Genomic DNA, 57,671 nt, shown 5'->3' with positions numbered 1-57,671 from the left:
CGGCCGGTACGTCCGGCAGGCGATGTACAAGAAGAACGATCCGGACGTGAGTCTGTACGGCTCCGACCTGCCGTTCGCCCTGGCCAACACCAAGCTCTTCCGGCGTGAGCTGGTGGAGCAGCACAAACTCCGCTTCCCCGAGGACCTGCCGGTCGGCAGCGACCAGCCGTTCACCATCGAGGCGTGCGTGCGGGCCGAGCGGATCTCCGTCCTCGGCGACTACACGTACTACTACGCGGTCAAGCGCGGCGACGCGAGCAACATCACCTACCGGGCCGACCACCTGGCCAGGCTGCACTGCACCACCCGCATCATGCGGCACACGGCCGGACTGATCGAGGCGGGACCCAAGCGTGACGCCGTCCTCAAGCGCCACTTCACCTGGGAGCTGGCCAAGCTCATCCAGGACGACTTCCTGCCGCTCGACCCCGTGACCCAGCGCGAGTTGTGCGCGGGGATCGCCGAACTCGCCGACGACTATCTGACGGACGAGTTGCGGGACTCGCTCGACGTCAAACGCCGGGTCCGGATACTGCTGGCCCAGCGTGGCGCCGTGGCCGAACTCATCAAGGCCATCGGCGACGAGGCCGAGCACGGCGCGCCGCCGTTCCTGCTCGAAGCGGGGCGGGCGTTCGCCGCCTATCCCGGCCTGCGCGACCCGGCCCTCCAACTGCCCGACCGGGGCTACGAGTTGGTGGGCGAGGCCGTTCCCGGCCGACTCGCCAACGGCACCCGGCTGATCTCGGCGAACTGGGACCAGAACGGCGACTCGCTCTCCCTGGCGGTCGTCGTACGGATCGGCCTGAGCGGACAGACCGACTCCGCCGTGGTCCGGCTGGCCCGGACCGCCATGCCCAAGAGCGCGGACAAGGCGGCGGCCAGGAAGCTGCCGGCCGGGGAGCGACTTCCCGATCCCGTGGGGGAGTTCACGCGCGTGGCGGAGTCCGACGGGGGCACGGTCCTGACCGCCCGGATCCCGCTCCCGGCCGTCAAGGCCAAGGGGGGCGTCCGCGTCTACGTGGACGTCGCCGGCTCGACGTACGAGATCCCGGTCCGTACCCGCGGCCTGCCGATGCCGCTCGCCCGGCGCTGGGGCGACGCCGTCCCGTACCGGGCGTCGGCCAATGTGAATCCCAAGGGGCGACTGGTGATCACCACGGCTCCGCTGTGGGAGCCGACACCGTCCTTCCGCGCGCGGGTACGAAGCCTGCTGCCCCGGTTCAAGAGGAAAGTAATCCGATGAATATCTGTGTAGTCGCGCTCGGCAAGATCGGCCTGCCGCTCGCCGTGCAGTTCGCCGTCAAGGGCCACCGCGTCTTCGGCGCCGACGTCAACGAGAAGGTCGTCGAGCTGGTCAACGCCGGTACGGAGCCCTTCCCCGGTGAGCACGACCTCGACGTCAAGCTCAAGCAGACCGTCGACGCCGGGCTGCTGACGGCCACGACCGACACCACCGCCGCCGTCGCGCAGTCCGACGCCGTCGTGGTCGTCGTCCCGCTCTTCGTGGACGCCGAGGGCGTGCCCGACTTCGGCTGGATGGACTCCGCGACGAAGGCGATCGCCAAGGGCCTCAAGCCCGGCACCCTCGTCAGCTACGAGACCACCCTGCCCGTCGGCACCACCCGCACCCGCTGGGCGCCGATGCTCCAGGAAGGCTCGGGGCTCACCCCCGGCGAGGACTTCCACCTCGTCTTCTCGCCCGAACGCGTCCTGACCGGCCGGGTGTTCGCGGATCTGCGCCGCTACCCCAAGCTCGTCGGCGGCATCGACGAGGCGTCGGCCAAGCACGGTGTCGACTTCTACGAGGCCGTGCTCGACTTCGACGTACGCGAGGACCTGCCGCGCGAGAACGGCGTGTGGGACCTCGGCACCGCCGAGGCATCCGAGCTGGCGAAGCTCGCCGAGACCACGTACCGCGACGTCAACATCGGCCTGGCCAACCAGTTCGCGCGCTTCGCCGACCAGAACGACATCGACGTCAAGAAGGTCATCGAAGCCTGCAACAGCCAGCCGTACAGCCACATCCACCAGCCCGGCATCGCCGTCGGCGGCCACTGCATCCCGATCTACCCGCGGATGTACCTGTGGAACGACCCGTCGGCGACCGTCGTGCGCTCGGCGCGCGAGGCGAACGCCGCGATGCCCGAGTACGCGGTGGACCTGCTGGCCGCGGCGTACGGCGACCTGACCGGCGTGGGCGTCCTCGTGCTGGGCGCGGCCTACCGCGGCGGCGTCAAGGAGACGGCGTTCTCCGGCGTCTTCCCGACGGTCGAGGCGCTGCGGGCGCGCGGCGCCGTACCGTACGTCTCCGACCCGATGTACACGTCCGAGGAACTGACCGCGCACGGCCTGCCCCCGCACGAGGGCGAGAAGGTCACGGCCGCGGTGCTCCAGGCGGACCACGCCGAGTACCGCGACCTGAAGCCGGCCGACCTGCCGGACGTCACGGTCCTGGTCGACGGCCGCCGTACCACCGACCCGGAGGCGTGGCGCGGTGTACGCCGCGTCGTCATCGGCGGCTGACGCTCCGCACGGAACCGGAAGAGGCCCGAACCACACCGGTTCGGGCCTCGCGCCGTACGGGCGCTGATACCTACGCGCGCTCCGTCAGGACGCCGTCCTTCTCGTCGTGCAGCGCGCCGGTCCTGGGGCACTCCCACACGCCGGGCTCCCCGTCCCGCGCCACGAGCTTCACGCCCGCCCGCCCGACCCAGCCGATCCGACGGGCCGGGACGCCCACGACCAGCCCGAAGTCCGGTACGTCCTGCGTGACGACGGCGCCGGCGGCGATCATCGCCCAGCGGCCGATCCGTACGGGCGCGACGCAGACCGACCGGGCCCCCAGCGAGGCACCCTCCGCGATCCGCACGCCGACCGCCTCCCAGTCGGAGCCGCGCTTCAGCTTGCCGTCCGGGTCCACGGAGCGGGGGTTCAGATCATTGGTGAGGACGACCGCGGGGCCGATGAAGACACCGTCGGCCAGCTCGGCGGGCTCGTACACCAGCGCGTAGTTCTGGATCTTGACGTTGTCACCGATCCGGACCCCGGTCCCGACATAGGCACCACGCCCGACGACGCAGTTCTCGCCGAGACGCGCGTTCTCCCGGATCTGCGCGAGCTCCCAGACGCTGCTGCCGTCACCGACCACCGCGGTCTCGTCGACCTGGGCGGTGGGCTGGACCCTGTAGTTCACGCTGCTGCCTCTCCGAGTACGTTTCCGACGGTTGAGCATACGTCCGGTCCGGGCCGGGTCATGCCCGCGTCCCGGCCCCGTCCCGCCGTAGCGCCCACGCCATCCTCGGCTCCACGACGAACCGGAACACCCGGCGTACCGGCGGGGTGCACAGGGCCGTCACCAGCAGCGCGGCGGCCAGGGTCACCGCGATCCGGCCCGACGGGGTTTCGAGGAAAGCGTCGTCGTAGCCACCGAGATACCGCGCCCCGCGGATGAAGAAGCCGTGCAGCAGATAGCCGTAGAGCGTCCCGGCGCCCAGCGCGGTCATCCACAGACGACGGCGTGGCACCCACGCCAGGAAGCACGCGCCCAGCACCAGCGCGGCGGCGAACATGAGCAGGGTCATCGCCGCGCCGGTCCACACCGGCTCGTTCAGCTCGCGGGCGCTGTAGCTCCTGAAGAGCCACGAGGTGCTCACACGCGGGACCGACCAGTACGCCACCAGCAGGGCGACCAGAAGGACGGGCAGCGCCGCGACCCGTACCCGGGTACGGCGCAGATACGCGAAGTGCTCGGGGCGCAGCCGCAGGCCCAGCACGAAGAACGGCAGGAACTGAAGGACGCGCATCAGCTGCAGATCGTCCCCGATCCCGGTCGACATCGACGCGAGCGCGGCGACGGCGAGGGACAGGGGTACGGGCCACCGCACCAACTGCCAGACCGGCGTCGTGAGCCGCCACAGGAACAGGGCGGGCAGGAACCAGAGGATCCAGTACGGGTCCGCCGGAGTCAGCGGGAATCCGGGGTCCTCCACCAGGCGGTGGAAGAGCGTGTACGCCACCTCGAAGATCACGTACGGCACCAGGACCCCGGTGACCAGCCGCCACATCCGCTTCGGGCTCAGGTCGAAACCGCGCGAGAAATAGCCCGCGATCACGATGAAGACGGGCATGTGGAACGCGTAAACGAAGGTGTAGAGGGCCTCGACCACCCGCCCACTGTCCGGCAGCGGCTCCCACGAGTGCCCGACGGCGACCAGAACGATGGCCAGATACTTCGCGTTGTCGAAGAACGGATCCCGCTCCACGGCACCCGCACGGGCACCGACGGGAGCGGAGTCGGACGCCGGGCTTCCGGCCCGGGCCGGCGAGAGTGGTGAGACCATCACGACACCCTAGGGTGTGTCTTCGCGTCAGGCCGCGGAAGGCTCCCCCGCCACGGCCCCGCGCGCCCCCGGCCACCCGTCTGACCTCCGGAAAAGCCGCTGCACATCGCGTGGAGGCGCTGTTACTCTCTGTCCACTTGGGGGGATCGGGCCGGGGGGCTTGCTTCGCGTGACAACAGCGGCGGTCGTGCCGTGTTCCCTCCATGCCCGCAGACAGGCACTCGGAGGAAACCTTGAGAAGTAACGTTCAACCACGCCGTGCGACCGTACGAAGAATCCTCGGCGCTTCACTCGTACCGGTTCTCGCGCTGGGCATCGTCGCCTCGGGTGCGGTCGCGACGACCGCGACCGCCGCCGCGCCGGAGTCCACCGCCACCGGCACGCGCGCCGACGCGGACGGCCCGTGGAGCGTCCCGACCGCACTGACCGGTACCGCGGACAGCGTGGAAGCCATCGACGTGCGGACCGCGACCGACGGAACCGTGGTCGCCGCGATGTACCGGGAGGTCCCCGGGAGCTCCCGGCTCGAACTCCGGGTGGCCGTGCGCCCCGCGGCCAGTGAGACCTGGGGCGCGCCGACGGTGATCGACACCCTGAACACGGGCCGGGAGACCGTGCGGCTGCTGCCCGCGCCGGACGGTTCCGTCACCCTGACGTGGGTGCGCGCCGGCAGCGAGAACACCATCCGCACCTCGACACTCACCGCCGGTGCCACCACCTGGTCCGACCCGGTCGACATCGCTCAGGGCACCCGGTTCTTCGACGTGACCACGGCGATCGGCGCGTCCGGAAAGGCCGTCGCCGTCTGGAACCAGTCCGGCGGGCGGTCCACCCAGGTCTTCGCCTCCGAGCGCGACGGAGCGAACGGCGCCTGGTCGTCGCCCGTCCGCCTCGACGACACCCCCGCCGAGATCCTCGAAGGTGTCCCGCAGGTCATCGTCGCCCCGGACGGATCACTGACCGCGGTGTGGAGCGAGTACGGCCCCGAGCGCAACGCGGTCAAGGCCGTCGACAAGCCCGCCGGTGCCACCGGATGGACCGCTCCCCGGACGCTGTCCGCCCCCACGTCCTCGGCGAGCGGCGTCCGGGCCGGTGTGGGGCCGGACGGCGACGCCGTGCTCGTGTGGACCGCCTCCGGCGAGTCGGAGGGGGCCACGCGGCTCGAGACGGTCGTCCGTCCGGCGGGAAGCACCGAGTGGGGCCCGATCGAGACCCACGGCCCGGTCGAGAACGTCGTCGACCCCCGGCCGCTGGTCGCCCCGAACGGGGAGGTGACCCTGGTGTGGGTCGACTGGCGCGACACCTACGGCGTCCGTACCGTCACCCGGTCGACGACCGGCGACTGGTCCGCCGTACGGACCCTGTCGACGGAGTACGTCCCCGAGCAGCTCGACGCGGAGATCGGCCCCGACGGCACGGTCCAGGCGGGCTGGGTGCAGAGCGCGGCGACGGGCGACGAGGACGGGCGGGTCTTCCTGCACGCCGCCCGCGTCGACGGCGTGTGGAGCGCGCCGACACAGCTCAGCAGGAAGCCGTCGGGCGTGGCCATCGGGCAGGTCGCCGGCGGTCCCGAGGGCCGGGCCACCGCCGTGTGGCACGAGTCGGTCGGAAGCTTCACCGGCCAGCTGTGGACGGCCGGCACGGGCCTGACCGTACCCAACCCGGACCCGGACCCCGAGCCGCCGGCGACGCCGTCCCAGCGTCGCGACTACGTCGGCGCCGACGGCTTCGTGGACCTCTTCGCGCAGACGTCCGCGGGCGCGCTCACCATCTACCAGGGCAAGGCGTCGGGCGTGTACTCGGCGAAGGTCCAGGGCGGCACCTGGCCGACCACCTCGACGCTGATCCCCTTCGGCGACGTGGACGGGGACAACGTCAACGACGTCCTCGTGCGTGGCGCCGCCGGTGGTCTGCGCGCCTACCACCCCGCGTACGGCAGGCCGGTCACCCCGAACAGCCCCTCCACGCCCGTGGGCACGGGCTGGACCGGCTTCGACGCCTTCGCCGTCTCCGGTGACTTCACCGGCGACAAGCGCCCGGATCTGATTGCCCGTCAGACATCCACCGGCGATCTCTATCTCTACCGCCACAACGGCAAGGCGGCCCTGACCAAGGTCGGCCTTCTCGCCGCCGACTGGAAGGCCAGGACCCCCATCGGCGCGGGGGACCTGAACGGCGACGGCCACGCCGACCTGCTGGCGCGGGACGCGGCGGGCGTCCTGTGGCGGCACCTCGGCACCGGCAAGTCCACCCTGGGTCCGGCGGTCAAGGTCGGCCCCGGCTGGGGCCCGTTCACGGCCGTCGTCGGCGCCGGTGACCTGACGAAGGACGGCAAGGGCGATCTGGTGGCCCGTGACGCGGAGGGCCTGCTGTGGAAGTACCCCGGCAACGGCTCCGGCGGCTTCGCCAAGCCGGTCAGGATCGGCACGGGCTGGAACGTGTTCGCCACGCTGAACTGACCGCTTGACCGCTTGACCGCTTGGCCGCCTGATCGCCTGACCGGCCGCGGAACCGACCGCCCGACCGACCGCGGAAACAGCCGTTGAGCCGACCGCGGAACCGGCCACCGGTCGAAAGGGGGCGCCTCCCGGAGCGGGGCGCCCCCACCTGGTTTGACCCCCCACCCGGCCGCCCCGTAGTCTTGACCCTCGGCGTGTTTTTGTGCGCGCCGCCTCCTGAGCACCTCACCTTCCGGTGGCTGTCCTCGACGCCGTCGGCGGAGGCCGCTCGTCCGATCCGGATGCAGCGGGGCCCCCGGGCCTCGTGAGCGGCTGGCTTCAGGAGTCCCGTTCCGAGCGAGAGTGAGTTCCGCGTGTACGCCATCGTGCGCAGCGGTGGTCGTCAGCACAAGGTTGCTGTTGACGACATCGTTGAGGTTGACAAGATTCCCACTGCCAAGGTTGGCGACACGGTCGAGCTCTCGACCCTGCTCGTGGTCGACGGCGACGCCGTGACCAGCGACCCGTGGGTCCTGGGCGGCATCAAGGTCACCGCCGAGGTCGTGGACCACCACAAGGGCGCGAAGATCGACATCCTTCGCTACAAGAACAAGACCGGCTACCGCCGTCGTCAGGGTCACCGCCAGCAGTACACGGCGATCAAGGTCACCGCTATTCCCGCGGCCGCGAAGAAGTAAGGGACTGAGGAGACATGGCACACAAGAAGGGCGCATCGTCCACCCGTAACGGGCGCGACTCGAACGCTCAGCGGCTCGGCGTGAAGCGCTTCGGCGGTCAGGTCGTGTCCGCCGGTGAGATCCTCGTCCGCCAGCGTGGCACCCACTTCCACCCCGGCTCGGGTGTGGGCCGTGGTGGCGACGACACGCTGTTCGCGCTCGCCCCCGGGGCGGTCGAGTTCGGCAAGAGCCGTGGCCGCAAGGTCGTGAACATCGTTCCGGTCGCCGAGTAGTTCGGTACCCGTAGAGCGATCTCGATCGGTTTCTCGCGAGGGCGGACCTCACTTCCCGTTGGGGAAGCGGGTCCGCCCTTCGCTTGTTCAACTGTCTGAACGCATGAATTTTCCGTATGTACTGGAGGCACCACCATGACCACCTTCGTGGACCGCGTCGAGCTGCATGTCGCCGCGGGTAACGGAGGCCACGGCTGCGCCTCCGTTCACCGTGAGAAGTTCAAGCCGCTGGGCGGACCGGACGGCGGCAACGGCGGCCGTGGCGGAGACGTCATCCTGGTCGTCGACCAGTCGGTGACCACGCTGCTGGAGTACCACCACTCACCGCACCGCAAGGCCACCAACGGCAAGCCCGGCGAGGGCGGCAACCGTTCCGGCAAGGACGGCCAGGACCTGGTCCTGCCGGTCCCCGACGGCACGGTCGTCCTCGACAAGAAGGGCAACGTCCTCGCCGACCTCGTCGGCCAGGGCACCACCTACATCGCCTCCGACGGCGGCCGGGGCGGGCTCGGCAACGCCGCTCTCGCCTCCGCCCGCCGCAAGGCCCCCGGTTTCGCGCTCCTCGGCGAGCCCGGCCGCTCCGGCGACGTCGTCCTGGAGCTGAAGACCGTCGCCGACGTCGCGCTCGTCGGCTACCCGAGCGCCGGCAAGTCGTCGCTGATCTCCGTGCTCTCCGCGGCCAAGCCCAAGATCGCCGACTACCCGTTCACGACGCTCGTCCCCAACCTGGGTGTCGTCACCGCCGGTTCGACCGTCTACACCATCGCGGACGTCCCGGGCCTGATCCCGGGCGCCAGCCAGGGCCGAGGTCTCGGCCTGGAGTTCCTGCGCCATGTCGAGCGCTGCTCGGTCCTCGTGCACATCCTGGACACCGCCACGCTGGAGTCCGACCGCGACCCCATCTCCGACCTCGACATGATCGAGGAGGAGCTGAAGCAGTACGGCGGCCTCGACGACCGCCCGCGTATCGCGGTCCTCAACAAGATCGACATCCCGGACGGCCTGGACCTCGCCGAGATGATCCGTCCCGAGCTGGAAGCGCGCGGCCTGCGTGTGTACGAGGTGTCCGCCGTGGCCCGTACCGGCCTCAAGGAGCTCTCCTTCGCGCTCGCCGAGATCATCGCCGCCCAGCGCGCGGCCAAGCCTGTGGAGGAGGCCACCAGGATCGTCATCCGCCCCAAGGCGGTCGACGACTCGGGCTTCACCGTCGAGCTGGAGGAGGACGGCCTGTACCGCGTACGCGGCGAGAAGCCCGAACGCTGGGTCAGGCAGACCGACTTCAGCAACGACGAGGCGGTCGGCTATCTCGCGGACCGGCTCAGCCGGCTCGGTGTCGAGGGTGAACTCACCAAGGCCGGTGCCCGCGCCGGCGACGGCGTCGCGATCGGCCCCGAGGACGACGCGGTCGTCTTCGACTGGGAGCCGACGGTGATGGCCGGCGCGGAGATGCTCGGCCGGCGCGGCGAGGACCACCGGCTTGAGGTGCCGCGCCCGGCCGCCATCCGGCGCAAGGACCGCGACGAGGAGCGGGACGACGCGGACAAGGAGTACGACGAGTTCAAGCCGTTCTAGCGGCTGCGCCGCGGGGCCTTCGGGGCTCCGCCGGGCCGCGGCCGGCCCGGGTCCGACTCCCGTTCGGTTCCGGTTCGGTTCCGTACCCGTCGATTTCGAGCGGTGACGACTCGAATACATGACGTAGTGCCGTTGACGGTCAAGGCCGCGGTCCGCTCCCTCCTGAGAGGGCGCCGGCCTTCGTCGTGCGTGCGCGGTGCGCGCGGCGTGCGCGCACCGCGCGACGCGCCGCCTGGCCGAAAGACAACTACGGGCATTGATCGATATGGGCGGAATAATGGGTCATGCGGTTTCTCTTCAAGTGCTCGCACAACCGTCGGTCGCCCTCGCCTGTCTTGCATTCGGGGGCGGCCAGTCACGGCCGCGTGAACCCGTCCGGAACTCAAGGGGAACTTGGGACTGACCGCCCAGGACTCCCCACACCGAACGGAGCGTTGATGAAGATCTCCTTCCTCATCCACACCATCTACGGCATCGGCGGCACCATCCGCACCACGTTGAACCTCGCGGAGGAGTTCGCCGAGCAACATGAGGTGGAGATCGTCTCGGTGTTCAAACACCGGCCCCACGCGGCCTTCGACATCGACCCGCGCATCACGCTCGTACCGCTCATGCACACCTGGAAGGAGTCCCCGGCGTACGAGAAGGAGCACCCGCTCCATCTCCGGCCCGCCGAGTACTTCCCGCGCCACGAGGCCCGCTACCGCGAGTACAGCAAGCTGACCGACGAACGGGTCAGGGACCACTACGCCGACTCGGACGCCGACGTCGTCATCGGGACCCGGCCCGGACTCGCCGCGTACGTCGCCCAGTTCGCCCCGGCGAGCGCCGTGCTCATCGGCCAGGAGCACATGACGTACAACCACCACAAGCCCGCGCTGCGCAACGAGATGTACCAGCACATCGACGCGCTCGACGCCTACGTCACCGTCTCCGAGGGCGACGCCGCCGTCTACCGCGCGCACATGCCGCTGCCCGCGACCAGGGTGCTCGCCATCTCCAACAGCGTTCCCGAGCCGTCGGTCGAGCCGTCCACCGGCTCGGGCACGACGATCGTCGCCGCCGGACGGCTGTCCGCCGAGAAGCAGTACAGCGTGCTCGTCGACGCCTTCGCCAAGGTCGTCGCCGCGCGCCCGGAGTGGGACCTGCGGATCTACGGCGGCGGCCCGGAGAAGGAGAACCTCCGGCAGCAGATCGACCGGCTGGGCCTCTACAACAGCGTGCGTCTCATGGGCTCGGTCTCGCCGATCGAGCCGGAGTGGGCGAAGGGCGCCATCGCCGCGTCCACCTCACGCCACGAGTCCTTCGGTATGACCCTCGTGGAGGCCATGCGCTGCGGCCTGCCCGTCGTCAGCAGCGACTGCGACTACGGCCCCCGGGAGATCCTCCAGCCCGGTGTGGACGGCCTGTTGGTGCCCGTCGCGGACCCCGGCGCCGTCGCCGACGCGCTGCTGACGCTCATCGACGACGAGCCGCTGCGCCGCCGGATGAGCGCGGCGGCCGTACGCAACGCCTCCCGGTTCGACCCCGGCCAGGTCGCGAAGAAGTACGAGGAACTCTTCGGCGAGCTGCGGACGGTCGCCGCCCAGCGCGCCGCCGTGGGCGACTTCGCGCCGGTCGGCGACTGCGTGGTGGAGTCCGGCGGCGCGCTGGCCTTCTCCCTCGTCGCCCCGCAGGCCGCCGCGGTCGTCCACGAGGGGCTGAAACTGGTCTGCGTACGCTCCGACGTCCGTACGGAGGAGCACGTCTTCCCGCTCTCCGGCAACGGCACGGTCACGATTCCGGCGGACGAGGCGTTCACCGAGGGCGTCTGGGAGTGCTACGCCGAACTCCCGGAATCCGGACGGCGGGTACGGATCACCGCCCGCTCCATCGACCAGCGCGGCGCGATGAGCGCTTGCGAACGCGCGCGGCACGGCGAGCCGGTCCACAATCTGGTGCCGTACGCGACCCGGCCCCACAAGTTCCTCTCGCTGCGCTCATGGGTCCGGCCGATCCACGCGGAGGCCGGTGACATCCGCGTCGACGGCAAGCGCATCACCGTCGCGGGCGAGCTGTTCGGCGTCGGCACGATGACGCGGGAGCCGTCGCTGGTGGTCCGCCGACGGGGCAAGCCCGCCGAGGAGTTGACGTACGCGGGGAGCAGGACGGGGGAGCGCGGCTTCCGCTTCACCTTCCCCGCGTCGGGGCCGGCCGGACGCCAGGTCGCCAGGTCGGAGTCGTGGGACCTGCTGCTCAAGTACGCCCCGGACGCCGCGCCGGTGAAGGTCGCACGGGTGCTCGACGACGTCGTGGAGAAGCGGCCGATCTACGAATACCCGGTCACGGAAGTGCGCAAGAGCAGGCCCTGGGGACCGTTGCGCAGAGTGGTGCGTAAACTCAGGAGCCGGCCGGCCCAATGGGTGCGGGTACGGATCATGTACATGGGGACCAACGACCTCATCGTCAACGTGGCCGACGCTCCGCTGAAATAACGCGGAAACCGAGCAAACACCCGAACGAGCTGGGGATTTCCCTTACGTAATGCTTATATCGCGGTCGCGAAATAGCGGACGCGAAGTAGAGGTCCCGTGGAGGTGCATGCCAGGTCGGCGTGCCGATGTGGAGTCCGTCACGCCGCACTTGGCCGGATGGTGACCCAATCTGGCTGGCCAGAGGGTGAACGGATGGTTTCCTGTAGGTGAGGGGCATCCGGCGCCCGCCTTGCGAGACGGTCACGGAGAGTGCGACCATCACAGCGCCCCCACTCGTCTCAAGGTAGGTCGTTCTGTGTCTGTGCCGCATGCAGCCCATCCCCGCACCACGGCAGTCGTGCTCGCCGGTGGTACCGGCCAGCGCGTGGGCCTGTCGATCCCCAAGCAGCTGCTGAAGATCGCGGGGAAGGCTGTCATCGAGCACACGCTGTCGATCTTCGAGCAGTCCGACTCGATCGACGACGTGATCGTGCTGATGGCACCGGGTTTCGTGCCCGACGTCGAGCGGATCGTCGCCAAGGCCGGCCTCACCAAGGTGACCAAGGTCATCGAGGGCGGCCAGACCCGCAACGAGACCACCGAGCGCGCCATTTCGGCACTGGGCGAGGGCCTCGCCGACGGTGAGGACCGCAACGTCCTCTTCCATGACGCGGTCCGTCCGCTTCTGTCACAGCGCGTCATCAAGGACTGTGTGGACGCCCTCGACCGCTACCAGGCCGTCGACGTGGCCATCCCCTCCGCCGACACGATCATCGTGACCCGCACCCACGGCGGTGACGGCGAGTTCATCACCGAGGTCCCCGACCGCTCGCGGCTGCGGCGCGGCCAGACGCCCCAGGCGTTCAAGCTGTCCACGATCCGCAAGGCGTACGAGATCGCGGCCGGCGACCCCAACTTCCAGGCCACCGACGACTGTTCGGTGGTCCTGCGCTATCTGCCCGACGTGCCGATCTATGTGGTGGCGGGCGACGAGTACAACATGAAGGTGACGCAGCCGGTCGACGTCTTCATCGCCGACAAGCTGTTCCAACTCGCCTCCACCGCCGCCCCCGTGCAGGCGGACGAGGCGGCCTACCGCGAACTGCTGTCCGGCAAGACGCTGGTGGTCTTCGGCGGTTCGTACGGCATCGGCGCCGACATCGCCGCCCTCGCCGAGCAGTACGGCGCGAAGGTGTACGCGCTCGGCCGCTCCACCACCGGCACCCACGTCGAGAACCCGGAGCATGTCGACGACGCCCTGTCGAAGGCGTACTCGGCGACCGGCCGGATCGACTACGTGATCAACACGGCGGGCGTGCTGCGTATCGGCAAGCTGGCCGAGACGGACAACACGACGATTCAGGAAGCCCTGAACGTCAATTACCTGGCGCCCGTCCAGATCGCCCGCGCCTCGTACAAGTATCTCGCCGAGACCAAGGGCCAGCTGCTCCTCTACACATCGAGCAGCTACACCCGCGGTCGCGCCGAATACAGCCTCTATTCGTCGACCAAGGCGGCCATGGTGAATCTCACCCAGGCCCTCTCCGACGAATGGGCCGGTGAGGGTATCCGGGTGAATTGCGTCAATCCGGAACGTACCGCGACCCCGATGCGCACCAAGGCGTTCGGCGTCGAGCCCGCCGGCTCGCTGCTCTCCTCCGAGGCCGTGGCCCGTACCTCGCTCGACGTTCTCCTGTCCGAACTGACCGGTCATGTGATCGACGTGAGGCAGCAGGACCCGACCCGGGAAGCCTCTTCCGCGGGGTCCGGATTCGAGCAGGCGCTGGCCTCGGTTCTTGACCGTCAGGAAGATGTGTAATAATTCTCGACAAGTTTGCATTTACGGGCCTTTGCGGTCGCCTATTCGGCGAATTGCAGAGGCCCGTGTGCGTGAAGCCACAGCTTCACAATTCCCGCTAACTGTGAAATAACCGGCACCCTCTCCTGGAGCAGGTTCTTCGTGATTTCGACCGCCATTCGCCTGGCCCGCGTGGGCAGCCGAGCCGAGCTGGCCGCGGCAGCCCTGCTGGGGCTGGGATACCCCTGCGTCATGCTCGCAGCGCTGATCCCGAACCTCTGGTTCTTCGCGGCGGCCTGCGCCGTGACCTACGGCGCCGACCGATTCCTGCATAAGCGCGGCAGCTATCTGATCAACCGGCTCAACAAGGTCCGGGCCGGTCTGTCGATCCGCTTCCTGGTACGCCAGTTGCTGCTCGTGCTGCTCCTGGCCCGGATGGACCTGGCCGAACAGCCCCTGTTCTACGCGGCGGTCGCCGGATTCCTGCTCTTCTACGGCATCCAGGCACCGCAGGGCGCGCTGGCGACCCTGATCCGGCTGCGCCGCGGTATGCCGGTCGTCGCCCGCAACGTCGACCTGCACGCCCTGCGCATCCCGGACGCCCCGCCGGAGTACCTGGTCAACCGCTCCGCCGAGAAGATGCTCCACCTCGACGTGTTCGCGATGGCCGGTCTGCTCGTCGCCGCCCAGACCGGCACCGACGCGTACGGCTACGTGGGCCTCGGCCTCACGCTCGTCCTCGGCGCGATCTACATCCTGCTGCTCGTGCCCTACCTGCGCCGCAGCCGCCGCGTGCCGACGCCGCCCGCCGTCCTCGGCGCCGTCGACAACTGGCTGCGGGAGTACCAGCCTTCGGTGGTCCTGTACTTCTCCGGCTCCAAGGAGTCGGCGTACCAGGTCAACATGTGGCTGGAGACCCTGGAGCAGACCGAGGGCCGGCCGCTGGTCATCCTGCGCGAGCGGGCCATCATGACCCAACTCGCCCCGACGTGGCTGCCGGTGCTCTGCGTCCCCGGCGGCACGCACCTGATGAACCTCGACCTGTCGTCGGTCCACGTCGCGCTGTACGCGGCGAACGTCGGCAAGAACATCCACCTGCTGCGCGTCCCGACGATGAAGCACGTCTTCATCGGCCACGGCGACAGCGACAAGATCGCCAGCGTCAACCCGTTCAGCAAGGTGTACGACGAGGTGTGGACGGCCGGCCGGGCCGGCCGCGACCGCTACGCGCTGGCCGACGTCGGCGTACGCGACGACGACATCGTCGAGGTGGGCCGCCCGCAGCTCGCGCCGATCAGGACCGCGTCGGGCGCGCCGGCGCACCCCGTACCGACGATCCTGTACGCCCCCACCTGGGAGGGCTGGGACGACAACCCCGGCAACACCTCGCTCCTGCTGGCCGGCGAGAACATCGTCAAGCGGCTGCTCAAGGCCGAGAAGCCGGTCCGGGTCATCTACAAGCCGCACCCCTTCACCGGGATCCGCGACAAGAAGGCCAAGGCCGTCCACGACCGCATCACCGCGATGATGGGCGCGGCGAACGTGACACGCGCCGCCGAGCCCCGCTGGGCGAAGGAGACGGCGGACGCGCAGGCCGGACAGGCCGCCGCGCGCGCCGAGTTGACCCGTATCGAGGAACGGCTGGCCGCGCTCAGCACGCCCGGCCGGTCCGGCGGCGACGAGTCGGAGGAGTCGCGCGTCTCGCTCGCCGACCCGGAGCGCCTGGACCGCGCGAAGGCGCTGCGGGCCGAGTGGAACGACGCGTACTGGCGCACCTTCGGCTGGTGGGAGCACAAGGTCGTCACGGGCGCCGAGCCCAAGCTGTACGACTGCTTCAACCAGGCAGACGGCATGGTTTCGGACATCTCCAGCGTGGTGTCGGACTTCATCGCAAGCGGCAAGCCGTACGCGGTGACGGACTCCGCGCAGCTGGGCGTCGAGGAGTTCAAGCGGCAGAACACCGCCGTGCGGGCGGCCGTCGTCCTGTCCAACAGCGCCGCCGAACTGGACGAGTTGCTGAAGGCGGTCGCCGACCCGGCGGCCGACCGGCTGGCGTCGGGCAGGCGCGAGCTGAAGACGTATCTGCTCGGCCCCGACGAGCCGACGTCGATCCAGCAGTTCAACGCTGCGGTGGCCGCGCTGGGCGCCAAGGCCGTGGCGCGCAACACCGGTGTCGCGCAGCGACTGAGCGCCCAGGAGCAGCCGGGCACGGAGCCGGAACGCGAGCCTGCGGCCGACCCCGAGGCGGAGGGCGCGGTCGCGGAAGCGGCGGAGGCCGCGGAGTCGGCCGACGCCACGGAGCAGAACGGCGCGGCACAGGCACCGGTCGGGCGCTGACGGAACATCACGGCTACGGCCCGGACGACCTCTTGAGGGGGTGGTCCGGGCCGCACGCATACGAGCGTGCCGCCCGGGCGGTGTACGTGCGCGCCGGCTGGGCCCCGCGTGCGGGCGTCCGTCCCGGCCCGCGAGCCGGTCTCGGGGCCCGGCGGCCCCGCGCGCCGACGGCTGCCGCGGGGCACCTCCACCGCTCTCCCGGACACCCGTCGCCCCTGTCCAGCGCGTGAAACGAGCGAGCGCCGTCGGGGGCCGCTGGCATACATTCGGGCCGTGACAGTGGCAAGGCAGCACGTAACGGAAGCCCGCAGGATCGTCGTCAAGGTCGGCTCCTCCTCGCTCACCAGCGCCGCCGGCGGGCTCGACGCCGATCGGGTCGACGCGCTCGTCGACGTACTCGCCAAGGCCCGCGGCGGCGGTGAGAAGGAGATCGTGCTCGTCTCCAGCGGTGCCATCGCCGCCGGGCTCGCGCCGCTCGGCCTCGCCCGCCGCCCCCGCGACCTCGCCCGGCAGCAGGCGGCGGCCAGCGTCGGCCAGGGGCTGCTCGTCGCCCGGTACGCCTCGTCCTTCTCGCGCTACGGGCTCCGCGTCGGCCAGGTCCTGCTCACCACCGACGACACCAGCCGCCGCTCCCACTACCGCAACGCCTACCGCACCCTCGACCAGTTGCTCACCATGGGCACCGTCCCGGTCGTCAACGAGAACGACACCGTCGCCACCGAGGAGATCCGCTTCGGCGACAACGACCGGCTGGCCGCGCTCGTCGCCCATCTCGTCCGCGCCGACCTGCTCGTCCTGCTCTCGGACGTCGACGGCCTGTACGACGGCGACCCCAGCAAGCCGGGCAGCTCACGTATCGCCCGCGTCGACGGCCCCGCCGACCTGGTCGGCGTCTCCATGGGCAGCGCGGGCAAGGCCGGTCTCGGTACCGGCGGTATGGTCACCAAGGTCGAGGCGGCCAGGATCGCCGCCGCCGCCGGCATCCCCGTCGTACTGACCTCGGCCGGGCGCGCGGGCGACGGACTGGCCGGCCGCGACACGGGCACGTACTTCGGCCGAACCGGGCGCAGGTCGGCCGACCGGCTGCTCTGGCTCGCCCACGCGTCCACCCCGCAGGGCGCGTTGACCCTCGACGACGGCGCCGTACGGGCCGTGGTCGAACGCCGCACCTCGCTGCTGCCGGCCGGAATCGCCGCGGTGGAAGGCGAGTTCAGCGCGGGTGACCCGGTCGAACTGCGCGACACGGCGGGCCGGGCCGTGGCCCGTGGTCTGGTCAACTTCGACGCCAAGGAGATTCCCCAGCTCCTCGGCCGCTCCACCCGGGATCTGGCGCGGGATCTCGGTCCCGCCTACGAGAGGGAGGTCGTACACAGGGACGATCTGGTCATCCTGCATCCTTGACCTTCCCCTGAAACGGCTGAAAGTCCGGTTTTTTGGAAGGGACCTTTACCGAAAGCACCCCATGCCCCGTCCGGGACTGGTCAACTTTGTCTCAGGGGTACGAGGCGGGGTAGCAGTACGACGACGCACCAACAGGAGGCCGCCGGTGAGACGAACGCGCCCGGGGGCGGGGTCCCTCGGGTCAGGAGGAGGCACCTTGCACGCCCGGAGGGCCGCGGGGGAAGAGCGGACACTGACCAGCGTCGGAGCGGGGCCGGACTTCGACGCCTTCGACGACGTACAGGATCCGGGCACGTCCCGGCAGACACAGTCGCGCGGGGAGGACCGCGCGGTGTCGAAGCTCTGGCACATCACGCTCAGCGTGTCGGGTTCCGAGGCGCCGCTCACCGAGGTCAGACGGGGCCTCGAACAGCTCGCCCACGACCATCCGTTCCTGCTGACCAGCAGATACGCGAACGACCACGCGGAGATCCGCTACTGGGAAGAAGCCCGGGACCTGCACGACGCGGCGGCTGTCGCGCTGCGGCTCTGGGGCGAGCACCGGTCGAGCGCCAAGCTCCCGCCGTGGGAGATCGTCGGCCTTGAGGTCATCGACAGGGAGACCTACCACCTGCGCATCGCGGAGGGCTACGGCCCGCCGCCCGCCGCGCCGGTGGGCGTCCACCCGTTCTGACGGCCGGAGCGGCCAGGGGCCGCGCCCTACACGGTGGAGGGCGTGGCCGTCTCGGAGTACGGGATACCGAGGAAGTGCCCGCAGTACGCGCATTACCCTGCGGGCATGACCTCGCTCTCGCCGTACGACAACCTGACCCCGGTCACCAGGACCGCCTACCGCGCCCGCTCCGCAGCCGCCGACCTCGCCCCACTGCCGCGCTCGGTCAAGGACGACGCGCTGCTGGCGATCGCCGACGCTCTTGAGGTCCGTACGCAGGAGATCATCAAGGCGAACGGCGAGGACGTCGAGCGTGCCAGGGAAGCGGGCACCAGCGAGGCGATCATCGACCGGCTGACCCTCACGCCCGAGCGGGTGCGGGCCATCGCCGCCGACGTACGGGACGTGGCCGCGCTCCCCGACCCGGTCGGCGAGGTCGTACGGGGATCGACGCTGCCCAACGGGATCGACCTGCGCCAGGTGCGCGTCCCGCTCGGCGTGGTCGGGATCATCTACGAGGCCCGCCCCAACGTCACCGTGGACGCGGCGGCGCTCTGCCTGAAGTCCGGCAACGCCGTGCTGCTGCGCGGCTCGTCGTCCGCGTACTCCTCCAACACCGCGCTCGTGCGCGTGCTGCGCGACGCCGTCGGCGGGGCCGGGCTGCCGGCCGACGCGGTCCAGCTCGTGCCCGGCGAGAACCGCGACTCCGTACGCGAACTGATGCGCGCCCGCGGCCTGGTGGACGTGCTGATCCCGCGCGGCGGCGCCTCGCTGATCCGTACGGTCGTCGAGGAGTCCACCGTGCCGGTCATCGAGACCGGCACCGGCAACTGCCATGTCTACGTGGACGCCGAGACCGACCTCGACATGGCCGTCGACATCCTCATCAACTCCAAGGCGCAGCGCCCGAGCGTCTGCAACGCCGCCGAGACGCTGCTGGTCCACCAGGACGTCGCCGCCGCGTTCCTGCCGCGCGCGCTGGACGCGCTCGCCGAGGCCGGCGTCACCGTGCACGCCGACGAGCGGGTGCTGGAGTACGCGGAGGCGGCGGGCGGTACGAAGGCCACCGTCGTGGCGGCCACCGCCGAGGACTGGGAGACCGAGTACCTGTCGTACGACATCGCCGCCGCCGTGGTCGACTCGCTGGACGCGGCCGTCGCCCACATCCGGCTCTGGTCCTCCGGGCACACCGAGGCGATCGTCACCACCTCGCAGGCGGCGGCCCGCCGGTTCACCCAGTTGGTCGACTCCACGACGGTCGCCGTCAACGTGTCGACGCGCTTCACGGACGGCGGGCAGTTCGGCTTCGGCGCCGAGATCGGCATCTCCACGCAGAAGCTGCACGCGCGGGGGCCGATGGGACTGCCCGAGCTGACCTCGACCAAGTACATCGTGACGGGCGACGGTCACACACGGTAGGACCGATCGCGGACGGTGGCCGCGCCGGGGTAATCCCGGGGAATCTCCACTGTCTCTGCCGAAATCGCCCTTCCCGGTCTACTCTGAGAAGGTGCCGGACGACGTGGGGGGCAAGCCGTTCCCGGACGGCTGGGAGCCCGACGACGACCGCGGAGGCGCGGACGAGGACTTCGCCTCCGTGGTTTTCGACGAGGACTTCATCCGGGCCGCACCCGTACATGAACCGACCGCTGTCGAGCGGCTGCTGGCCGCCGCGCAGGCGCGCGCCGACGCCGAGGCGGCCCGCGCGCGGTCCTACGGAGGCTCCTCCGACGACGACCGTTACGAGGACGGCTACGGCCGGGCGGGCGAGTACGCCGACGAGCGGCCCTACGGCGCCTCGTACGACCCCGACGACCCGCACGGCGACTTCGGCCCGTACGGACGCCACGGCGGCGCCCTGCGCCCCTACCGGGGCAGCGCCCGCTGGCACCGGCCCGTCGCCTGGCTCCTCGCCGTGGTGATGGGCATCGGCATGGTCGCCCTCGCGTTCACGGCCGTCTACCGCGGGGCGTCGGGCAACCGGCAGGACCGGGTGCCACCGCCCGCCACCACCGGCGTGGACACGTCGCGCGGCGGAGGCGGCCCCACGGCGTCGACGGAGTACTCGGTGCCCAAGGTCTCGGCCGTGCCGCGCAGCACGCCGTGAACCGCCGCGCCGCACCGCGTAGGGCCTGTGAACCAGTGACTCCTGTGCAGGCTGTGACCCCTGTGACGCTCCGTGGCTCAGGTCATTCCTGAGGACGGCGTCCGAGTTTATGTTCGGCCCGGTCGACCTAACCTGAAGGTATGGCAGGTCGTGGAGACCCACCCGAGGGCACGCCCGAGGGGACCCCTGGCGAGGACGAGTACCGGTCCGTCGTCTTCGACGAATCGTTCATCCGCGCTGCCCGGCTCCAAGAGTTCTCCGCCCAGGAGCGGATGGGGGACCACTCCCACGCCGTACGCAGACGTGACCCGGCCCAGAGACCCGGCGCCGGCTCACCGACCCCCCGCAGAGGATCGGTCCAGGCACTGCTGCTGGTGCTGGTCGTCGCCGTGGCCTTCGGCACCGCCGTCTATGTCGGCGTCCGGCCTCCGTACCGGCCCGCGATCACCCGTTCGGCGGAACCGTTGCGTACGACGGTCATTCCGCTCGCCCCGTCCGGCGCGGTGCCGGGCGACACCCCCGAGAGTCTGCTGCGGCGCAGTCCCGCCGCGCGGTTCGACTCGGGCGCCTCGGGGATCGCGCTGCCGCTGGCACGGCGCACCCCGCACTTCACGGAGAACGAGGTGATGACCGCGCTGACCACCGCCAAGGACTACCTCGTCGCCTCGTCCGTCGACCCGGACGTCGTCACCGGCACCGAGCGGCGCTCGGTGCGGGCGCTGCTCGATCCCGATCAGCTCCCACAGTTCGACCAGAGCTTCGCCGATCCCTCCGACGACGGCAGACACGCGCCGGCCGGCTGGCTGGTGCGCTTCGACCCGGCGAAGGTGGCGCTCGCCGACTCGGCCGTACGCGTTCGGGGCACGCTCCGGTTCGCGGAGGCGGGGGCCGGCACGATCGATGTGCTCTCGGACCACACCTTCGTCTACGCGCTGCGCCCCGCCGGGCAGCCGGCCGGGCAGGACGCGTCACTGTTCACCGTCCGGCGGACGGTGCACTTCCGCTTCGACCGGGAGGATCTGCCCCGGCACCGCGTCGAGTTGCTGACCAGCCAGGTCCAGGCGGGGCCGCAGACCTGCTCGACCGAGGCGCCCGGCACGCTGCGACCGCTGCTGGCCGGCGGCAGGGCGACACCCACCGGCCCGGCGGCCACCGATCCGTACGCGACGGGGCCGCAGACCGCCGGGCTGTGCGGCGTACTCGACACTCGCGCACAGCCCCGCGGCTAGCTGTCAGGTCCCGGGGCGCCGCCGTCCGGTCGGCCGCTATTTTGCCGTCGACTACGTGCCGTCGTCTACTTGCCGTCGTCGCCCGCGGGCCGGTCGCCGTTGCCCTCGGCGTTCCCGTTCCCGTTTCCGTTGCCGCCGTTCCCGGACGCGCCGCCCGTGAACCTGTCCCGGAGCTTGCCGCCCAGGTCGCCCGCGCCGCCCGCGATGTCACCGACCAGCTTCATCAGCGGGTCCTTGCTGGTGCGGACCGTGTCCGCGTAGTGCGAGGCGGAGTCGCGGATCGAGTCGCTGACCGACGTGTCCTTGTCCTCCGTACGACGCGGGTAGTGCCCGTCCATGATCCGCTGGAACTCGCGGCTCTCGCCCCACTTCTTCAGCTCGGCGGCGCGCACCGTCGTGAACGGGTGCGTACGCGGCAGGACGTTGAGGATCTTGAGCACCGAGTCGCGCAGGTCGCCGCCCGCCTCGTACTCCGCCGCCTGCTCCAGGAACGCGTCGACGTTCATCTCGTGCAGATGATTGCCGCCCGCGATCTTCATCAGGCCGCGCATCGACGCCTGGGCGTCCTGGCCGACCAGCAGCCCCGCCCGGTCCGCCGACAGCTCGGACTTGCGGAACCACTCGCGCAGCGCCGACACGATCGCCATGATCGCGACATTGCCGAGCGGGATCCAGGCGACCTTGAGCGCGAGATTGGTGAGGAAGAGCAGGATCGTGCGGTAGACGGAGTGCCCGGACAGCGCGTGACCCACCTCGTGGCCGACGACCGCGCGCATCTCCTCCTCGTCCAGCAGCTCCACGAGACCCGTGTTGACCACGATGATCGGCTCGTCGAGACCGATGCACATGGCGTTGGGCATCGGATTCTGCGCGACGTACATCGTGGGGACCTTCTCCAGGTCCAGGATGTAACAGGCGTCCAGCAGCATCGTGTGCAGATGCGCGAACTGCACGTCGCTGACCCGCACCGAGTCGGAGAGGAACAGCAGCCGCAGGCTGCGCTCCGGCAGCAGGGCGCTCATCGCCTTGAAGACCGTGTCGAAACCGCTCAGTTTGCGCAGCGCGACCAGGGCCGAGCGGTCCGCGGGATGTTCGTACGCCCGTGAGGAGATACCGGGGAAGCGCTTGCGCTGCCTGCTCGGCACATTCTCGTGACTGGCTGCCTCGTGGCTGTCTTCGGTCATGGAAATCCCCTGTTCGTACGAGTCATCGGCTCGTCCCCCTGACAGCCCCCACCGTATGTGCTGCGACTACGGTTGTGCGTGGGCCGCCGTGCGCCGTCGACGGCAACAACGTCCGAGTCGGCGTGAGGGTGCCCGGCGTGCCCGCATACGATGTGCGCGAAGTCTCCGCTCCCGATCGAATAGGTCCTGCCGAAGATGAGCCTCTACAGCACCGCAGCCAACATGGTCACCGTCGCCGCCGAGGGCAGCGAGCACGGCGGCAACCACGAAAGCCTCAGCGCCTACCTCACCGGCGGTGGCGCGCTGTTCGCGCTGCTCCTGGCGCTGTGGATCACCACCCGCTTCAACCGCGACCGCTGAGACGGGGCCGTAACGCCGTGCCAGTAGGCTCCGCAGGCATGGGAAAGCAGGAGGCGTCCACGGGCGCGGGAGGTGGCGGCAGGCGCCGTCTCGGGGTGATGGGCGGGACGTTCGACCCGATCCACCACGGGCACCTGGTGGCGGCCAGCGAGGTGGCCGCGCTGTTCGACCTCGACGAGGTGGTGTTCGTACCGACGGGGCAGCCGTGGCAGAAGAGCCAGTCGGCGGTCTCGCCGGCGGAGGACCGTTATCTGATGACGGTCATCGCGACGGCCTCGAACCCGCAATTCTCGGTCAGCCGTATCGACATCGACCGTGGCGGCAAGACCTTCACCACCGATACGCTGCGGGATCTGCACTCCCTGCACGGCGACGCGGATCTCTTCTTCATCACCGGGGCGGACGCGCTGTCCCAGATTCTCAGCTGGCGGGACGCCGAGGAACTGTTCGCGCTGGCCCACTTCATCGGTGTCACCCGGCCCGGACACGATCTGACGGACGACGGACTGCCCAAGGGCGGCGTCTCGTTGGTGGAGGTTCCCGCGCTGGCGATCTCGTCGACCGACTGCCGGGGAAGGGTCGCGCAGGGCGATCCGGTCTGGTATCTGGTGCCGGACGGTGTGGTGCGCTACATCGACAAGCGCCAGTTGTACCGCGGCGAATGAGCCACGGAGAGGGGCACCGGTGAACGACCAGCAGCCGTACGACCCGTACGACCCGTATTACACGCAGCAGCCGCAGATCGTGGGCTACGACGAGTACGGGCAGCCGGTGTACCAGCAGGAGCAGCAACAACAGCAACAACAGCCTCAGGCACAGCAGTACGACCCGTACGCGCAGCAACAGCAACAGGCCCAGCAGCAACAGGGCTACGGCTACGACCCGTACGGCCAACAGCAGGCTCCGTACGACCCGTACGCGCAACAGCAGCAACACCAACAGCAGCCGCAACAGCAGGGCTACGGCTACGACACCGGCCAGCAGCCCGCGACCGTCGACACCTCGCAGTGGAACATCCCGCAGCAGCAGGCGCCGCAGCAACAACAGCAACAGCAGCAGTCGGCACCGGTCGAGGAGCCCGCACCCGCCCCGGCCCCGGCGGCCCCGCCCGCGTCGGCCCCCGAGCCCGCCGTACCGGGGCAGCGGCGGTCCGCGCCCGACGGCGACTACAAGACGGATCAGTTCTCCTTCATAGAGGAGCCGGACGCCGACTCCGAAGACGTCATCGACTGGCTCAAGTTCACCGAGAGCCGCTCCGAACGTCGCGAGGAGGCCCGCCGCCGCGGCCGCAGCCGCGTCGTCGCCCTGGTCGTCGTCATGGCGCTGGCCGTCGTCGGCGGCGTCGGCTACCTCTGGTACGCGGGCAAACTGCCCAGCTTCTCGTCGGACGAGGACAAGCAGAACAACACCGCCACCGGCCCGCAGAAGCGCGACGTGATCATGGTGAATCTGCACAACACCAAGAACAAGGGCACCTCCACGGCGCTGCTCGTCAACAACTCCACGACCAAGCAGGGCACCACCGTCCTCCTCCCCAACTCCCTTCTCGTGGCCGACGGCGAGACCAGCACCACCGGCACCCTCGCCAAGTCCGTCGCCGACAGCGGCTCCCAGGGCACCCGCGAGTCCGTCGACACCCTGCTCGGCACCAAGATCTCCGGCACCTGGCGGCTCGACACCCCGTATCTGGAGAATCTCGTCGAGCTGGTCGGCAACATCGACATCACCACGAACGCCGAGGTCCCGGCCGCCAAGAAGGGCGAGGACCCGCTGGTCACCAAGGGCGAGGAACAGACGCTCAACGGTCAGGCCGCCGTCGCGTACGCCACCTACCTGGGCCCCGGCGAGTCCGAGGTGAAGCAGCTGGAGCGCTTCGGCGCGGTCATGCAGGGTGTGCTGCGGAAGATCTCGGAGGACCCCAAGGGCGCGACGATCACCGTCGAGACCCTGGCGCAGATCCTCGAACCGCCGATGACCGAGCAGGACCTGGGCGCCGCCCTGGCGAAGCTCGCGGCGCACGCCAAGGTCGGCGACTACAAGACGACCGTCCTGCCCGTCGCCGACGACGGCAGCCTCGGTGAGACGGCGACCGAGACCGTCGTCAAGGACATCCTCGGCGGCACCGTCAGCGCTCCCGAGGAGGGCGCCGCCCTGCGGGTCGGTGTGAAGAACGCCACGGGCGACAAGGCGGACACGGAGGCCGCCCGGGTCTCGATCATCAACGGCGGCTACTCCTTCGTCGACGGCGGTCAGGCCGATCCGGCCGCGTCGTCGCAGGTCATCTACGGTGACGCGAAGAACAAGGCGCAGGCGGAGGAAGTCGCCAAGACCCTCGGACTGCCGGTGGACGCGGTCAAGAAGGACAAGGCCCCGCCCAACGCCGATGTCCTGGTCACCCTCGGCGGAGACTACGAAAGCGGCTGATCAAAAGGCTGCGTCGGCTTGTCGGCGGTCCGTGAGACCCTGGGGGTCTCCAGACCGCCGACGAAAGCATCGCCTGTGACCGCCACGGACCGCTCCATCGAGCTCATCAACGCCGCCGCTCAGGCGGCAGCAGACCGGCTCGCGCACGACATCATCGCGTACGACGTCAGCGATGTGCTGTCGATCACCGACGCGTTCCTGCTCGCCTCCGCGCCCAACGACCGTCAGGTCAAGTCGATCGTGGACGAGATCGAGGAGCGTCTTTCCAAGGAACTCGGCGCCAAGCCGGTGCGCCGTGAGGGCGACCGCGACGCCCGCTGGATCCTGCTGGACTACGTCGACATCGTCGTCCACGTCCAGCACAGCGAGGAGCGGGTCTTCTACGCGCTCGAACGCCTGTGGAAGGACTGCCCGGAGCTGCCGCTGCCGGACGACGCCGTCAAGACCCGTGGCAAGGGCGCCGAGCACGCCGATCTGAACGGTTCCATGGAAGGTGAGCTGAGCTGAACGGCAACAAAGGCGGCAGAGGCCGCCGGATCATTCTGTGGAGGCACGGGCAGACCGCCTGGAATCTGGAGCGCCGCTTCCAGGGCACGACGGACATCGAGCTGACGCGGGACGGCGTCGCGCAGGCGCGCCGCGCCGCCCGGCTGCTGGCGTCGCTGCGGCCGGACGCGCTCGTCGCCTCCGACCTCCAGCGCGTCGTGGCCACGGCCAACGAGCTGGCCTCGCTGACCGCGCTCCCCGTCAGTTACGACTCCGCGCTCCGTGAGACGTACGCGGGCGCCTGGCAGGGCCTGACCCACGAGGAGATCGTGGAGCGGTTCGGCGAGCAGTATCTGGCGTGGAAGCGCGGCGAGCCCGTACGGCGTGGGGGCGGCGAGCTGGAGACCGAGGTCGCCGACCGGGCCGCGCCCGTCGTGCTCCACCACGCGGACAAGCTCCCCGACAACGGCACGCTCGTCGTGGTCAGCCACGGCGGCACGATCCGCACCACGATCGGCCGGCTCCTCGGTCTTGAGGCGCACCACTGGGAAAGCCTCGGCGGGCTCTCCAACTGCTGCTGGTCCGTCCTGGGCGAGGGCGCGCGGGGCTGGCGTCTCCAGGAGCACAACGCGGGGACGCTGCCCGAGCCGGTGCTCGGCGACGACGACTGAACGACCGGCCGCCGCGAGGGCGGCCGGGCCGCGATCGAGGGCCGCCGGAGGTCGCCGGACGTGATTTCACTTTCCGGCTGATCGCAGGCTAAAGTTCTTCTTGTTCACAGCGCGGAGCGCGAGGAACATGAGGGGCTATAGCTCAGTTGGTAGAGCGCCTGCATGGCATGCAGGAGGTCAGGAGTTCAATTCTCCTTAGCTCCACACTTTGAATCCCGTCCTCGTCACGAGGGCGGGATTTCTCCGTTCAGGCCCACGTTCAGCCCTCGTTCAGGGCCCTGTTCGGCTCTCCCCGTTCAGGAGTCCTCCGGGAGCCCTCGCCGCCCGCGCAGAACCGCCGTCCTGTGCCGGCTCTCCTCGTCGTCCGGGGTGTAGACGACGATCCGGCAGTCCGGCATCCCGTCGATCGACAGCGACACCGACGTCATCCGTATCTCACCGACCGCCTTGTGCCGGAACGTCTTCACCCGGGGGCCGGGCGGCACCACGTCGCCACTGCTCCACAGCTCCGCGAAATACGGGCTGGTCGCCGAGAGGCGCCGTACGAACGACTCCCACGCCGGCTCGCCCACATGCCGTCCGTACGCGCCGCGCAGCGTCGCCACCATCACCGGCAGCTCCACGTCCCGGAAGACCAGCGGACAGTCGGGCTCCGGCACCGCGAAGAGCATCCACAGCACATTGCGCACCCCGATCTCCCGCATCGCCCGGAGATCGAAGAGATCGCGGTAGGCGGCGTTGGCGGTCAGGATGTCGTAGCGCGCGTTGTAGACGACGGCCGGATGCGGGTCGAGCGCGTCGATGATGCCCTGCACCTCACCGTTCACCCGGTGGGCGTCGGCCTCCCGGTCCGGCGCGTACGGCACCTCCGCCAGCTGGTACAGATGCTCGCGCTCGGTCTGGTCGAGCCGCAGCGTGCGCGCCACCGCGTCCAGCACCTGCGCCGACGCGTTGATGGGACGGCCCTGCTCCAGCCACGTGTACCAGGTCACCCCGACGCCGGAGAGCTGGGCGACCTCCTCGCGCCGCAGGCCGGGCGTACGGCGGCGCAGCCCCGGCGGCATCCCGACATCCGCCGGAGTCACCCGCGCCCGGCGGCCGCGCAGGAACGCCGCCAGCTGGGGTCTGCGCCGCGGGCCCGTCGCGGGTGTCACCGTCATCGTCGTCACGCCCCCCATCGTGCGGTGTCCGCACCGCCCTTGCCAGGTGCTGCCAGTACCCGTATCAGGGGGCTCTCGGCACCGGTGTCCGAACCGGGTGAGGCTCGCCGTCATGACGACCACCTCATCCGAAACCCCGGCGCTCAGTAAAGCCGGTGGCACTGACAGACGGCCGGGCCCGCTGCTCGCCGTCGTGCTCGCCGCGCAGTTCATGGCGCTGCTCGACGCCTTCATCGTCAACGTGGCCGCGCCCACCATCCGTACCGAACTCGGCGCCTCCGACGCCGGGTTGCAGCTGGTCATCGCCGGCTACACCATCGCGTACGCCGTCCTGCTGATCACCGGCTCACGGCTCGGCGGGATACTTGGCCACCGCCGCGCGTATCTCGGCGGGCTCGCCGTTTTCACCGCCGCCTCGCTCGCCTGCGGACTGGCCGCCGGCACCGGCCAGTTGATCGCCTTCCGGCTGGTGCAGGGCGCGGGCGCGGCCCTGCTGATCCCGCAGGTGCTGAGCCTCATCCAGCGCGAGTTCGCGGGCGAGCGGCGGATGCGGGCGCTGGGCGCGTACGCGGCGGTGATCGCCACCGGGGCGGCGACCGGGCAGGTCGCCGGCGGACTCCTGGTCAGCGCCGATCTCTTCGGCACCGGCTGGCGGCCGGTGTTCCTGGTCAACGTCCTCGTCGGTCTCGCCCTGCTCGTCCTCGGCGCGCGGCTGCTGCCCGACGACCGCCCCACGGCCACGGGCCGGAGGCGCGGTCTGGATCTGCCGGGTCTCGTGCTGCTCGCCGCCGCCGTCTCGCTGTTCACCGTCCCGCTGGTCCTCGGGCAGGAGCAGGACTGGCCGCTGTGGACCTGGCTCTCGCTCGGGGCCGCCGCCGTCTCCCTCGGCGCCTTCGTCGTGTACGAGTCCCGGCTCGCCCGGCGCGGCGGCGCCCCGCTCATCGCGCCGCGGGTGCTGCGTATCCCGGGAATCGGCCCGGCGGCCGTGCGGATCACCGTGGCGATGGCGGTGAACGCGGGCTTTCTCTTCGTCCTCACGCTGCACCTTCAGGGCGGCCTCGGCCACAGCGCGCTGCGCACCGGGCTCACCTTCGCGCCGACGGCCGCGGTCTTCGGCGTGGTCGGACTGACCTGGCGCAGCTGGCCCGCCCGCCTCCAAAAGAGGCTGATCCCGGCGGGGTTCGTCCTCACCGCGCTGGCCGCGGTCGCCGTCGGACTGGTGCTGCGCGACGGCGGCTACGGCGGGGTGTGGATGTACGTCGCGTTCCTCGCCATGGGCGCGGGCCTGGCGCTCGGGTTCAGCCCCACGCTGACGGGCGCTCTCGCCGACGTACGTAAGGAGGACGCGGCGGACGCCAGCGGGCTGCTGGTGACCGTGACCCAGCTCGGTCAGGTGATCGGCGTCGCGACCTTCGGCACGCTCTTCCTCGACCGGTTGGACGGGCCGGGGCCCGCCGCTTCGGGCGAGGCCCTGTGGGCCGGCTGCCTCGCGCTGGCCGGTGCCGCGGTTCTCGGCGCCGCGGCCGGTCTCGGACGACGGCGAAGGTCTCGCTGAGAACGTCTCGCCGAAAGGGGACGGCCCGGCCTGATCATGCTGTCCTCCTTGCGAAGCCATGACAGAATCGGACGGCCGGAGGGGGACGACGGTACGGATGGGGAGGAGAGAGCGCGATGCCCGCCAGCAGCATCGACAGAGTCGGTGACCTGCTTGCGGCGGCGGATTCGGCCACCGGCCTGAGCTGCCCCTCGTGCGGTTCTTTCCATGTGGCCCAAGTGCTCGGCGACAACGGCGGAGTTTCCTACGTGTGCACGGCCTGCGGCCACAGCTGGAGCTGAGTGATGGGTGCGCACAGGAGAAAATGCGACTGGTGCGGCAGTGGCACGCCCATCGTCCGGGACATGGACCCGCTCAACGCGGCCTTCCAGTACTGGTGCGAGGAGTGCGCCCGCGCGCTCATCATAAAAGGCGACCCCATCGAGACGTACCGGGAGCTGGAGGGCGAGCCCATCTACGGCCGGCTCCTCGACGAGCACTGCACGCTCAAGCGCTTCTACTCCTTCGCCACCGCGTAATCCCTCGGCTCTCCGGCCGGCACCGCCTCCCGTGCCGCCACGGGCTCTCTCGGCGCCGGGGGACGCCGGGGCGCCCGCTCCTCCCGGTCGGCGACCACCAGATACACCAGCAGCCCCAGCGCCATCACCGGATAAATCGCCGTGAGCGCCATCTGCGCGCGATTCTGGTCGAGTTCAAGCCGTTCCACCGCGCCGTGCGGCACCCGCCACAGCGCGTACGACAAGAAGCCCATTCCCGCCACGGCCGCCCATTCCGTCCTCCCGTGCGCCACCAGGAGCAGCACCATCGGCACGCACCACACCCAGTGGTGGGACCAGGAGATCGGGCTGATCAGCAGTGCGGTGGCCGCGCAGGCGACGGTGGCCTCCGCCGTCCGCCCGCGCCGGGCCGCCGTCACCGCCACGGCCAGCCCGGCCACCGCGACCACGGTGGCCACCGGGAGCCACCAGAGCGAGGGTTCGGTGGTGTGCAGCACCCGCGCGAACACCCCGCGCAGCGACTGGTTCGCGGCGCCCTCGACGCGCCCCACCCGGTCCGCCCGGAAGACGATGTCGGTCCAGAAGCGGTGGGAGTCGTACGGCAGGACGAAGGCGGACGCGACGGTGACGGCGAGGAACGTGCCCACCGCCGTCGCGGTCGTGCGCAGCCAGGGATTCCAGCCGGCCTCGCGGAACCGCAGCACTCCGGTGATCAGCAGCATGACGGCGAAGAGCGCGGGGGTCAGCTTGACCGCCGTGGCGAGACCGATGCCCACGCCCGCCCAGCGGTGGCCGTCGCGCCGGGTGAGGTCCCACAGGACGGCGACGCCGATCAGCAGATTGATCTGTCCGTAGCGGAAGGTCGTCCACACCGGCTCGCACCAGACGGCCGCCGCCGCCACCCACAGCGCCGCGCCGGGCGGCACCGCCCCGCGGAACGTCAACCTCAGTGAGAGGTGCACGAACGCGACGAGCAGCAGGAGATTGCCGACGGTGGCGAGGGTGCGCATCTCCGGGACGCCCAGCAGGGTCAGCGGAGTGAACAGCAGCGCCGCGAACGGCGGATACGTCGTCGGCAGCCCCGCGTAGGTCGCGCGCATCGCATAGAGGTCGTGCCCGTCGAGTACCGTACGGCCCTCGGCCCGGTAGACCATCACGTCGATCATCGAGACCGCGGCGGCGCGCTGCGCGATCCAGAACGCCGCGAACGACAACAGGCAGACAGCGGCGCCGACGAGGACGGAACGCCGACCGGCGGTGACCCGCGCGAGTACGGGAGTGAGTACGGTCACGAAGGGTGACAGTAGCAGTCCTATCGGTACAAATCGGAAACGATTTGGCGGAGGGCCCGACGGACCGTGTAATGTTGGCACCGCCGCCGAGGGGATGCCCGAAGTGCGGTACATCACAAGGGGCTATAGCTCAGTTGGTAGAGCGCCTGCATGGCATGCAGGAGGTCAGGAGTTCAATTCTCCTTAGCTCCACATCTCAGAAGTTCCCGTCCGGACACCACGTCCGGGCGGGTTCTTCTTGTTGACAGCCCGTCGCGGAGGAACGCCGTGTCCAACTCGCCCGCCGCGCCCGACCTTTGGCACCGGCTGCTCGGCGTGCTGAGGTGCCCCCTGTGCGGCACGCCGCTCGCACCCCGGGGCACCGCTCCGACATCCCTCACGACCCTCCGGGGCGTCAACTCCCTGAACTGCGCCGAGGGTCACTCGTTCGACGTCGCCCGCCAGGGCTATCTCAGCCTGCTGACCGGCAACACGAACGCGGCGAACGCCGACAGCGCGGACATGGTGACGGCCCGGACGCGGTTCCTGGCGGCCGGCCACTACGAACCGCTCGCCCGCGCGCTCGCCGGGACCGTCGCGCCGCTGTGCCCGCCGGACGGCACCGTCCTGGACGCCGGGGCGGGCACCGGGTACTACCTCGCCACCGTGCTCGACGCCCTGCCCGACGCCGTGGGACTGGGCCTCGACGTCTCCAAGTTCGCGCTGCGCCGGGCGGCCGGGGCCCATCCACGGGCGGGCGCGGCGACCTGGGACATCTGGAAGCCGCTGCCCGTCGTGAGCGGCGCCGCCGACGTCGTGATCAACGTCTTCGCGCCCCGCAACGGCCCGGAGTTCCACCGCGTCCTGCGGCCGGACGGCGCCCTCGTCGTCGTCACCCCCACCGCGCGCCACCTCGCGGAACTCCCCGCGAGCCTCGGCATGTTGTCGGTCGACGCCGCCAAGGAGGACCGGCTGCGCCGCACGCTGTCCGGTCACTTCCGGCAGGAGCGCACGGACGTCGTGGAGCGGCAGGTCGCCATGACCGGGCCGCAGGTGTGCGACCTCATCCTGATGGGGCCGAGCGCCCACCACCTCGGTACCGAAGAGGTGCACCGGAGCGTCGCGTCGCTGGACACGCCGCTCCCGGTGACCGTCTCCTTCCACGTCTCGGTCTACCGGCCGCACTGACGGCCGCGCCCGGGGCTGTGGCCTCCTTACGGAGGACGCGTCAGCGCCCGCTGCCCAGAGCCTTCCGGCCACCGCCCGGCGGCAGGGCCGCCGGACCTCCCGGCCGCGCGGGCCGCTGCGGCGCCGGCTGCTCGATTCGGAGCGCGAGCGCCGGGCAGCGCCGTACGGCACGCTGGGCACGGCCCCGCAGATGCATCGGTACGGAGGCGTCGGCGAGCGCGGGGTACCCGTCGGGGCCGAGCCGGATCAGCTCGGGCACGATGTCCGCGCAGAGCCCGTGCCCCTGGCAGAGCGTCCAGTCCACGGCCAGTTTCTCGCCGCTCGGGATGGACTCCTCGGCGGTCTGGTAGCCGGGCCCCGGCAGCGGCAGCACGCCGGTGGTGTCACGCCCGCAGCCGCCGTCCAGCACATGGGCGGCGAGGTCGTCGGTGAAGGCGGAGAGGGTCGACATGAAGAACCGCGAGGACCCGTCGGGATGCTTGCACGCGCCTCGCCCCCGTACCGCCTGGGTGACCTCGCGCAGCGCCTCCAGAGCGGCCGGGCCGCCGCCGTTCAGCACATCGCTCAGGCCGCCCGCGGCGGCCGGCAGACCGAGCTTGCAGGGCCCGCACTGACCGGCCGTCTCGGCGGCGAGCCAGTTGGCCACCCGTAGCGCCTCGCCCAGCGGGCAGGTCTCCGGGCCGATCGGCAGGATCGCGCCCGCGCCCAGCGAACCGCCCACCGCCGCCAGGGACTCGCGGGAGACGACGGCGTCGTGCGCGGCCACGGAGTCGATCCAGTTGCCGTGGTAGCCGCCGGTCAGCACGCCCTGGGGGAGCGGCGGCGCGCCCGCGAGCTGGAGGACGTACCGCAGCGGGACGCCCGTCGGCACCTCCACGACCATCGGACGCGCGACGGCGCCGGAGACGGTGAGCATGACGGTGCCGGGCTCCGCGTCGAGCCCCGTGTGCCCGTAGCGGCGCGCGCCGATCCTGGCGCCGATGGCCAGTTGCGCGTACGTCTCGGCGTTGGACAGCAGCGTCGGGGCGCCCCCGACGCCCGACTCGGCGGCCCGCTCACGGCGGCCGGGGGGCAGGGCCGGCCCGCCGTTCGCCGCGCGGATCACGGACGATGCCTCGCCGGAGACCATGCGCTCGGGCGTACGGACCACCCGGGCCCGCAGTTGCTGGCCGCGCCGGTCGGACAGGCCACGCTCGGCGAGCGCGGCCCGCATGGATATCTCGGTGGAGTTACGGGTGACGGCGACGACCAGGGTGCGGGCGCCGAGTGCCTCGGCCGCCAACAGGGCGCCGTCCAGGATCAGATGGGGTGCCCGGTTGAGCAGCACCGTGTCCTTGCGGCAGGCCGGTTCGCCCTCGCTGCCGTTGATGACGACGACGGGGCGTACCCCGCGCCGGATCGACGCCTTGGCGACGGCCCGCAGCTTCTTGCCGAAGGGGAATCCGGCGCCACCGCGTCCGCGCAGGGTGATGTTCTCGGCGAGCTGCGCGAGCAGTTCCCCGGTCAGCGGCTCCAGCGGCCCGTGCACCTTGAGGTGCATGGAGAGGTCGAGTCGCTCGACGAGGTCGAATCCCTGTGTCAGCTGGGGAAGGCCGACGACACGGACTTCGGGGACATCGGGGAGAGGGGCGTTCACTGTCGGTCTCCTGCGGGTGGGTACCAGGGTTCACCGGCACTCGGGGTTCCCCCGCCGTTGGCGGGAGGCTGCTGGAACGGGTCCTCCGACTGCCGGTGCAGTTCGGCTTGTTGGTACAGGTCGGGCCCCGGGGTGGCATCGGGCCGCGGGTAGGGGGCCGACTGTAGGTACGTGTCGGACGGCCGGTTTGTCTCAGCCCGCTGGTACGTCTCCTGCTGCCCGTACGTCTGGTAGGTCTCCGGCTGTTGGTACGTCGGGGGCCCTTCGTACGGAGACGGCTGCTGGTACGGGTCGGCCACCGGCGGCGCGGCGTCGGGGATCGGCTCGTGGGCCCGGGCCTGGACGGGCGGCGGGGGCGACGGGGTCGGCCACATACCGGCCCCGGCCGCCGACGGCTCGCTGATGACCGGTATCTCCTCGGTCATGGGGATGCGTTCGGCGTACGGGATCTCGGGCGACGTCAGCGGGTCGGACAGGTCGGACGGGCCGCCGAAGGGCGAGGGCGCCGGTGTACGGGCCGAGGGATCGGCGCCGAGGGAGACGGCGCGGTAGCCGGCCGACAGGCTCGGACCGGGACCGGGACCGGGGCCACGGTTTGTGGGACCCGGGTCGACGTACGTGTCCGCGAGCGGGTCCGGATAGGGGATCCCGGGCGGTGCCGGCGGGGCGGCGGCGTACGGCGCGGCCGACGGGGGCGCGTAGGAGTCCGGGACGAAGGTGTCCGCGAACGGGTCCGCGCTCGGCGGGCGACCCGCCTCGTAAAGAGGCGGCGACGGCGGGGCGATGCGCGGCGGGACACGGGTCGCGCCCAGCGGCATCGCCGACGCCCCGGGGGAAGCCGGCGCGGAAGCGGACCGCTGGCGCGGGAACCGCTGCTCGAACTCCACCTCCGGCACTTCGGCCGCGCCGGGCAGCGGCTCGCGCGTCGGGTCGCGGCGGCCCGACTCGCGGAGCCCGGACTGCTCCGGCTCGGGAGTCTCGCGTACGCCGCCCGTCCGCTTGAGGATCTTGTCGGCGATCCGGCGCTTGACCGGCTGCGGCAGCAGTCGTACGGAGACGGCGCCGATGACGGCGATCAGCGCCAGGCAGTACATGGTCATGACCCAGGTCGCGGCGGCACGCCCCGCGTACAGGCCGTGCATCAGCGCGAAGCACCAGGCCGGATAGGCCAGCATGTGCAGCGCGCGCCAGCGGCCGGCGATCCTGCCGGGCACGGCGAAGGCGCTGCGCAGCGCGCCGGTCGCGGCGGCGATCACCATCAGGAAGCCGGCGAGCGAGCCGAGGCCGATGAGGCCGTTCGTGCCGGTGATCCCGAGGCCGAAGGGGAGTACGGCGCCGATCAGCGCCACATGTCCGAGCGAGACCTTCACCGTGGCGTGCAGCAGCAGGAAGCCGAGGGAGGCCATCGCGGTGAACCGGTGGATGCCCTGGGCGAGCAGCCGGTGGCGCGGGGAGAGCAGCAGTCGGTCGGTGGCCATCAGGCCCCAGGCGACGGCGGCCGTCAGGGACACCAGCGACAGCACGCCGGTGGTGAAGTCGAGCATCGCGCGGAAGTCGTCACTCCCCGCGACGGCGAGGAGAGGGACGAGGACGAGCGCGGCGACCGACAGCCCGCCCCGGACCGAGGGGCTCATGCCGTGGGTCGAGGGAAGCGCTGAACGGATCTTGCTTTGAAGCGTCATAGGGGCAACTCCGAATGGCTCGGCAAAGCGGTCCCGTTGCTGCCGCATGCTAAGTCGCTCCAAACCGGGCAGTACGCCGTTTGCAGGTTTACCGAGGGGATTGAGCGTCAACTGACCCTGGGGTTGCCCCGGATAGGGTCGATACGCGGAGTAATCCGGGCGCCGAAGGTTCGATGAATCACATATCGCCGATGGCCTGTTCCCGACTCGAACGATCTTGTATGGGTCTCGACAGTCCCTGCGCCGTGCCGACATCGGCGCGGAGTCGTCCCGGCGTCGGCCTGGGATCGGCCCGGCATCGTCCTCGCTCACGCCCGAGCGCGCCTCCCGCGCGCCCGTCCCCGGCCCGAATCCGCCGTGCGAGCCCTCCGCCCGCTGCGGTACCCTGCTCGCATGCGTGCCGTACGCCTTCTGCTTAGCGAGCCGCGCTGATCAGTACCGACGGATGACAGATCCGGTCGGAATCAGCGTGGCTGCCCCCTCCTGTGTGAGGGGTTTTTTCATTCCCGCGGCAGAGACGATCGATGGAGCTTCAGAGGACATGAGCGAGACGAATCCGGCCGCCGCCGACGCGGAGACGACCGCGACGACCGCGCCGCACCGCTACACGGCTGCCATGGCCGCCGACATCGAGGCACGCTGGCAGGACTTCTGGGACGCCGAAGGCACCTACGAGGCGCCGAACCCGACGGGCGACCTGGCCGGGGACCCGGCCGTCGTCGCGCGCCCCAAGAAGTACGTCATGGACATGTTCCCGTACCCCTCCGGTACCGGACTGCACGTCGGGCACCCGCTCGGCTACATCGCCACCGACGTCTACGCACGCCATCAGCGCATGAGCGGCTACAACGTGCTGCACACGCTGGGCTTCGACGCCTTCGGCCTGCCCGCCGAGCAGTACGCGATCAGCACCGGCACCCACCCCCGGGTGTCGACCGAGGCCGCCATGGAGAACATGACGCGGCAGCTGCGCCGGCTGGGCCTGGGGCACGACAAGCGGCGCTCGGTCGCCACGATCGACCCCGAGTTCTACCGCTGGACGCAGTGGATCTTCGTACAGATCTTCAACTCCTGGTACGACCCCGAGGCCGGCAAGGCCCGCCCGATCACCGAGCTGGTGGCGCGGTTCGAGAGCGGCGAGCGCGCGACGCCGGACGGCCGGAGCTGGAGTGAACTGACCGAGAACGAGCGGGCGGACATTCTGGGCGAGTACCGGCTGGCGTACGCCTCCGACGCCCCCGTCAACTGGTGTCCCGGCCTGGGCACCGTCCTGGCCAACGAGGAAGTCACCGCCGACGGACGCTCCGAGCGCGGCAACTTCCCGGTCTTCAAGTCCAAGCTGCGCCAGTGGAACATGCGCATCACCGCCTACGCCGACCGGCTGCTGGACGACCTGGACGCGCTGGACTGGCCCGATGCCATCAAGCAGCAGCAGCGCAACTGGATCGGGCGCAGCGAGGGCGCGCGTGTCGACTTCCCGGTCGGCGACGCCGGTGCCATCACCGTCTTCACGACCCGTCAGGACACGCTGTTCGGCGCCACGTACATGGTTCTGGCGCCGGAGCACGAGCTGGTCGAGAAGATCGTCCCGGCCGCCTGGCCCGAGGGCACGCACGACGTGTGGACGGGCGGCCACGCGACGCCCGCCGACGCCGTCGACGCGTACCGCAAGCAGGCCGCGTCGAAGTCCGACGTCGAGAGGCAGGCCGAGGCCAAGGACAAGACGGGCGTCTTCACCGGGGCGTACGCGACGAATCCGGCCAACGGCGAGCGGATCCCGGTCTTCATCGCGGACTACGTCCTGATGGGGTACGGCACCGGCGCGATCATGGCCGTCCCGGCGCATGACAGCCGTGACTTTGCGTTTGCACGCGCTTTCGAGCTGTCGATGCGCTGCGTCGTGGAGCCGACGGACGGCCGTGGCACCGACGCCTCTCAGTGGGAGGACGCGTTCGTCGCGTACGACGCGAAGATCGTCAACTCGTCGGCCCCCGCCGTCAGCCTGGACGGGCTGGGCGTGGTCGACGCCAAGGCGAAGATCACCGAGTGGCTGACCGCCGGGGGCATCGGCGAGGGAACGGTCAACTTCCGGCTGCGTGACTGGCTGTTCAGCCGGCAGCGCTACTGGGGCGAGCCCTTCCCCGTCGTCTACGACGAGGACGGCATCGCGCACGCGCTGCCCGAGTCGATGCTGCCGCTGGAACTGCCCGAGGTCGACGACTACTCGCCCCGCACCTTCGACCCGGACGACGCCGACACCCGGCCCGAGACACCGCTGTCGCGCAACGAGGACTGGGTCGCCGTCGAGCTGGACCTGGGCGACGGCAAGGGCGTACGGCGCTACCGCCGCGAGACCAACACCATGCCGAACTGGGCCGGTTCGTGCTGGTACGAGCTGCGCTACCTGGACCCGAACAACACGGAGAAGCTGGTCGACCCGGCCGTCGAGCAGTACTGGATGGGCCCGCGCGAGGGCATGCCGCACGGCGGCGTCGACCTGTACGTGGGCGGCGCCGAGCACGCCGTACTGCACCTGCTGTACGCGCGCTTCTGGTCCAAGGTGCTGTACGACCTGGGCCATGTCTCGTCGGTCGAGCCGTTCCACAAGCTGTACAACCAGGGCATGATCCAGGCGTACGTCTACCGCGACAGCCGCGGCATCGCGGTCGAGGCCGCCGAGGTCGAGGAGCGGGACGGTGCCTTCTGGTTCCGCGGCGAGAAGGTCAGCAAGCTGCTGGGCAAGATGGGCAAGTCCCTGAAGAACGCGGTCACTCCGGACGAGATCTTCGCGGAGTACGGCGCCGACACGCTGCGTCTGTACGAGATGGCCATGGGCCCGCTGGACGTCTCGCGGCCGTGGGACACGCGCGCGGTGGTGGGCCAGTACCGGCTGCTGCAGCGGCTGTGGCGCAACGTCGTTGACGAGGCGACCGGTGAGGTCACGGTCGTGGACGTACCGGACGCCGACGTCGACGTGACGACGCTGCGTGCCCTGCACAAGGCGATCGACGGGGTCGGCCACGACATGGCCGCGCTGCGCTTCAACACCGCCATCGCCAAGATCACCGAGCTGAACAACCATCTGACGAAGGTGGGCGGGCCGGTCGCCCGCTCGGTCGCGGAGCGACTGGTGCTGCTGGTGGCGCCGCTGGCGCCGCACGTCGCCGAGGAGCTGTGGCGCAAGCTGGGGCACACCGGCTCGGTGGCGCACGAGGGCTTCCCGGCCGCCGACCCGGCGTATGTGATCGATGAGACGGTCACCTGCGTCGTACAGGTCAAGGGCAAGGTCAAGGCGCGGCTGGACGTCTCCCCGTCGATCTCGGACGAGGAACTGGAAGCGCTGGCGCTGGGCGACGCCGCGGTGGTCGCGGCGCTGGGCGGCGCGGGCATCCGCAAGGTGATCGTGCGGGCGCCGAAGCTGGTCAACATCGTGACGGCGTAAGCCCCGGTGGGGTATGCCCACCGACCGCCCGCGGGGTTCCCTCGGAGATTCCGCGGGCCGTCGGTGGGCGGTCGGTAGGTCGTCGGTGGGTTGTCGGTGGGTCGTTGGCGGGCGGCCGGCCGGCGGCTCACGGACACAGGGCTTTCCCTTACGGGCAGTTTGAGGGTCCGGACGGAACCCTCAGGGTGCCCGTTCCGTTTACGGTGGAGGGACCGACGTCGACACCGGAGAGGCATCCACATGGAGGCCGTGCTTTTGATCGTGGCGCTGCTCTTTGTCGCATTCGTGGCCTTGGGCGTATTCGTGAGCGTCAAGGCGGTCCGTGCTGCCAAGCGAGGCGTGGACCGTACGATCACGCAGGCCCGCCGGACCGTCGAGGACACCACCCTGAGGGCGAAGAGCCTCGGGCAGACCGGCGTACCGGCCGAGCTGGCGCAGCTCCGGCTGAAGCTGCGTACGTCGATGCGGGCCACCCAGGAGGCGCTCCGGGCGAACGAGGCGGAGGACGCCTCGCTGTCGGAGTCGCTGAGCCTCTTCCAGCGGCTGAGTGTGTATGGGCGTGAGCTGGACGACGAGTTGAGGCGGCTGGAGCGGGACCCGGACCGGGCGACGATCGCGCAGCGGCTCGGCGAGCTGCGGGAGCGTACGGAGCGGATCACGAAGTCGGCCGACTCGCTGCGGTGGGCGGCCAGGGACCGGGCCCGGAAGTTCTCCGAGGACGAGCTGACGCTTCTGAGCGAGCAGATCGACGTCGAGTCGGGGGCGCTGCGGCACTGGTCGGCGGTGGAACCGAACACCGACCCGCACGCGGCGCCGCATGCGGACCCGAGCCGGCAGGAGGCCATGGAGTGGCCGGAGCCGGAGCCCGCGAGTGAGCCGGAGCAGGCGGGGCGGCGTGATGGGGGCGCGGCCCGGTCGGAGGGCGTGGAGCCCACGCTCGCCGACCAGACATGGCCCGAGCCGCCGCCGGCGGGTGAAGGACCGCAGGCGATCGAGCCGCCCGATCCCCGGCGTGCGACCTATCCCTGGCAGGAGAAGTCGGCGCGGCCGGAGACGACGAACTGACGGACCGGCGAACTGACGGACCGATCGGTCCGTCTGCCGTGCCGTCTGCCGTTCGGCCTTGCCTCGGCCCGCGGTTGATCGGGTTGCGGGCGGTCGGGCGGGGCACACGCATGACGCGGTGGCGGGCCGTCAGGGATGCCGTCGGAGATATGGATCCGCCGGGATCGGATCCGTGGAGAGTCGGGATCGGATCCGTGGAGATCGGATACGGCAAAGCAAGGAAGAGGGCGGAAGCCGATGGGGACCTCTTCGAATTCGACGGGCGTGGCGGGGCCGGGCTCCCGACCTGCGGTCGCGGCGGGTAACCTCCCGCTCATGTCCCGCCATGTCGCGATCGTCACCGATTCAACGGCCTACCTGCCGCCTCAGGCGATGGAACGCCATGGCATCACCGCGGTCCCGCTGACCGTGGTTCTCGGTGACCGGGCACTCGAAGAGGGCACCGAGATCTCGGCCAGATCGCTCGCGCTCGCGCTGCAGAAACGGCGCTCCGTGACCACCTCGCGGCCGAGCCCCGAGGTCTTCGCCGCCGCCTACCGGGCGGCGGCCGAGGCCGGGGCGACGGGCATCGTCTCCCTGCATCTGTCGGCGGAGTTCTCCGGGACGTACGACGCCGCGGTTCTCGCCGCGCGCGACGCACCTGTGCCGGTACGGGTGGTGGACACCGGGATGGTCGCGATGGCCCTCGGCTTCTGCGCCCTGGCGGCGGCGGAGACGGCGGAGGCGGACGGATCGCTGGACGAGGCGGTCGCGGCTGCCGAGAAGCGGGCCGCCGGGACCTACGCGTACTTCTACGTCGACACGCTCGACTACCTGCGGCGGGGCGGCCGTATCGGCGCCGCTCAGGCGCTTCTCGGCTCGGCGCTCGCCATGAAGCCGCTGCTCCAACTGGACGGCGGGCGGATCGAGTTGCTGGAGAAGGTGCGTACGGCTTCGAAGGCGATCGCGCGCCTGGAGGAGATCGTCGCCGAGCGGGCGGGCACCGGTCAGGTCGACATCGCCGTGCACCATCTCGCGGCACCGGAGAGGGCCGCCGCGCTCGCCGACCGGTTGCGGGAGCGGGTGCCGGGACTCGCCGAGATGCATGTGAGCGAGGTGGGCGCGGTGATCGGCGCGCACACCGGGCCGGGGCTGTTGGGGGCTGTGGTCTCGCCGCGTTGAGCGGGGTGAGCGATGCGGTGAGCGGGGGCGGAATCGCTCGTTCGGGTGGCCGAGTTATCCACAACTGGTGAGTTATCCACGGTAATTCGACCGCTCCGGCGGGATCGACGGCGAGTGCCTACCGTCTGGTGGCATGACTCTCCGATCACACTCCGTGACCAGCGGCCCCGGTCGCGCTCCGACGTCCGACAGCCGTGTCCGACAGGTCCGTCAGGTCCGTCAGGCGCGTCACGGCGCCGGCCGTGGCCGGTCCTTCGTCTCCTCCGCGCCGCGTCCGCGCCACAGGCGCGCGGGGACGACACCCGCGACGACGGCGTTACGGCGCCGCGCCGACGCGCTGTTCGCCGTGGGGCTCGCGGGCGCGGACGCGGGGGCGGCGCGGTCGGCCGCAGCGGTGGGCAGCCCGGTTCCGGCGTCGACTCCCACACCACCTGCGGTGCCGCCTCCGGCGTCACCTCCGGCGCCAACTCCCGCCTCTGCAGCGGGCCACACGGTGGCGCCGCCGGGGGAGGGGGAGCAGGCGGGTGGGCGGCGCGAGCGGGTGTGGGCGGCCGTACGGGAGCGGTTGCCGTTGTGGGTGCAGCTCAGATGCGGGCTTGAGCCGAAGACGCTGGCCGCGCTCGTGGTGGTGCTGGTCGTGGCCGCCGTACTGGCGGCCCAGCACTTCTGGTCCGGCCGGCCGCAGTCGGTCAGCGCGCCGGAGATGGTCCGCGAAGCGGCCGCCGCGACCGGGCCCGCGCGCGACTCCGCGCCGTCGTCCGGGACACCCGCGCCCGCCGCCGCGTCGCCGGCCGGGCGTGTGGTGGTCGATGTCAGCGGCAAGGTGCGCAGTCCCGGCGTCCGCCGCCTGCCCGCCGGGTCGAGGGTCACCGACGCGCTGCGAGCGGCAGGAGGAGTCAAGCCCGGCGCCGACCTGACCGGGCTGAACCGGGCGCGGGTGCTGGTGGACGGTGAGCAGGTGGTCGTCGGCGGCCCCGCGCCACCGGGGCAGGCCGCCGCCGTGCCCGGCACGGGCGCTGCCGGTCCGGAGGGCGCGCCGGTGAGTCTCGGCACGGCCACCGTCGAACAGCTCGACACACTGCCCGGCGTCGGACCGGTGCTCGCGCAGCACATCATCGACTACCGCACCCGGCACGGCGGATTCAGCTCCGTCGACCAACTGCGCGAAGTGAACGGGATCGGCGAACGCCGCTTCGCCGACATCGAGCCCCGTGTGCGGCCATGACCCGCGCGGCCGTGCACGCGGCCTCGGGAAATGCGCTGGGCGCCGCAGCCCCTCGCCAGGAGGGCCCGGCCGATCTGCGGCTGGTGCCACCCGCGTTGGCGGCCTGGGCCGCCGCGGCGCTGGCGACGGGCGCACCGGGGAGCTGGGTCGCCGGCGCGGTGCTGGCCGGGCTCGCCGTGGCCGGAGTGTTGCTGGTGCGGGCCGCGCTGGTGCCGGGACCAGGACCGGGGGGCGTGCGGCGGAGGGTGAACGGGGTCGCCGTCGCCGCTGTGCTGCTCTGCGCCGTCGCGGGAGCGGGCTCCGCCTGGCTGCACGCCGCGGACCGGCACCGGGGCCCCGTGCCGGGGCTGGCGGATCGGTACGCGCGCGTCACCGTGGACCTGACGGTCACCTCCGACCCGCGCCCCACCAGACCACGGGTGCACGGCGACAGACTCTCGTCGGCCGGACTCGTCCTGGACGCCGACCTCACACGTGTGTCGTCCGCCGACGGAGCCGTCACCACCGTCCGTACGCCGGTGCTCGTACTCGCCGGAGCGGGGGACGGCGCCGAGGCGTGGCAGCGGCTGCTGCCGTCGACCGGGCTCAGGCTGGCCGGGCGGCTCGCGCCGCCGACGGAGGGCGACGAGAGGTACGCGGCTCTGCTGCGGGTGGAGGGGGGCGGGCCGCCACAGGTCGTACGCCCACCGACCGGCCTCCAACGCACCGCGGGGCAACTGCGCGCCGGACTGCGCGAGGCGACGGAGGGGCTCCCGGCGGACGCGCGCGCCCTGCTTCCCGGACTGGTCGTCGGGGACACCTCCCGGATCCCGCCCGAACTGCACGAAGCGTTCACGGCGACCGACCTCTCGCATCTGCTCGCCGTCTCCGGAAGCAATCTGACGATCGTCCTCGCCCTGTTCATCGGGCCGCCCGGACTCGCGCTGCGGGCGGAGCGGCGCGGGCTCGCCCCACGGCTGGGGATCTCACTGCGGTCGACCGCGGTGCTCGGCGGGGCGCTCACGCTCGCCTTCGTGGTGGTCTGCCGGCCGGAGCCCAGCGTGCTGCGGGCGGCGGCCTGCGGACTGATCACCCTGCTCGCCATCGGCACCGGCCGGCGCAGATCGCTGATCCCGGCGCTGGCCGCCGCCGTACTGCTCCTCGTCCTCTGGGACCCCGCCCTGGCGCGCAGCTTCGGCTTCGCGCTGTCGGTGCTCGCCACCGGCGCGCTGCTCACCATCGGGCCGCGCTGGAGCGCGGCACTGCGGCGGCGCGGGGTGCCGCCCAGGCTCGCCGAGGTGCTCGCGGCGGCGGCGTCGGCGCAGGCCGTGTGCGCGCCGGTGGTGGCGGTGTTCGCCGCGCGCGTCAGCCTCGTCGCGATCCCCTGCAACCTGTTCGCGGAACTGGCGGTGGCGCCCGCGACGGTGCTCGGCTTCGCGGCGCTCGCCGCCGCGCCGGTGGCGATGCCGGCGGCCGAGCTGCTGGCCCGGTGCGCGGGCTGGCCCGCCGGCTGGATCGCCTCGGTCGCCCGCACGGGCGCGGCGCTGCCAGGGGCCGAGGCCGATTGGCCCGGCGGCTGGCGGGGCGGGGCGCTGCTCGCCGTCGTCACGGTCCTCGTCGTGTGCGCGGTACGGCGCATACGCGGCCACCCGTGGGTCGCCGCCGCCTGCGCGGTGCTCCTGCTGCTGGCCGTCCTGCGGCCGGCGCCCTTCACCCGGATGGTCACCGGGTGGCCGCCGCCGGGCTGGGCGCTGGCGATGTGCGACGTCGGCCAGGGCGACACCATGGTGCTCGCGGCCGGTGAGGGCGCGGGTGTGGTCGTGGACGCCGGGCCGGACCCCCGGCTGGCCGACCGCTGTCTGCGGGACCTCGGGATCACCCGGGTACCGCTGCTCGTGGTCAGCCACTTCCACGCCGACCATGTCACCGGACTGCCCGGGGTGCTGCGCGGCAGGAGGGTCGGCGCCATTCAGACGACGACCCTTCACGAGCCCTGGGAACAGAGCGAGTTCGTACGGCGGACGGCGCGGGCCGCGCGCGTGCCGCTGGTGCGCGCGATACCGGGGGAGCGGCGCCGGGTCGGGCCGCTCGACTGGCGGGTCCTGTGGCCGAGGGCCGGGCCGGGGCTGGGCGCGGGCGGGCCGAACGACGCGAGTCTCACCCTGCTCGTGCGGACGGTGGGCGGGCCGACGCTGCTGATGCTCGGCGATCTCGAACCGCCCGCCCAGCAGGGCCTGTCCAGGGACCACCCGGCGCTGGCGCCGGTGGACGTGCTGAAGGTCGCGCACCACGGTTCGGCCTTCCAGGACCCCGGACTGCTGCGCGCGGTGCGGCCCCGGCTGGCCCTGATCTCCTGCGGCAGGGACAACCCGTACGGCCATCCCTCGCCGCGCACGGTCGGCGCGCTGCGGGCCGGGGGAGCGGTGGTGCTGCGTACCGACAGGGACGGTGCCATCGCGGTGACGGGCGCGGGGGCGGGGCTGCGGGCCGTGCCGCGCGGGCCCACGTGAGGGGGCGGGGCGGCCGGCGCGCGGGGCCGGCGAGGGCCGGGCCCGTCCTTCGGACCAGGACGAACGACGCATGGTGGGAAGGAGGGGGCCGGGCCAGACTGGGCGCATGGACATGTCTCGGACCATCTCCGACTATCTGGGCCGGATCGGGGCCGACCGGCCCGTCGTACCGGACGCCGCGGCGCTGCGGGATCTTCAGGTACGGCACCTGCGGACCGTGCCGTTCGAGAATCTCTCCGTGCATCTGGCGGAGGAGATCGACCTCGAAGAAGGGGCGCTGGTCGCCAAGGTCGTGGACAGGAGGAGGGGAGGTTTCTGCTACGAACTCAACGGCGCCTTCGCGGTGCTGCTGCGGGAGCTCGGCTTCCGGGTGACGCTCCTTCAGGCCCGGGTGTTCACGGCGGACGGCGGGCTGGGGATCCCGTACGACCACATGACGCTCCTCGTCGAGACACCCGCACCCACGCCCACGCCGACCGGCACCGGGACCGGGACCGGGACCGGGACCGGGGCGGGACGTGGTGGGGAGCGGTGGCTCGCCGATGTCGGCTTCGGGAGTCACAGCACCCACCCGCTGTCCTTCGACGAGCGCGGTGACCAGGAGGACCCGGCCGGTACGTTCCGGGTCGTGGAGGCGCCGGAGGGCGACATCGACGTCGTGCGCGACGGCAAGCGCCAGTACCGGATCGACCAACGGCCGCGCGCGCTGGCCGACTTCACCGCCGGGGCCTGGTACCACCGGACCTCGCCCGACTCGCATTTCACCCGGTCGCTGGTCTGCTCCCGCAACACCCACGACGGCCGCATCACGCTCAGTGGCCGCAGGCTCGTCACCACCGTGGACGGCGAGCGCCACGAGCGGGAGCTGGTCGAGGACACCGAGATCCTGGCCGCCTACCGGGAGCACTTCGGTATCGACCTGGACCAGGTGCCCCGGGTCATGACCAACCGGAAGAGGGAGGGACTTAGCTGGACGTCCGGTACTTGCGGGTAGGGGAACGGCCAAACCACCTCCGAGCGCCCGTGTTTGCCCTGAACGGCACAAGGGTGATCGAATGCCTATTCGTCGAAGGTCCGTGTATTCGGCAACGAGATGATGCCGGGTGCGGGCCCCGAGTCCCGAACAGCACGGGGGTGTGCAGGATGTTCACACGTTGGTTCGGCGGGCGCGCGACCGGTGCCGCGCAGGCCGGTCCGCTCGCGAACGTGTCGGTGCCGCCCACGGCGGGCGTCCTGAGCTGCCGCGTTCTCGATCCCGGCGGTGAGCCCGTCCGGCGGGCCGAGTTCGTCCTCAGCGACGGCTCGGGGCGGAAGGTCGTCGCGGGGGAGACCGATCCGTTCGGCTCGATCGTGGCGACCGTCCCGGCGGGTGAGTACCGGCTCGCGGTCACGGCCGACGGCCTCACGCCGTTCCACCGCAACGCCACGGTGGCGGAGAGCGCGCACGCGGGCCTCGGCGACGTGACCCTCCAGATCGCGACGCCCCCGCCGCTCCCCGAGCCGGGTGAGTGGGAGATCGAGCCCACACACTCCCAGATCGGCTTCACCGCCCGCCATATCGGACTGGCGCGGATCCACGGCCGGTTCAACACCTTCGCCGGCGCCGTGCGGATAGCCGAGCGCATGGACCGGTCGGCGATGCACGTGATCATCGACGCGTCGTCCATCGACACCAACGTGCGGATGCGCGACGACCATCTGCGCTCGGCGGACTTCCTCGACGTGGCGAACCACCCGACGCTGGAGTTCTACAGCGACCGCTTCGTCCACCGCGGCGGCGGCCACTGGGGCGTGACCGGTGCGCTGACCCTGCACGGCGTGAGCCGTACGGTCACCCTGGACACCCGTTACCTGGGCATCGGCAGCGGCATGGAGGGCGAGACCCGCGCGGCCTGCCGCGCCACGACCGAGCTGCACCGCGAGGACTTCACCCTCACCTGGCAGACGATGCTCGCCCGCGGCATCGCCGTCGTCGGCTCCAGCATCTCCATTGACCTGGACATCCAGATCGTCCGCAAGTCCTAGTCGGATTGCCCCGGAGGGTTGTTCGTGCGGCTGACGGGTGACCCGTCGGACGGCAGGAACGCGTGCGTCATGGAATCCAGGCGTTCGGTTCCGCCGGACCGGTCGCGTATGGCGTGGAGGAGCGATCGGCGCGGTTCCCATGGACCGCGCGGGCGGCGCCACTTCGCGGACACGCCCTAGCTCTGGGCTTCGAGCCACCCCTCGTACTCCGCCGCGAAGGCGTCCAGCGCCGTGGGGTCGAGGCGCGCCTGGGCGTCCTCGATCACGACCAGCCACTGGGCGTCCTCCGCGTCGTCCTCGCCGGCCAGGGCGTCCCGGACGAGCTGGGGCTCCTCCACCACCCCGAAGCGGTCCGCGAGTTCACCGGCCACCTCCTCGGCGGTGTCGCGGTCGGGCAGCACCAGTACATGTCGCACATCGCTCACCCGCCCATTCTCCCGTACGCGGGCGGCCCGCGGGGCGGTGTCGGTGGGGCGTGCGATGCTGGACCGCGATGGCCACCAGGAAGACTTCCCCCGACGATCCGCTCGCCCCGCTCACGCTCGCCGTGGGCCAGGAGGACCTGCTGCTGGACCGCGCCGTCCAGCAGGTCGTGGCGGCGGCCCGCGCCTCCGACCCGGACACCGACGTGCGCGACCTCTCCTCCGACCAGCTCCACCCGGGCACCCTCGCCGAGCTGACGAGCCCGTCGCTCTTCGCCGAGCGCAAGGTCGTCGTCGTACGGAACGCGCACGACCTCGCCGCCGACACGATCAAGGACGTCAAGGCGTATCTCGACGCACCGGCCGAGGAGATCACGCTCGTGCTGCTGCACGCGGGCGGACCCAAGGGCAAGGCCCTGCTGGACGCCGCCCGCAAGGCCGGTGCCCGCGAGGTCGTCTGCGCGAAGACGACCAAGCCGGCCGAGCGGCTCACCTTCGTACGGTCCGAGTTCCGCGCGCTGGGCCGCTCCGCCACGCCCGAGGCATGCCAGGCGCTCGTCGACTCGATCGGCAGCGACCTGCGGGAGCTGGCCAGCGCGGTGTCGCAGCTCGCCGCCGACGTCGAAGGCGCGATCGACGACGCCGTCGTCGCCCGCTACTACACGGGCCGCGCCGAGGCTTCCAGCTTCACCGTCGCCGACCGGGCCGTCGAGGGCCGCGCGGCCGACGCGCTCGAAGCGCTGCGCTGGTCGCTGTCGACCGGTGTCCCGCCCGTACTGATCACCAGCGCCCTCGCCCAGGGCGTGCGCGCCATCGGCAAGCTGTCGTCGGCACGGGGCGGCCGGCCCGCCGACCTCGCCCGTGAGCTGGGCATGCCGCCGTGGAAGATCGACAAGGTGCGTCAGCAGATGCGGGGCTGGACCCCGGACGGGGTGGCGACGGCGCTGCGCGCGGTCGCGGCGGCCGACGAAGGCGTCAAGGGCGGCGGCGCTGACCCCGAGTACGCGCTGGAGAAGGCGGTCGTCACGATCGCGCAGGCGGCCCGCGCCGGCCGCTGAGCACCCACCGGACAACACGAAGGCCCCGGTACGCCGTACCGGGGCCTTCGTCGTCAAACCTGGTGTGGACCCGCACCCGCGTGGCGAACGCAGTCGTGTGCGAATCCGGAAATACACCGGTCAGGAGCGGTAGAGAGGGCCCGCTGAGTCCGTTCCGGCGGTTGAGATCAAAACTGGATCAAGGTGGATCAAGAGCGAGCGAGAATCCGCTCAGCCCTGCAGGGCGGCAACCTTGGACGCCAGCGCCGACTTCTTGTTGGCGGCGGCGTTCTTGTGGATGACACCCTTCGAGGCGGCCTTGTCGAGCTTGCGCGACGCCTCACGGACGGCCACATTGGCCTTCTCGACGTCACCGGCGACGACAGCCTCGCGGGCCTTGCGGATCGCGGTCTTGAGCGACGACTTGACGGCCTTGTTGCGCAGGCGCGCCTTCTCGTTGGTCTTGTTCCGCTTGATCTGGGACTTGATGTTCGCCACGAAATGCCTTTTCAGGTTCGATGATCTTTGAATGAGCGTCCGCGCCGAGACGGCAGCAGACACAGCTGTCTACGCTACCAGCCACCGTCCGACCGGCCCAAACCGGGCGCAGCCCCGTACCCGTGGGACGATGGAGCCTACGTATCGATCCGATGTGACCCGAGACGAGACGCCGCGCGTCTCAAGAATCAGGACCCTGCGTGCCCGCGACCCCTACCCACGTGCCCGAGCCGAGCCGTACGGACCCGGCGCTGCTCCGTAATTTCTGCATCATCGCGCACATCGACCACGGCAAGTCGACGCTCGCCGACCGGATGCTCCAGCTGACCGGAGTGGTCGACCAGCGGCAGATGCGCGCTCAGTATCTCGACCGGATGGACATCGAGCGCGAGCGCGGCATCACGATCAAGTCCCAGGCCGTCCGGCTGCCGTGGGCTCCCAACGAGGGTCCTGACCAGGGCACCACCCATGTCCTGAACATGATCGACACTCCGGGCCACGTGGACTTCACCTACGAGGTGTCCCGCTCGCTCGCCGCCTGCGAGGGCACGGTCCTGCTGGTGGACGCCGCGCAGGGCATCGAGGCCCAGACCCTCGCCAACCTCTATCTGGCGATGGAGAACGACCTCACCATCGTCCCGGTGCTCAACAAGATCGACCTGCCGGCCGCGCAGCCCGAGAAGTTCTCCGAGGAGCTGGCGAACCTGATCGGCTGCCAGCCCGAGGACGTCCTCAAGGTCTCCGCGAAGACCGGCGTCGGCGTCGACGTCCTGCTCGACCGGGTCGTCAGGGACGTGCCTCCGCCGGTCGGCGTCGCGGACGCCCCGGCGCGCGCGATGATCTTCGACTCGGTGTACGACTCCTACCGGGGCGTCGTCACCTACGTCCGTGTCATCGACGGCCAGCTCAACAAGCGTGAGCGCATCCGGATGATGTCCACCGGCGCCACCCACGAGCTGCTGGAGATCGGTGTCTCCTCGCCCGAGATGACCCCGGCCGACGGTCTCGGGGTCGGCGAGGTCGGCTACATCATCACCGGTGTGAAGGACGTCCGGCAGTCCAAGGTCGGTGACACGATCACGTCCCTCAACAAGGGCGCGACCGAGGCGCTGGGCGGCTACAAGGACCCCAAGCCGATGGTGTTCTCCGGCCTCTATCCGCTGGACGGCTCGGACTACCCCGAGCTGCGCGACGCCCTCGACAAGCTCCAGCTCAACGACGCGGCCCTGGTCTACGAGCCGGAGACCTCCGCGGCTCTCGGCTTCGGCTTCCGCGTCGGCTTCCTCGGGCTGCTGCACCTCGACGTGATCCGGGAGCGGCTGGAGCGCGAGTTCAACCTCGACCTGATCGCGACCGCGCCCAACGTGGTCTACCGGGTCGAGATGGAGGACGGCAAGGAGCACACCGTCACCAACCCGAGCGAGTTCCCCGAGGGGAAGATCGACTCGGTGCACGAGCCGGTCGTCCGGGCCACGATCCTCGCGCCCAGCGAGTTCATCGGCGCGATCATGGAGCTGTGCCAGACCCGCCGGGGCACGCTCCTCGGCATGGACTACCTCTCCGCCGACCGGGTCGAGATCCGCTACACCCTCCCGCTCGCCGAGATTGTCTTCGACTTCTTCGACCAGCTGAAGTCCAAGACCCGCGGCTACGCGTCGCTGGACTACGAGCCCACCGGCGAGCAGACCGCCAACCTCGTCAAGGTCGACATCCTGCTGCACGGCGACAAGGTCGACGCCTTCTCCGCCATCACGCACCGGGACCAGGCGTACGCGTACGGCGTACGGCTCGTCGCCAAGCTGCGTGAGCTGATCCAGCGCCAGGCCTTCGAGATCCCCATCCAGGCGGCCATCGGATCCCGGGTCATCGCCCGCGAGACGATCCGCGCCATCCGTAAGGACGTTCTCGCCAAGTGCTACGGCGGTGACATCTCCCGGAAGCGCAAGCTGCTGGAGAAGCAGAAGGAGGGCAAGAAGCGGATGAAGATGGTCGGCAGCGTGGAGGTACCGCAGGAGGCGTTCATCGCGGTGCTCTCCAGCGACGAGTCGTCGAGCAAGAAGAAGTAGCGGGAAGAAGCAGCGGGAAGAAGTGACCGGCGAGGCGACACAGCCAAGTGACGAAGAGAAGTAGCGGGCAAGTGACTCGCGAGTAGCAACGGTCGGGTCCGTGCGCACAGGCGCGCGGACCCGACCGCCGTTCACGGGTCCGGTTCGTTATGAAGCGGCTGCCCGCGTCCCCTTACGCACCGGGCGGGTGCGCTCTACTCTGATCACTGCTCGATGGTTACTCACCAGTTAAACAACAAACCAGTCGCGCAAGCTTTGCGGGGCCCGGAGGACGTCGTGAGCGACACAAAGACCTTGATCGAGAACCGGCCGCCGTCGGTGGCGACCCTCTTCATTGAGCGCGTGGCGGCCACGCCGGACGCGGAGGCGTACCGCTATCCCGTGCCGCCCGCCTCGGGTCAGGGCCCCGACGACTGGAAGTCCCTGAGCTGGGGACAGGCCGCGGTGCGCGTGTACGCGATCGCCGCCGGCCTGGTCGCGCTGGGCGTACGGCCCGAGGAACGTGTCGCGCTGGCCGCCGCCACCCGGGTCGAGTGGATCCTCGCCGACCTCGGTGTGATGTGCGCGGGCGCCGCGACCACGACCGTCTACCCCTCGACGAACGCCGAGGAGTGCGCGTACATCCTCGCCGACTCCGAGAGCCGCGTCCTCATCGCCGAGGACGCCGACCAGCTCGCCAAGGCGCGCGAGCGCCGGGCCGACCTGCCGAACCTCGCCCATGTCGTGGTGATCGAGGCGGCGGACGCGAAGCCCGCCGAGGGCGACCCGGAGGGCTGGGTGATCTCCCTCGCGGAGCTGGAGGAGCGCGGGACGAAGTACTTGGAGGAGCACCCCGAGGCCGTCAAGGAGCGGGTCGCCGCCATCAAGGCCGACCAGCTCGCGACCCTCATCTACACCTCGGGCACCACCGGCCGCCCCAAGGGCGTGCGGCTGCCGCACGACAACTGGTCGTACATGGCGAAGGCCACCGCGGGCACCGGGCTCATCAACAAGGACGACGTCCAGTACCTCTGGCTGCCGCTGGCGCACGTCTTCGGCAAGGTGCTGACCTCCGGCCAGATCGAGGTCGGCCATGTCACCGCCGTCGACGGCCGCGTCGACAAGATCATCGAGAATCTGCCGGTGGTGCGCCCGACCTACATGGCGGCGGTGCCCCGTATCTTCGAGAAGGTCTACAACGGGGTCGCGGCCAAGGCACGCGCGGGCGGACCCGCGAAGTACAAGATCTTCCAATGGGCCGCGGGCGTCGCGCGCGAGTACGCCAAGGTCAGCCAGGACAACTTCCGCCACACCGGCACCGGTTCGGTGCCCTTCGCCCTCGGCGCCAAGCACACCGTCGCCGACAAGCTCGTCTACGCCAAGCTCCGCGCGGCGTTCGGCGGCCGGCTGCGCGCCGCGGTCTCCGGATCCGCCGCACTCGCGCCCGAGATCGGCTTCTTCTTCGCCGGCGCCGGAATCCACATCCTGGAGGGCTACGGCCTCACCGAGTCCAGCGCCGCCAGCTTCGTCAACCCGGGCGAGGCGTACCGCACCGGCACCGTCGGCAAGCCGCTGCCCGGCCTTGAGGTCCGGATCGCCGACGACGGCGAGATCATGCTGCGCGGCCCCGGCATCATGGCCGGCTACCACGGGCTGCCCGAGAAGACCGCCGAAGTCCTCGAATCCGACGGCTGGTTCCACACCGGCGACATCGGCGAGCTGTCGGTCGACGGCTATCTGCGGATCACCGACCGCAAGAAGGACCTGATCAAGACGTCCGGCGGCAAGTACATCGCACCGGCCGAGGTCGAGGGCCAGTTCAAGGCCGTGTGCCCGTACGTCTCCAACATCCTGGTGCACGGCGCCGACCGGAACTTCTGCACCGCGCTCATCTCGCTGGACGAGGCGGCCCTGCTCGGCTGGGCGGCCGAGAACGGCATGGAGGGCAAGTCGTACGCCGACATCGTGGCGTCGCCGAAGACGCAGGAGCTGATCGACGGCTATGTGAAGGAACTCAACGACGGCCTGCAGCGCTGGCAGACGATCAGGAAGTTCCGGCTGCTGCCGCGCGACCTCGACATCGAGCACGGTGAGCTGACGCCGAGTCTGAAGCTCAAGCGGCCGGTCGTGGAGCGGGAGTACAAGCACCTGCTGGACGAGATGTACGCGGGGTCGCGGGAGGCGTAGACGCGCGTACGCGTCGTGGAGGAGTACGCGGGCGGCGCCGGCGGCCAGGATCTACGGCTGCGGGCTCCGTCCGCGTCGTAATTCCCGCAGTATGTTGTCGAGCCCGGCCAGATGGGCCCGGAGCGATGCCATCTCGCCGGGGCCGCGCAGGGTGTCGGCGTCGCTCTCGCGGCCGTCGCCGTCGCCGCTGTCGCCGAGCATGGACCCGATCGCGGAGAGCCGTTCGCCCATCTCGGTGAGCTGGGCGTGGTCCCGGGCGAGCAGGGCCGCCAACTGCTCGTTCTTGCGGTGCAGTTCGAGGAAGACCGTCACCTTGGCACGCAGCACCCACGGGTCGAACGGCTTCGGGATGAAATCGGCGGCCCCCGTCGCGTAGCCGCGGAAGGTGAATCCGCTGCCGGGATCGTTCCCGGTCAGAAAGATGATCGGGACGTCCTTCGCCTGATCCAGACGCTTGATGCCGGCGGCGGTGTCGAAGCCGTCCATGCCCGGCATCCGGACGTCCAGCAGGACCAGCGCGAACCGCTCACGGCGCAGTGCCCGCATCGCCTCCTCGCCCGAACGGGCCCGCACCAGCGGGACGTCGAGCGAGGCCAGTACCGCCTCGAGCGCGAGAAGATTTTCCTCCATGTCATCGACGAGAAGGATTCCCGCGCGGTCGGCAACCGGGGTGTCAGCGGGTGGGTCGGTGGGTATCTGGGTGCTCATCGTCGGTGGCGTCCGAGTAGGTGATGGCCGGGTTGGGGGGATCCGGGTGCGTAGTGTGTTGGGAGTGCGGCGGCCGGGAAGTGGCCTCTGAGCTCCGTTCTTCGCCCACTTCTTCGCCCATTTCGATGACTCGACGCTTATGGGCACGCTCAGTCTGTCACTCTGTCGGGGTCGTAAGCGGCGCAACGAAAGAAACAACCAGGAGCCGCACGTGGGGCCTATAGGGGACCGTCGGAACCCGAACGAACCGGAAGGGCCGACTCCGGCGCGGAGCCGGACGTTCCGCAACGACGAGCGACGCACGGCACGCACCAGCCTGCCGGGCAACCCGCTCGCCCCGTCCGCCGCGCGCCGGTTCGTGCGCGCGGCGCTCGCCGAGTGGACCAGCCTCGGGCTGCTCGCCACCTGCGCCCTCTGCCAGAGCGACGAGGCGTGCCCGCCGGGCCGGCACAACGCCGACGGGCTGGCCGACGACGCGGTGCTGATCGTCGACGAACTGGTCACCAACGCCGTCGTGCACGCGGGCACCAACGTCGAACTGCTCTGCCGCCTCGAAGCGGCCCCGAGCGAGCCGGAGGGACCCGGCGGGCCGCCCGCCCCCGACGACCCGTCCGCCGCCCTTCCCGGGCCGGACACGGCCGCCGACCAGGAGCCCGCCGCGCTCGTCATCGAGGTGTCCGACCACCACCCCGCCCGCTCCGTACGCAGCGACGCCCACGAGCCCGCGGGCGGCGGCTCCCCCGACTACGGCCGGGGCCTCCAGCTCATCGCCGCCCTCGCGGAACGCTGGGGCATCACGTACCGCACCGGCATGAAGACCGTCTGGGCCCGTCTCCCGCTCGACGGGCCGATCGCCGAAGTCGCGGCGGGCACCGGCACGGACGGGGCCGCGGGGGTCAACGGAGTCCTCGGCGAACCCGCCCTGCGCCGCGGGCTGCGCGCCGCCGAGATCATCGCCCCCGCGCCGCGCGGCATGCCGCGCGAGGACCCGGACTGGATCAGCCGGGGCGCCCTCTCCTTCCTCGCCGAAGCCTCCGACCTGCTGGCCGGACAGCTCGACGAGGACCTCGTCGCCGCCCTCGCCGGACAGCTGCTCGTGCCCCGCCTCGCCGACTGGTGCGCGATCTGGCTCGACGGCGAGGAAGGACACGGCCGTACGGGCGCCCCCCGGCTTGCCCGCGTCTGGCACGCCGACGAGTCCCGCATCGAGCTGCTGCGCGCCCTCCTGGAGAAGGAGCCGCCCCGGCTGCTCGACACCCAGCGCGGGCAGGACGGCACAGGCACCGGCAGCGGCGGCCGTAACGTGCCCGTCCCCGTCCCCTGGCCCGGCGCGGGCCAGACCGGCGCGCACGACGGCGCGGCCGTCGCCTGCCGGCTCGTCGCCAACGGCCGCCCCCTCGGCACCCTCGTCCTGGGCCGGCGCCGGCTCGCCCGGATGCCCGACGAAGTGACCGCCCTCATCGAGGACTTCGCCCGCCGCGTCGCCCTCGCGATCGGCGCCGCCCGCCGCTACACCCGGCAGGCCACCATCAGCCGCGTCCTGCAACGCAGCCTGCTGCCCAGCCAGGTGGCCAGGATCCCCGGCGTCGAGAGCCACCTCGTGTACGAGCCCGCCGACGACGGCGTGGTCGGCGGCGACTTCTACGACGTCTTCCCCGCGCCGCCCGGCGGCCGCTGGTGCTTCATGCTCGGCGACGTCCAGGGCAGCGGCCCCGAGGCCGCCGTCGTCACCGGCCTCGCCCGGCCCTGGCTGCGGCTCCTCGCCCGCGAGGGGTACGGCGTCGGCGAGGTCCTCGACCGTCTCAACCGGCTCCTGCTCGACGACGCGATGGAGGCCGCCGAGGCCGCCGCGCTGATGGTCGCCGTCGCCGGCGGGCAGGACCTGTCGGGCGGCGAGAGCGGCCTCCCCGGCCTCAGCGACCTCGGCCCGCTCGGTGACATCCGCGACATCGGCAAGAACCTCGACGACGGCCGGGGCGGCGGCCTCGCCGACGGCGGCCAGTCGCGCTTCCTGTCCCTCCTCTACGGCGAGCTGGCACCGCTCCCCGGCACCGCCGGCGGCGCCCGCTGCACCCTCGCGAGCGCCGGTCACCCACTGCCGCTGCTGCTGCGGCCCGACGGGACGGTACGGGTCGCGGCCGAGCCGCAGCTGCTCCTCGGGGTCGACGAGAACGTCGCGTACGAGAGCGCGAGCTTCGACCTGGCGTCGGGCGACACGCTCCTGTGCGTCACCGACGGCATCACCGAGCGCCGCTCGGGGCGGCTGCTCCTGGACGACGACGACGGTCTCAGCGCGATCCTGGCGGGCTGCACGGGCCTCAACGCGCAGGGTGTCGCCGAGCGGATCAGACGGGCCGTGCACGACTTCGACCCGAGCCCGCCGTCGGACGACCTGGCGATGCTGGTGCTGCGCGCGGAGTAGGCGGCGTCCGGTCCGCCCCGCCGTGCGGGACACTGGGGGCATGCCTTCCGCTCTGCCCGACGGTGACCCCATGCCCGAGTCCGGTGCGCTGCCCCCGCACGCCCTGGAGGGCGCGGCGGACCGGCCGCTCGGCTTCTACCTGCACGTGCCGTACTGCGCCACCCGCTGCGGCTACTGCGACTTCAACACCTATACCGCCACGGAGCTGCGCGGCTCGGGCGGCGTGCTGGCCTCCCGCGACAACTACGCCGACACCCTGACCGACGAGGTCCGGCTCGCCCGCAAGGTCCTCGGCGACGACACCAGGCCCGTCCGCACGGTCTTCGTCGGCGGCGGTACGCCCACGCTGCTCGCCGCGGCCGACCTCGTACGGATGCTGGGCGCCGTACGCGACGAGTTCGGCCTCGCCGACGACGCCGAGATCACCACCGAGGCGAACCCGGAGTCCGTCGGCCCGGCGTACCTGGCGGAGCTGCGCGCGGGCGGCTTCAACCGGATCTCCTTCGGCATGCAGAGCGCGAAGCAGCACGTCCTTCAGGTGCTCGACCGCACACACACCCCCGGCCGGCCCGAGGAGTGCGTCGCGGAGGCCCGCGCGGCCGGGTTCGACCATGTGAACCTCGACCTGATCTACGGCACGCCCGGCGAGAGCGACGACGACTGGCGCGCGTCGCTGGCGGCGGCGGTGGGCGCGGGGCCCGACCACGTGTCGGCGTACGCGCTGATCGTCGAGGAGGGCACGGGGCTGGCCCGCCGCATCCGGCGGGGCGAGGTCCCCATGACCGACGACGACGAGCACGCCGACCGCTATCTGATCGCGGACGAGACGCTGGCCGCGGCGGGGTTCTCCTGGTACGAGGTCTCCAACTGGGCCACCACACCGGCCGGCCGGTGCCTGCACAACGAGCTGTACTGGCGCGGCGCGGACTGGTGGGGCGCGGGGCCGGGCGCGCACAGCCACGTGGGCGGGGTCCGCTGGTGGAACGTGAAGCACCCCGGCGCGTACGCGGCGGCGCTGGCGGAGGGCCGCTCGCCGGGCGCGGGCCGGGAACTCCTCACGGCGGAGGACCGCCGAGTGGAGCGCATCCTGCTGGAGCTGCGGCTGTCGGAGGGCGTGGAACTGTCCCTGCTGCGCCCGGCGGGCCGGGGCGCGGCCGGGCGAGCCTTGGCCGACGGGCTGCTGGAGACGGGGCCGTACGAGGCGGGCCGGGCGGTACTGACGCTGCGGGGGCGGTTGCTGGCGGACGCGGTGGTGCGGGATTTGGTGGACTGAGGGGTTCGTTGTACCGGTGCCGCCCGGTGGTCGGTTGTCCTCAAGCGCCGGACGGGCTGGGTGGTTGCGGTGGTCGGTCGTGGGCGGGGTGCGGGCCCTCCGGAGGGATATGTCCGGACGGCGTGACTTACGCCGCGTGCAACGCTCGTTGGACCTGACGACCCGGCTTGTCCACGCGACACAAGTCAGCCTGAGTGTCCGAACACACCCCTCCTGCGACCCCGCCCCCCTCACGCCGTCGCGACACCGGTACAAGCCACC

General features: G+C 71.1%; 45 protein-coding genes and 2 tRNA genes (1 of these 47 running past the window's edge). 36 read left to right on the top strand and 11 right to left on the bottom strand.

The genetic code is table 11. From position 1 onward, the window contains the following. On the top strand, window positions 1–1,243 hold the 3' portion of the coding sequence (locus ACFUN8_RS14720) for a glycosyltransferase family 2 protein (RefSeq protein ID WP_383636156.1). 386 nt of this gene lie to the left of the window's left edge; only the last 1,243 of its 1,629 coding nucleotides appear in the window; its start codon lies off the left edge, out of view; it ends in the stop codon at window positions 1,241–1,243. Then, on the top strand, window positions 1,240–2,523 hold the full coding sequence (locus ACFUN8_RS14715) for a nucleotide sugar dehydrogenase (RefSeq protein WP_383636153.1): 1,284 nt from the start codon (window positions 1,240–1,242) through the stop codon (window positions 2,521–2,523). The genes ACFUN8_RS14720 and ACFUN8_RS14715 overlap by 4 nt, the downstream gene beginning before the upstream one ends. Window positions 2,524–2,593: 70 nt before the next feature. Here the strand turns inward: ACFUN8_RS14715 and ACFUN8_RS14710 are convergent, their stop codons facing one another. Together ACFUN8_RS14710 and ACFUN8_RS14705 are read right to left on the bottom strand one after the other, a co-directional pair. After that, a complete protein-coding gene (locus ACFUN8_RS14710) occupies window positions 2,594–3,193 on the bottom strand; it encodes an acyltransferase (RefSeq protein WP_383636150.1) in 600 nt (199 codons plus the stop codon). Between the two features lie 58 nt (window positions 3,194–3,251). Continuing rightward, a complete protein-coding gene (locus ACFUN8_RS14705) occupies window positions 3,252–4,340 on the bottom strand; it encodes an acyltransferase family protein (protein ID WP_383636147.1) in 1,089 nt (362 codons plus the stop codon). A gap of 233 nt (window positions 4,341–4,573) precedes the next feature. On the opposite strand from ACFUN8_RS14705, the gene ACFUN8_RS14700 reads away from it, so the two are divergent. The 12 genes from ACFUN8_RS14700 to ACFUN8_RS14645 all read left to right on the top strand — a co-directional run bounded on the left by ACFUN8_RS14700 (window position 4,574) and on the right by ACFUN8_RS14645 (window position 21,297). After that, window positions 4,574–6,799 carry an FG-GAP-like repeat-containing protein gene (locus tag ACFUN8_RS14700; protein ID WP_383636144.1) on the top strand — a complete coding sequence of 742 codons (2,226 nt, stop codon included), beginning with the start codon at window positions 4,574–4,576 and terminating at the stop codon, window positions 6,797–6,799. 353 nt (window positions 6,800–7,152) lie between these two features. Beyond that, entirely contained in the window at window positions 7,153–7,476 is a 324-nt protein-coding gene (gene rplU, locus ACFUN8_RS14695; protein ID WP_381798585.1) for a 50S ribosomal protein L21, read from the top strand. Between the two features lie 14 nt (window positions 7,477–7,490). Then, on the top strand, window positions 7,491–7,748 hold the full coding sequence (gene rpmA / locus ACFUN8_RS14690) for a 50S ribosomal protein L27 (protein WP_354603359.1): 258 nt from the start codon (window positions 7,491–7,493) through the stop codon (window positions 7,746–7,748). Between the two features lie 135 nt (window positions 7,749–7,883). After that, window positions 7,884–9,320, top strand: a complete 1,437-nt coding sequence (gene obgE / locus ACFUN8_RS14685) for a GTPase ObgE (RefSeq protein WP_383636141.1) — start codon at window positions 7,884–7,886, stop codon at window positions 9,318–9,320. A gap of 437 nt (window positions 9,321–9,757) precedes the next feature. Next, window positions 9,758–11,794, top strand: a complete 2,037-nt coding sequence (locus ACFUN8_RS14680) for a glycosyltransferase family 4 protein (RefSeq protein ID WP_383636138.1) — start codon at window positions 9,758–9,760, stop codon at window positions 11,792–11,794. 295 nt (window positions 11,795–12,089) lie between these two features. Continuing rightward, a complete protein-coding gene (locus tag ACFUN8_RS14675) occupies window positions 12,090–13,592 on the top strand; it encodes an SDR family NAD(P)-dependent oxidoreductase (protein WP_382569234.1) in 1,503 nt (500 codons plus the stop codon). Between the two features lie 141 nt (window positions 13,593–13,733). After that, a complete protein-coding gene (locus ACFUN8_RS14670; RefSeq protein WP_383636135.1) occupies window positions 13,734–15,908 on the top strand; it encodes a hypothetical protein in 2,175 nt (724 codons plus the stop codon). 273 nt (window positions 15,909–16,181) lie between these two features. Beyond that, entirely contained in the window at window positions 16,182–17,309 is a 1,128-nt protein-coding gene (gene proB, locus ACFUN8_RS14665; protein ID WP_383636132.1) for a glutamate 5-kinase, read from the top strand. Between the two features lie 145 nt (window positions 17,310–17,454). Continuing rightward, complete coding sequence (locus ACFUN8_RS14660) at window positions 17,455–17,982, top strand: hypothetical protein (protein ID WP_383636129.1); 528 nt, start codon at window positions 17,455–17,457, stop codon at window positions 17,980–17,982. A gap of 105 nt (window positions 17,983–18,087) precedes the next feature. After that, window positions 18,088–19,380, top strand: a complete 1,293-nt coding sequence (locus ACFUN8_RS14655) for a glutamate-5-semialdehyde dehydrogenase (protein ID WP_383636126.1) — start codon at window positions 18,088–18,090, stop codon at window positions 19,378–19,380. A 91-nt stretch (window positions 19,381–19,471) separates the two neighbouring features. Continuing rightward, window positions 19,472–20,068, top strand: coding sequence for a hypothetical protein (locus ACFUN8_RS14650; protein WP_382569225.1), 597 nt, complete (start codon window positions 19,472–19,474; stop codon window positions 20,066–20,068). A 140-nt stretch (window positions 20,069–20,208) separates the two neighbouring features. After that, a complete protein-coding gene (locus ACFUN8_RS14645; RefSeq protein WP_383636122.1) occupies window positions 20,209–21,297 on the top strand; it encodes a hypothetical protein in 1,089 nt (362 codons plus the stop codon). 65 nt (window positions 21,298–21,362) lie between these two features. On the opposite strand, the gene ACFUN8_RS14640 is transcribed toward ACFUN8_RS14645, so the two are convergent. Next, window positions 21,363–22,481, bottom strand: a complete 1,119-nt coding sequence (locus tag ACFUN8_RS14640; protein ID WP_383636119.1) for a M48 family metallopeptidase — start codon at window positions 22,479–22,481, stop codon at window positions 21,363–21,365. A 195-nt stretch (window positions 22,482–22,676) separates the two neighbouring features. Here ACFUN8_RS14640 and ACFUN8_RS14635 point away from each other — a divergent pair, with 195 nt between their 5' ends. From ACFUN8_RS14635 to ACFUN8_RS14610, 6 genes are all read left to right on the top strand, one after another. Continuing rightward, entirely contained in the window at window positions 22,677–22,841 is a 165-nt protein-coding gene (locus tag ACFUN8_RS14635; protein WP_382569220.1) for a hypothetical protein, read from the top strand. Between the two features lie 38 nt (window positions 22,842–22,879). After that, the gene (gene nadD, locus ACFUN8_RS14630) at window positions 22,880–23,506 is read left to right on the top strand and encodes a nicotinate-nucleotide adenylyltransferase (RefSeq protein ID WP_383636116.1); all 627 of its coding nucleotides are present in this window, start codon (window positions 22,880–22,882) and stop codon (window positions 23,504–23,506) included. A 19-nt stretch (window positions 23,507–23,525) separates the two neighbouring features. Beyond that, window positions 23,526–25,265 (top strand): LCP family protein, encoded by a 1,740-nt coding sequence (locus tag ACFUN8_RS14625; protein WP_383636113.1) that lies wholly within the window; start codon window positions 23,526–23,528, stop codon window positions 25,263–25,265. Between the two features lie 75 nt (window positions 25,266–25,340). Beyond that, window positions 25,341–25,772, top strand: a complete 432-nt coding sequence (rsfS, locus tag ACFUN8_RS14620; protein ID WP_383636110.1) for a ribosome silencing factor — start codon at window positions 25,341–25,343, stop codon at window positions 25,770–25,772. Beyond that, window positions 25,769–26,422 (top strand): histidine phosphatase family protein, encoded by a 654-nt coding sequence (locus ACFUN8_RS14615; protein ID WP_383636177.1) that lies wholly within the window; start codon window positions 25,769–25,771, stop codon window positions 26,420–26,422. The genes rsfS and ACFUN8_RS14615 overlap by 4 nt, the downstream gene beginning before the upstream one ends. Before the next feature lie 131 nt (window positions 26,423–26,553). Next, window positions 26,554–26,626: transfer RNA gene (locus ACFUN8_RS14610), tRNA-Ala, on the top strand. Window positions 26,627–26,718: 92 nt separating this feature from the next. On the opposite strand, the gene ACFUN8_RS14605 is transcribed toward ACFUN8_RS14610, so the two are convergent. After that, window positions 26,719–27,600, bottom strand: coding sequence for a helix-turn-helix transcriptional regulator (locus ACFUN8_RS14605; protein WP_383636107.1), 882 nt, complete (start codon window positions 27,598–27,600; stop codon window positions 26,719–26,721). Between the two features lie 94 nt (window positions 27,601–27,694). On the opposite strand from ACFUN8_RS14605, the gene ACFUN8_RS14600 reads away from it, so the two are divergent. Further along, the gene (locus ACFUN8_RS14600) at window positions 27,695–29,137 is read left to right on the top strand and encodes an MFS transporter (protein ID WP_383636104.1); all 1,443 of its coding nucleotides are present in this window, start codon (window positions 27,695–27,697) and stop codon (window positions 29,135–29,137) included. Between the two features lie 284 nt (window positions 29,138–29,421). Next, on the top strand, window positions 29,422–29,655 hold the full coding sequence (locus ACFUN8_RS14595) for a hypothetical protein (RefSeq protein ID WP_354603343.1): 234 nt from the start codon (window positions 29,422–29,424) through the stop codon (window positions 29,653–29,655). On the opposite strand, the gene ACFUN8_RS14590 is transcribed toward ACFUN8_RS14595, so the two are convergent. Next, a complete protein-coding gene (locus ACFUN8_RS14590; protein ID WP_383636100.1) occupies window positions 29,634–30,926 on the bottom strand; it encodes a glycosyltransferase 87 family protein in 1,293 nt (430 codons plus the stop codon). The genes ACFUN8_RS14595 and ACFUN8_RS14590 overlap by 22 nt on opposite strands. A gap of 119 nt (window positions 30,927–31,045) precedes the next feature. Here ACFUN8_RS14590 and ACFUN8_RS14585 point away from each other — a divergent pair. Both ACFUN8_RS14585 and ACFUN8_RS14580 read left to right on the top strand, forming a co-directional pair. Continuing rightward, window positions 31,046–31,118, top strand: a tRNA-Ala gene (locus ACFUN8_RS14585). Window positions 31,119–31,193: 75 nt separating this feature from the next. Next, window positions 31,194–32,093, top strand: a complete 900-nt coding sequence (locus ACFUN8_RS14580) for a putative RNA methyltransferase (RefSeq protein ID WP_383636096.1) — start codon at window positions 31,194–31,196, stop codon at window positions 32,091–32,093. Window positions 32,094–32,133: 40 nt separating this feature from the next. Here ACFUN8_RS14580 and ACFUN8_RS14575 read toward each other — a convergent pair whose 3' ends face one another. Both ACFUN8_RS14575 and ACFUN8_RS14570 read right to left on the bottom strand, forming a co-directional pair. After that, window positions 32,134–33,729: a ferredoxin gene (locus ACFUN8_RS14575; protein WP_383636093.1), complete on the bottom strand. Its 1,596-nt coding sequence runs from the start codon at window positions 33,727–33,729 to the stop codon at window positions 32,134–32,136. Next, window positions 33,726–35,411, bottom strand: coding sequence for a hypothetical protein (locus ACFUN8_RS14570; protein WP_383636090.1), 1,686 nt, complete (start codon window positions 35,409–35,411; stop codon window positions 33,726–33,728). Before ACFUN8_RS14570 ends, ACFUN8_RS14575 begins: the two co-directional genes overlap by 4 nt. A gap of 541 nt (window positions 35,412–35,952) precedes the next feature. Between ACFUN8_RS14570 and leuS the strand changes: the two genes are divergently transcribed. The 3 genes from leuS to ACFUN8_RS14555 all read left to right on the top strand — a co-directional run bounded on the left by leuS (window position 35,953) and on the right by ACFUN8_RS14555 (window position 41,079). Then, window positions 35,953–38,853: a leucine--tRNA ligase gene (gene leuS, locus ACFUN8_RS14565; RefSeq protein WP_383636087.1), complete on the top strand. Its 2,901-nt coding sequence runs from the start codon at window positions 35,953–35,955 to the stop codon at window positions 38,851–38,853. 240 nt (window positions 38,854–39,093) lie between these two features. Next, window positions 39,094–39,918 (top strand): hypothetical protein, encoded by an 825-nt coding sequence (locus tag ACFUN8_RS14560; protein WP_383636084.1) that lies wholly within the window; start codon window positions 39,094–39,096, stop codon window positions 39,916–39,918. Window positions 39,919–40,233: 315 nt separating this feature from the next. Further along, entirely contained in the window at window positions 40,234–41,079 is an 846-nt protein-coding gene (locus ACFUN8_RS14555; RefSeq protein ID WP_382569198.1) for a DegV family protein, read from the top strand. Between the two features lie 228 nt (window positions 41,080–41,307). Here ACFUN8_RS14555 and ACFUN8_RS14550 read toward each other — a convergent pair whose 3' ends face one another. Continuing rightward, complete coding sequence (locus ACFUN8_RS14550; protein ID WP_383636081.1) at window positions 41,308–41,505, bottom strand: hypothetical protein; 198 nt, start codon at window positions 41,503–41,505, stop codon at window positions 41,308–41,310. Window positions 41,506–41,572: 67 nt separating this feature from the next. On the opposite strand from ACFUN8_RS14550, the gene ACFUN8_RS14545 reads away from it, so the two are divergent. The 4 genes from ACFUN8_RS14545 to ACFUN8_RS14530 all read left to right on the top strand — a co-directional run bounded on the left by ACFUN8_RS14545 (window position 41,573) and on the right by ACFUN8_RS14530 (window position 46,818). After that, on the top strand, window positions 41,573–42,304 hold the full coding sequence (locus ACFUN8_RS14545) for a helix-hairpin-helix domain-containing protein (protein ID WP_383636078.1): 732 nt from the start codon (window positions 41,573–41,575) through the stop codon (window positions 42,302–42,304). Beyond that, on the top strand, window positions 42,301–44,793 hold the full coding sequence (locus tag ACFUN8_RS14540) for a ComEC/Rec2 family competence protein (protein WP_383636075.1): 2,493 nt from the start codon (window positions 42,301–42,303) through the stop codon (window positions 44,791–44,793). The genes ACFUN8_RS14545 and ACFUN8_RS14540 overlap by 4 nt, the downstream gene beginning before the upstream one ends. Before the next feature lie 106 nt (window positions 44,794–44,899). After that, window positions 44,900–45,787 (top strand): arylamine N-acetyltransferase, encoded by an 888-nt coding sequence (locus ACFUN8_RS14535; RefSeq protein ID WP_383636072.1) that lies wholly within the window; start codon window positions 44,900–44,902, stop codon window positions 45,785–45,787. Window positions 45,788–45,936: 149 nt separating this feature from the next. Next, window positions 45,937–46,818 (top strand): YceI family protein, encoded by an 882-nt coding sequence (locus ACFUN8_RS14530; protein WP_383636069.1) that lies wholly within the window; start codon window positions 45,937–45,939, stop codon window positions 46,816–46,818. 176 nt (window positions 46,819–46,994) lie between these two features. On the opposite strand, the gene ACFUN8_RS14525 is transcribed toward ACFUN8_RS14530, so the two are convergent. Next, window positions 46,995–47,243, bottom strand: a complete 249-nt coding sequence (locus ACFUN8_RS14525) for a hypothetical protein (protein ID WP_383636066.1) — start codon at window positions 47,241–47,243, stop codon at window positions 46,995–46,997. A gap of 68 nt (window positions 47,244–47,311) precedes the next feature. Between ACFUN8_RS14525 and holA the strand changes: the two genes are divergently transcribed. Beyond that, window positions 47,312–48,298 (top strand): DNA polymerase III subunit delta, encoded by a 987-nt coding sequence (gene holA, locus ACFUN8_RS14520; protein ID WP_383636063.1) that lies wholly within the window; start codon window positions 47,312–47,314, stop codon window positions 48,296–48,298. Between the two features lie 210 nt (window positions 48,299–48,508). Here the strand turns inward: holA and rpsT are convergent, their stop codons facing one another. After that, a complete protein-coding gene (gene rpsT / locus ACFUN8_RS14515) occupies window positions 48,509–48,775 on the bottom strand; it encodes a 30S ribosomal protein S20 (RefSeq protein WP_023541903.1) in 267 nt (88 codons plus the stop codon). Between the two features lie 200 nt (window positions 48,776–48,975). On the opposite strand from rpsT, the gene lepA reads away from it, so the two are divergent. After that, window positions 48,976–50,841: a translation elongation factor 4 gene (lepA, locus tag ACFUN8_RS14510; RefSeq protein ID WP_383636060.1), complete on the top strand. Its 1,866-nt coding sequence runs from the start codon at window positions 48,976–48,978 to the stop codon at window positions 50,839–50,841. A 276-nt stretch (window positions 50,842–51,117) separates the two neighbouring features. Continuing rightward, window positions 51,118–53,007, top strand: coding sequence for an AMP-dependent synthetase/ligase (locus ACFUN8_RS14505; protein ID WP_383636057.1), 1,890 nt, complete (start codon window positions 51,118–51,120; stop codon window positions 53,005–53,007). Between the two features lie 51 nt (window positions 53,008–53,058). On the opposite strand, the gene ACFUN8_RS14500 is transcribed toward ACFUN8_RS14505, so the two are convergent. Further along, window positions 53,059–53,637, bottom strand: a complete 579-nt coding sequence (locus ACFUN8_RS14500) for a two-component system response regulator (protein ID WP_383636054.1) — start codon at window positions 53,635–53,637, stop codon at window positions 53,059–53,061. A 289-nt stretch (window positions 53,638–53,926) separates the two neighbouring features. Here ACFUN8_RS14500 and ACFUN8_RS14495 point away from each other — a divergent pair, with 289 nt between their 5' ends. Together ACFUN8_RS14495 and hemW are read left to right on the top strand one after the other, a co-directional pair. Beyond that, complete coding sequence (locus ACFUN8_RS14495; RefSeq protein ID WP_383636051.1) at window positions 53,927–56,137, top strand: SpoIIE family protein phosphatase; 2,211 nt, start codon at window positions 53,927–53,929, stop codon at window positions 56,135–56,137. Window positions 56,138–56,177: 40 nt separating this feature from the next. After that, a complete protein-coding gene (gene hemW / locus ACFUN8_RS14490; RefSeq protein WP_383636048.1) occupies window positions 56,178–57,410 on the top strand; it encodes a radical SAM family heme chaperone HemW in 1,233 nt (410 codons plus the stop codon). Window positions 57,411–57,671 lie beyond the last annotated feature (261 nt).

Source organism: Streptomyces sp. NPDC057307, assembly GCF_042667665.1.
Classification (GTDB): domain Bacteria; phylum Actinomycetota; class Actinomycetes; order Streptomycetales; family Streptomycetaceae; genus Streptomyces.
Note: the sequence above shows the minus strand (reverse complement) of the source record. Positions and strands in the feature narration are given on the sequence as shown.

Coding starts and splice junctions, on each gene's coding strand:
- ACFUN8_RS14715 (WP_383636153.1), top strand. CDS start 1,240: ATGAATATCTGTGTAGTCGCGCTCGGCAAGATCGGCCTGCCGCTCGCC.
- ACFUN8_RS14705 (WP_383636147.1), bottom strand. CDS start 4,340: ATGGTCTCACCACTCTCGCCGGCCCGGGCCGGAAGCCCGGCGTCCGAC.
- rpmA (WP_354603359.1), top strand. CDS start 7,491: ATGGCACACAAGAAGGGCGCATCGTCCACCCGTAACGGGCGCGACTCG.
- obgE (WP_383636141.1), top strand. CDS start 7,884: ATGACCACCTTCGTGGACCGCGTCGAGCTGCATGTCGCCGCGGGTAAC.
- ACFUN8_RS14680 (WP_383636138.1), top strand. CDS start 9,758: ATGAAGATCTCCTTCCTCATCCACACCATCTACGGCATCGGCGGCACC.
- ACFUN8_RS14655 (WP_383636126.1), top strand. CDS start 18,088: ATGACCTCGCTCTCGCCGTACGACAACCTGACCCCGGTCACCAGGACC.
- ACFUN8_RS14645 (WP_383636122.1), top strand. CDS start 20,209: ATGGCAGGTCGTGGAGACCCACCCGAGGGCACGCCCGAGGGGACCCCT.
- ACFUN8_RS14640 (WP_383636119.1), bottom strand. CDS start 22,481: ATGACCGAAGACAGCCACGAGGCAGCCAGTCACGAGAATGTGCCGAGC.
- ACFUN8_RS14635 (WP_382569220.1), top strand. CDS start 22,677: ATGAGCCTCTACAGCACCGCAGCCAACATGGTCACCGTCGCCGCCGAG.
- nadD (WP_383636116.1), top strand. CDS start 22,880: ATGGGAAAGCAGGAGGCGTCCACGGGCGCGGGAGGTGGCGGCAGGCGC.
- ACFUN8_RS14605 (WP_383636107.1), bottom strand. CDS start 27,600: ATGGGGGGCGTGACGACGATGACGGTGACACCCGCGACGGGCCCGCGG.
- ACFUN8_RS14600 (WP_383636104.1), top strand. CDS start 27,695: ATGACGACCACCTCATCCGAAACCCCGGCGCTCAGTAAAGCCGGTGGC.
- ACFUN8_RS14595 (WP_354603343.1), top strand. CDS start 29,422: ATGGGTGCGCACAGGAGAAAATGCGACTGGTGCGGCAGTGGCACGCCC.
- ACFUN8_RS14570 (WP_383636090.1), bottom strand. CDS start 35,411: ATGACGCTTCAAAGCAAGATCCGTTCAGCGCTTCCCTCGACCCACGGC.
- leuS (WP_383636087.1), top strand. CDS start 35,953: ATGAGCGAGACGAATCCGGCCGCCGCCGACGCGGAGACGACCGCGACG.
- ACFUN8_RS14560 (WP_383636084.1), top strand. CDS start 39,094: ATGGAGGCCGTGCTTTTGATCGTGGCGCTGCTCTTTGTCGCATTCGTG.
- ACFUN8_RS14555 (WP_382569198.1), top strand. CDS start 40,234: ATGTCCCGCCATGTCGCGATCGTCACCGATTCAACGGCCTACCTGCCG.
- ACFUN8_RS14540 (WP_383636075.1), top strand. CDS start 42,301: ATGACCCGCGCGGCCGTGCACGCGGCCTCGGGAAATGCGCTGGGCGCC.
- ACFUN8_RS14535 (WP_383636072.1), top strand. CDS start 44,900: ATGGACATGTCTCGGACCATCTCCGACTATCTGGGCCGGATCGGGGCC.
- ACFUN8_RS14530 (WP_383636069.1), top strand. CDS start 45,937: ATGTTCACACGTTGGTTCGGCGGGCGCGCGACCGGTGCCGCGCAGGCC.
- holA (WP_383636063.1), top strand. CDS start 47,312: ATGGCCACCAGGAAGACTTCCCCCGACGATCCGCTCGCCCCGCTCACG.
- ACFUN8_RS14500 (WP_383636054.1), bottom strand. CDS start 53,637: ATGGAGGAAAATCTTCTCGCGCTCGAGGCGGTACTGGCCTCGCTCGAC.
- hemW (WP_383636048.1), top strand. CDS start 56,178: ATGCCTTCCGCTCTGCCCGACGGTGACCCCATGCCCGAGTCCGGTGCG.